Raw genomic sequence first — 45,122 nt, 5'->3', positions numbered from 1 at the left:
CGATGTCGCGCCCGTTGCCGATCGTGGCCCTGGTGGAAACCGCCCGGGGCCTGGAACGCATCACCGAGATCGCGGCAACCAAGGGCACCTTCCGGCTCGCCTTCGGTATCGGCGACTTCCGCCGCGACACCGGTTTCGGCGACGACCCGGCCACCCTCGCCTACACGCGATCACGCTTCACCATCGCCTCCAAGGCCGCCGACCTGCCCAGCGCCATCGACGGGCCGACCATCGGCTCCAATCCGCTGAAGCTGATCGAGGCCACCGCGGTGTCCACCCAGTTCGGGATGACCGGCAAGATCTGCCTGACGCCCGATCAATGTGCCGTCGTCAATGAGGGGCTTTCGCCGTCGCAGGACGAAATCTCATGGGCGAAAGAGTTTTTCGCGGAGTTCGAACGTGACGGGGGAGAGATTCGCAACGGCTCCGACCTGCCCCGCATCGCCCGGGCCACCAAGATCCTGGAGCTGGCCCGCGCCTACGGCATCGAGGCGTTGGACATCGACGAGGAAGAGCGCGATCACTCGCCCGCGCCGTCGGATACCTACCACTACTGAGCCACTGGACGCCTGCATGTCCGCGATTACCCTGGTGTTGTGAGCGCCAAGGGCCGGATCCGGGTGGCGCGGGTCTACGACGACGTCAGCCCCGACGAGGGCCAGCGTGTGCTGGTCGACCGCGTCTGGCCGCGAGGGGTGCGCAAAGACGATCCGCGCGTAGGCATCTGGTGCAAGGACGTCGCTCCGTCGAAAGATCTCCGCGAGTGGTACCACCACGATTCGGACCGGTTCGACGAATTCGCGTCACGCTACAAGAGCGAGTTGCGCGACAGCAGCGCCCTGGACGAGTTGCGCAAGCTCGCCAAGCGCGGTTCCGTCACGCTGGTGACGGCGACCCGCGACGTCGACATCAGCCAGGCCGCGGTGCTGGCCAAGCTGCTCACATCCCGCTGAACCGGGTTCGAACCAGGCTCGTCCCGTTGATATGACCAACCCCGACCCGATCCTCCCGCGGGAACTGACCGACCTTCCCGAGGCGATCCGCAGCGTGCCGCCGCCGCCCATCCCGGAACTACCCGAGCCGTACGGTCTGCGCGTTGCCGACCCGGACGCCGACGCCGGGATGGTCGCGGAGTGGATGAGCCGGCCGCATCTGGTCGAGGCCTGGGAGTCCAACTGGCCGGTGGCGCGGTGGCAACGCTACCTGAAGGCGCAACTGGAGGGCGGCTTCTCACGCCCGCTCATCGCCAGTCTGGACGGTGTAGACCGCGGATACGTCGAATTATACAGAGCGGCAAAGGATTCCATTGCTCGGCGATACGAGCATGACCCCTACGATTTGGGACTGCATGTCGCGGTCGCCGATTTACATTACATCGAGCGCGGCCACGTCAAGTACCTGCTGCCGTATCTGGTGATCGGCATCTTCACCCTGGATCCGCGGTGTCGCCGCATCATGTTCGATCCCGATCATCGTAACACCTTGGCGCGCAAGTTCTGTGAACGAGGCGGCTGCGTATTTCTCGGCGAGCATGACATGGCGAATCGGCGGATGGCGCTGTACGTGCTGCCCCGCACTCCCGAAGATGTCCCCCGTCAGCGCGACACCTGATGGCCCCGCGGACCCGCATCAAAGCTGCTGTGCCAGATGCTGTCCGATGAAGGCCGCCGCTTCACCGAGCAACACGCTCACGACGATGTTGGCCAGTGCGGCCCAGAGTCGGCGTTCCTCGCCGAGCCGCTGCGTTTCCAGCATCCAGGTGGAAAACGTGGTGTAGGCGCCGACAAAGGCGGTGCCGGCCAGCAGGGCCACGTCCTTGTTCAGTGCCAACCCGCCGAGGAAGCCCAAAAGCGCTGCGCCGCTGATGTTCACGGCCAAAGTGCCGAAGGGAAAGGGTCGCGACAGCCGGCGCGCCACCGTGCGGTCGACGACGAAACGCAGCACCGACCCGCTGCCGCCGATGAGCACGACGCCGACCCAGACCAGAGCCGTCGTCACGGTGGCGGCGGTCATCGGCGCACCCGGACCCGGCGCACCAACTTGGTGGCAAGGTGCACCGTCAGCAGGCCGAGCACGATGCTGGTCACGGTGTAGCCGACGGCCAGCCCCCAGTGGCCGTGTTCGATCATCCTCAGCGTCTCGACCTGCATCGTCGAGAAAGTGGTTAAACCGCCGCACAATCCGGTGCCGAGCAGGGGCCGCCGATAGCTCGACGTCGGCAACCGCTCCAGCAGCCGGGTGGTGAAGTACCCCACCAGGAATGCGCCGACGATGTTGACCGTGAACGTCGGCCATGGCCAGCTCGCCGGGTCAGGGCCGGCCAGGGTGCTCAGCGCCGCGCGGGCCAGGGAGCCCAGCGCCCCACCGGCAAACACCGCGGCCAATTCGCGATAGTCCCGTTGAGCCACTGGGTCGATTCCCTTCGTTTGCCGCTGCGCTACGCAGCGTATGGCCGAAGTCCAGACCGGCGCAGCCCGGGGGGACGCGGACACGGGCAGAATTGGTCACCATGGTCGCCAATCCCCGCGCCGGTCAGCCGGCCCAGCCCGAAGACCTCGTCGATCTGTCCCACCTGGTGACGGCGTATTACTCGATTGCGCCCGACCCCGGTGACGTCGCTCAACAGGTCGCCTTCGGCACGTCGGGTCACCGCGGGTCGGCGCTCAACGGGGCGTTCAACGAGGCGCACATCGCGGCGATCACCCAGGCCATCGTCGAGTACCGCGCCGCGCACGGGACCACGGGCCCGTTGTTCATCGGCCGGGACACGCACGGCCTGTCCGAGCCGGCCTGGGTGTCGGCGCTGGAGGTGCTGGCCGCCAACGACGTCGTCGCCATGATCGACTCCCGCGACCGGTACACCCCGACACCCGCGGTCAGCCACGCGATCCTCAGCTACAACCGCGGCCGCACCGAGGCACTGGCCGACGGAATCGTCGTGACACCGTCGCACAACCCGCCGTCTGACGGTGGCTTCAAATACAACCCGCCCAACGGCGGGCCTGCCGACACCGACGCCACCAACGCAATTGCCAAGCGCGCCAACGAGATCCTGCGCGACGGGTCGGGCGTCAAGCGCATTCCGCTGGCCCGGGCGCTGCAAACCGTGCAGCGCCACGATTACCTGGGCAACTATGTCGACGACCTGCCCAACGTGGTCGACATCGACGCCATCCGCGCGGCGGGAGTGCGCATCGGCGCAGACCCGCTGGGCGGGGCCAGCGTGGACTATTGGGCCGAGATCGCCCAGCGGCATCGCCTGGACCTGACCGTGGTCAATCCGCTGGTCGACGCGACATGGCGATTCATGACGCTCGACCACGACGGCAAGATCCGGATGGATTGCAGCTCGCCGGACGCGATGGCGGGGCTAATCCGAACGATGTCCGGCGACCCCGACCGCTACCAGATCGCTACCGGCAACGACGCCGACTCCGACCGGCACGGCATCGTCACGCCCGACGCGGGGCTGCTCAACCCGAACCACTATCTCGCGGTGGCCATCGAATACCTCTACACCCAGCGGCCGTCGTGGCCGGGCGGCATCGCCGTCGGCAAGACCGCCGTCAGTTCGTCGATGATCGACCGCGTGGTCGCAGGCATCGGCCGCAAACTGATCGAAGTGCCGGTCGGGTTCAAGTGGTTCGTCGACGGCCTGATCGGGGGCACCCTGGGCTTCGGCGGCGAGGAGTCGGCCGGGGCGTCTTTCCTGCGGCGGGACGGCTCGGTGTGGACCACCGACAAGGACGGCATCATCCTGGCGCTGCTGGCCTCGGAGATTCTCGCGGTCACCGGGGCGAGCCCGTCGGAGCGGTATCAGCGGCTGACCGCCGAGTACGGCACGCCGTACTACGCGCGGGTCGACGCGCCCGCCGACCGCGACCAGAAGGCCCGGCTCTCGAAGCTCTCCGCCGACCAGGTGACGGCGACGGAATTGGCGGGGGAGCCGATTACCGCGAAGCTGACCGCGGCGCCGGGCAATGGCGCACCGCTGGGCGGATTGAAGGTGACGACGGCCAATGCGTGGTTTGCCGCGCGTCCGTCCGGAACCGAGGACGTGTACAAGATTTATGCGGAATCCTTCAACGGCCCTGAGCATTTGGCGGAGGTGCAGGAAACCGCGCGCGAGGTAGTTAATAAAGTCATTGGGTGACCTTTTCCCTCCGTCTTGCCCGCTCGGGGGGGCGTGCGTCCCGTTCTGGCCGGCTGCCGCGCGAAGTCTGGATTCTGAGCTGGGCGAATATCATGATCGCCCTTGGCTATGGGGTGATCTCGCCGGCGCTGCCAACCTTTGCACGTACCTTCGGGGTCAGCATCAAGGCGGTGACATTCTTGGTCACCGTCTTTTCGTTGAGCCGGTTGTGTTTCGCGCCGATCAGCGGCCTGCTCACCGAGCGGTTGGGTGAGCGGCGGATCTATATCGGGGGTTTGCTGATCGTGGCGGTGTCGACCGCCGCGTGCGCGTTTTCCCAGGCTTACTGGCAGTTGATGCTTTTCCGGGTCTTCAGCGGCATCGGGTCCACAATGTTCTATGTCTCGGCGCTGGGACTGATGATCCACATCAGCCCGCCGGACGCGCGCGGACGGATCGCGGGGCTGTTCACCACCTCGTTCATGGTCGGCGCGGTCGGCGGTCCGGCGGTCGGCGGCCTGGCGGCGGGATGGGGGCTGACCGCACCGTTCGTCGTTTACGGCGTCGCCATGCTGGCCGTCGCGGTGGTGCTGTTCTACAGCCTGCGGAACTCGGCGCTGGCCGCACCGCCGCCGCCGACTCGATCCACGGTGACGCTGCGCGAGGCGCTGCGGGTGCGCGCGTACCGCTCGGCGCTGCTGTCCAATTTCGCGACGGGATGGTCGGCGTTCGGGCTGCGTGTCGCGCTGGTCCCGCTGTTCATCTCCGACGTCATGGGCCGGGGGATCGGCATCATCGGCGTGGTCCTCGCGGCGTTCGCGGGCGGCAACGCGCTGGCCGTCATCCCCAGTGGCTACCTGTCGGACCGGATGGGGCGGCGCACGCTGTTGATCATCGGGCTGGTGACGTCCGGGGTGGCGACCGTCTGGCTGGGCTTCGTGGCGTCGCTGCCGGTGTTCATGGTGGCGGCCGGCGTGGTCGGAGCGATGACGGGGATCTACATGTCACCGCTGCAGGCCGCCGTCGCCGACATCCTGGGCAATGAGGCGCGCGCGGGCCTTCCGGTGGCGACGGTGCAGATGATGTCGGACCTGGGCGCCATCGTCGGCTCGATGGCGGTCGGGTGGACCGCCGAGCGGTTCAGCTACACGTGGGGCTTCGTCATCAGCGGGATCGTTCTGCTGATCGCCGCTATCGGCTGGGTGGTGGCGCCGGAGACCCGAACGGCGGTGGATCTGGAGGCGGATCTGTTGGCGGCTGAGTCGGACGTCGAGCCGGTATGAGCAGCGACTTTGAAGGTCAGTTACCGGTGGTGTAATTTCGATGGGCACGACTTCTCGGGGCTATGGCGCAGCTGGTAGCGCACCACACTGGCAGTGTGGGGGTCAGGGGTTCGAGTCCCCTTAGCTCCACCAAGAAACCGCACGCTGCAGGCGAACGATGGAAAACCCGGCAATGTCAGCGGCGCCGGTGCACCCAGATGGTGATCCCGACGACAGCCGCCACGACAGCCACGGCCACAGGCACGAGACCGTGTGATAGCACCGCGCCTGCCACCCGAGTGGCGGAGCGTTTCGCCTGTCCCGCTTTCTGGACGCTGCCGGCCGAGGGCCCGTTCGTTTCGTGACTCCTCGGCTGCTCGAGAGCGGTGCGATGTGCGGGCCGAACGCTTATCGATTGGGTGGTGGGTCCAGGCTGGCGCTGCTGTTCAGCTACCACTGGATGCGGGGGTGGGCTTCCACGTGCGCCCGACTCCAGAGCGGGCGCCGCCGGAGCTGCGGGCGGTGGCCCCGGTTTCGTCACCGCAGCCGCGCTCATGGATCCCGGCTCGGTGACCGCTGCGAAGGGAGAAGGCCGCAGCCGACCGCGGCTGCGCCCCCGTTTCGGCCCCCACGCCTCATCTCCCAACTCGTCGGGAATCAGCCACATCAGTAGCGCGAGGTTGACTATCCCAAGCACGCCGTGCAGCACGATGTCAGCAGCGTGAAAACCGAACAGCGTCGGTTTAGCCCGCGCCGTGGCGACACTGCTGAAAAACAACAACATCAAGTAGCCGATTGCACTCACTGCAGTCACGGTTACTGCCGCGCGGCGATAACCGATAGCAGCAAGCGCCGCCACCCCAAATGCGAGCAGGATCGCGCTGTGTGCCGCAGTCGTGGCCAAGCCGAGAAGTGGGACGCCGGTGGGTCCGGCATGCGGGTGCAGGGCGGCCGAAATCAACCCCGCGATGCCGAACGCGCTCACCAGCACGCCCTCTACCAGCAGAAACCAACGCCCGCTACGGAAACGCCCAGGATCCATGGGGATCCTGCGCAATCCCGACGTCACGCCGGGAACGTGGCCCGCCGTAACAGGCATCCGCGGCCTTTCGCCTAAGAGGTTCTGCGGCAGGGCTACCCGCTTCCGGCCGGACTACTCCAGCCTTCTCGCGCAGCGCCGACGGCTATCTCAGGAGCCTGGCCTATCGGCGAATTGGGGAAGCGCGAGAGGACCCCGGCGCCGATTAAGGGACGCCGGCACGCATGACTGACCGCTTGCGCGGGTACGCAGCCGAGTGAACGGTTGTTCGCAGCGAATCGGCGCCTTCAGTCCGGTTCGGCCTTAAGTCAACTTGTTTCTTGCGAAGGAGAAACGGATCGACCGACGAAGCACGGTCGGTCGGCGGGAGGAGCTTTCGATGCCCGAGGTCCAACTTCACCACGAGGGACACCCGCGCTACCGCCGGATGGTCCGATTCGACTGGTCCGAGACGCCGCTGCACTGGGTGCCCGACGACCCGTTCGCGACGCACATGATGAACGTCTTGCATCTGCTCCTTCCCGAAGGGGAGCGGCACTTCATCAAGGCCGTCCTGGAAGCATCGTCCCTGGTCGATGACCCGGAGCTGGAGGCGGCGATCAAGCCGTTCATCCAGCAGGAATCCTGGCATGCCTGGGCGCACCAGGTGGTGCTGGACCATTTGGCCGAACAAGGCATCGACACCAAGCCGTACACCTCGCGACTCCGGAAAATGCTGTCGGTGGCGCTGGGTGATCCGCCCAGGTGGTTTCCGCCGGCGATGAAGCGGTGGTGGCTGTATCGGCGTCTGGCCGACGTGGCAGCGCTGGAACATTACACCGCGATGTTGGGCCAATGGGTGCTGCAGAACCGCGGCCTGGATTACGCCGGCACCGATCCGATGATGCTGGATCTGTTGCGCTGGCACGGGGCCGAGGAGGTCGAACACCGTTCTCTGGTGTTCGACGTCTACCAGCATGTGTGCGGCAACTACTTCATCAGGGCCTTCTCCATGCTGATGACCACCCCGCTGTTTTACGGCTGGTGGATTGCCGGAGCGAAATACCTGATGGCCCACGATCCGACCATCGACCAGAAGTGGCGTTGGCGCGATTGGTGGCGTGCGGCCCGCGAATACAAGCTGCCCGGTCCTTGGCAGCTGATGGTGACGCAACCCGCGAGGTACATGCGGCCTTCACATCATCCGGGTCCCGAAGCGGTCACGACGATGGCGGTCGAGTACATCAAGAAGTCGCCGGCGGCGAAGGCCGCCCGCGAACGGGCTCAGCTGGAAGGAAAGGTCGCAGTCCGATGAAGGTTTCAGTGGATCTCGACACCTGCGACGGAAACGGTGTCTGTATGAGCCTGTGCCATGAAGTTTTTGACGTGCGCGAGGACGGGCTCCACGTGCTCCAAGAGCAGCCCCGGCGGGAGCTACGCGGACCGTTGAAGGCCGCCGAAGTGTCGTGCCCCACCCAGGCGATCGTGGTGGAGGACTGACGCGATGCCCGCAAATCGACAGCTACGGCAGGTCGTCGTGATCGGTGCCGGTGTGGCAGGGACGCGGGCGGCGGAGACGCTGCGACGGGACGGCTACGACGGCGCCCTGACCATCGTCGGCGCCGAGCGGCAGGCGCCCTACCATCGGCCCCCGTTGTCGAAGAAGCTGCTCAGCGGTCAGGTGCACCGAGCGGGCATCGATATGGCGCCGCAGTTCGACATGGATGCGCGGGTGCTCAGAGGGGCAACCGCAGTTGGACTGGACATGTCCGCACGTACCGTTCAGGTTTTCGACGACGGCCAGAACCTGTCCTTGGGTTTTGACGGAGTCGTCATCGCCAGTGGCGCGCAACCCCGGGAATGGCCGGGCGGCGAGGTCCCCGAAGGCGTGCTTCTGCTGCGGACCGTCGAGGATTGTCTCCGCATTCGAGAGCGACTCGGCTCGCGGCCACGGGTCGTGGTGATCGGGGGCGGGTTCATCGGGAGTGAGGTCGCCGCAACCTGTCGATTGCTGGGGCTGGATGTGACGCTCGTGGAGAAGGCCGCCGGGCCGCTGGCTCAAGCGTTAGGCGCTGAGCTGGCGCCCTGCTGGGCGCAGTTGCATCGCGAGCACGGCGTCGACCTGCGCGTCGGCGTGGGCGTCGACGGGTTCGGCGGGAACGGGCGGGTGGAAGCAGTCCGACTCACCGACGGTTCGCAGGTCCCAGCCGACGTCGTCGTTGTCGGGCTGGGTGTTACGCCCGCCACGGGCTGGCTGGAAGGCTCGGGTCTGCATCTGGACGACGGCGTGGTCTGCGATGCCACCGGCGCCGCCGAGGGCGACACCGGCGACGGCAATGTGGTCGCCGCCGGGGATGTGGCGCGCTGGTGGCACCCGCTGTATGAGCGCCATCTGCGCACCGAACACTGGGACGACGCGGCGCGTCAGGGCGAGGCAGCGGCACGCACACTGCTGGCCGGGCCCGAGCACGCCGAGGCCTTCGATGCGGTGCCGTATTTCTGGTCCGACCAATATGACGTCAAGTTGCAGATGCTGGGTGTTCCAACGGATTACGACGCTGTCGAGATCATCGAAGGCAATTCGGGCGTCGGGGAGTTCGTCGGCGCTTACGGACGGGACGGCCGCACCATCGCGGTGCTCGGTACGATCCCGGGCCGGGTCCATGCCTATCGGGAGGCCATCGAAAAGCGCGCCGAATTCCCGCCGAGCCGACCGGATTAGCAAAGGCGGACTCGACTCGAGACACGCCTTTTTGGGTACAGCAACCACATGCATCGTCCCGACACGATCATCGAAATTCATCGCGAACGCGTGCAGGACCAGACGGTCGAGATGTTCAGCGGCGACAAGTACACGCAATCCGTCGACGGCGCCGGCTACTCCGCCACGGCGACCCTTGACATCACCGTGGATCGCGTCTGGTTCGTCCTCGACTCCCGTCAGCGGCTGTGGCAGGAGGAGTCCGACGGTGAGGTTCGCGACCCGCTGCGGCACTTCGCAATTGATCTGGTGATCTTCGATTCCAAGATCGTGATCGATTCGGTCACCTGCATCCCGCTGGTGTCGCTGCCCCCGGCAACTATCACGATCCCCGACGGTCCGCGTGCCGGAGAGTCGCGCGAGATCGCGTACAACGAGATTCCGCTGTTCGGGCGGTTGACAATCCACGATCAGCTCGAACCCCACCAGCTAGAGCCGGGCAAGCAGACGATCGCACTGAACTTCACATCCCAGGATGCTCCCGCTCTGGTGGCCGGCCCGGTGCCCGACCAGTACGCCGGGTGGCTGTTCGGTCCGCACGTCGAGCGGCGCGAGGGCGGTGTCACGGTTCTTAACGGACAAGACCCGCGGATCAGCTGGGAACTCGACTACGCCGAGGCGTATTGGATTACCCACAGCATCGCCGGGGAGCTGATGGTGAACCTGGAGAAGCTGCAGCACCCCGGCCTGTCCGACGATGAAGCCAGGACAAGGGTACTCGACTCGCTTGCCGCCCAGATCGCGGAGGCGGTCCGCCCGCAACTGGAGGCAATGGGAGACAACGGGATTCAGGCGTTACTGCCCTCACCGGTGGACGTCGACCCCGAGGCCCTCGACGACAGCACGGTCAAGGAGCTCGACGCCGTGGTGCAGCGCTTTGACGTAGGCCCGCCGTCCATGCAAGTCACCGAGGAATCCATGGTGGTGCAACTGCAGACGCTGCGCGAATTGCCGCCCGGTGAGGAGCTGCCCGCATCCGTCCTTGCCGAAAATCCTCGGGAGAGAGCGGCTTTGGCCGCCACCGGGTGGAGCATTCTGCGGCAGGTCCGTGACACCGTGATGAACAGTTTTGATCTCGACGAGAGCGATTTCGACCCCGACGCGCCGTGCGCGTTGGTAGGCCCGAAGACCATCAGCATCGGCGGACAGGACCGCAGTCTCGACGCTCTCAGCGCCGATATCGTCCCGCGAACCGAGGACGGCCGACTGGTCGTCGACGGCACCGTCAGCGCAGACACCACGCTGTACGACTTCGAGGCGACGTTCAAGGTGACGTACGACATGGGCCTTGGCGGCATTCCTCGCGACCCGAAGGAGAAAGAGCTGCTACGAGAGGACGTAGACAGCATCGAGCTTCTCGAGCAGACGCTGAGTCTGGCCGGTCAGAAGAAGCGCGCCGGTCACCTCAGCACCGAGGAATACGAGGCCGAAGTCAAGCGAGTTCGCGAGCGATTCGATCGGCTACCGCGAACCGTGGGGGTGCGACCGGCGCAGAACTCCGAGCCCGACGTCAATGCGGACTTCAGCCTGACCGCCGCCGGCAAAGTGGCCACGGCTGCGGGTGCGGCGGCTGTCATCGGTCTGCTAGCGCTGCCGGTGACCTGGGTGGCGGGGGCCGCGGGAGTTGGAGCCGCCGGGGCGGGCGGTTTGTTGACCCTGGCGATCGCTCAATACATCACCACCGTCCTCACGATCGACTGGTTCGGCACCGGCATCGGTTCTCGTCAGGTGAAGAAATCGCTGAACGATCAACCCGAGGGCACATCGCTTCCACCGATCGGGATGCCGGTCGACCTCGATCTCAACCGCCAACGCCTCGCGGTGTACTTCCGTCCGGTGCCGGCGAAATTGTGGATCGATTGCGTCGAGGCCGTTGCGGACGAGGGTGAGGCAGGTGAGCTCGACGAGATTCGGGCCATCGGCGGCCGATGGCCCACCGATGGCCACCCGTGGCGGTTGTCGCACGATGATGCCGTGTTGTTCGTGGACTCCGATGAACTGCAGCTTGTTGTCGATCCGGCCGAAGCGGGCGGCCACGAGATGCCGGTCGGCGTTGACACCGACGAGGACGGACGACGTCGCCTGTGCGTGCCGAGTGATCCCGGCCTATTGCGCCGGCTTCCACACTGCGACGAGCGGGATTCGCCGTAGGTAGCCGCGACCCTTCTTGGTGGTCAGCACAAAACAGCGGCCGAGAACCACCCACCGGCCACAAGCGCGATGAGGAGCGCGGCCGTGGTTTGTCCCATGGCCGCGGCCGCGATGGCGCCCACGATCGCGCAGATGAGCACGGTGACAGTCAGAAAGGCGACGAGCAGACGGTGTGAATTGACCGCCGCGCCGGCGCGGGGCGCGATGACGGACTTTCGAGAGCGATCCACGCCAACCATGAAATCTCCTTAGGTGTGACGCCCGCAACATACCCAGGCCATGTGTGGTCTAGATCACATCATAGCCGGATGGACGCCGCCTGTTATCGCACCGGAACGTCGTGGCGGTCTTTAGGATGCTCTGATCGCCCATTGACCAAGGTTGGCCGGACGACAGATGCCTGAAGCAGCGTATGCACCGACCGAAGAGCAGCGCATGACCGCTGTGCGACGGGTCGATTTGCTGGGAACACCCGCCGAAGAGCGGTTCGACAGGATCACGCGACTGGCGCGACGTCTGTTCGATGTTCCGATGGCGGTCATCGACATCGTCGGCGAGAAGCTCGCCTGGCTGAAAAGTGCGCAGGGGTTCGACGGTTTCGAGGGGCCGCGTTGTGACTCGTACTGCCACCACACCGTGCTCGACGACGAGATCTTCGTCGTCCGAGATGCGCGCACCGATCCGCGGGTGTGCGACAGCGGCTTTGCCAATACCTGGGTGTTCTACGTCGGGGTGTCGTTGAGCTTCGAGGGTGAACGCGTCGGCGTGCTCTGCATCGGTGACACCGAGCCCCGCGATTTCGATCCCGACGCGCATCGCTCGCTCCGCGATCTCGCCGCGATGGCCGAGCAGGAGTTGCAGGTCGCCCGGATGTCGGAAACGCAACTCGCGCTCGCGCGCGTCAACGACGAGCTCCAGATGAAGGCGAACGTCGATGTGCTGACCCGTCTTTGGAACCGGCGCGCCGTCTTCGAGATCGCCGAAACCGAGCGACTCAGGGCCGACGACGGCGCACAGCTGGCCGCACTGCTCATCGACCTGGATCACTTCAAGGCGGTCAACGACACCTATGGCCATCCGGCGGGCGACGAGGTGTTGCGGGTGAGTGCGGAACGCCTGCGCGCATCGATCAGGTCCGTGGATGCCGTCGGGCGGATCGGTGGCGAGGAGTTTCTGGTCCTCGTGACCGATGCCGAGTCGGACGACGTGGCCGCCATGGCCGAGCGAATCCGGGCGACCCAGGCCGACACCCCCGTCCGGTTCGGTCAGCACTCCATTCCGGTCACGTGCAGCGTCGGCTATGCGATCGCGGCCGCGGGCGAGTCCGTCGACGGGCTCGTCAGCCGCGCCGACGAGGCTCTTTATCGCGCCAAATCCAACGGACGGAATCGCGTCGAGCCGCTCACGATTGACCCGGACGATCCGAACTCATCGCACCGCCGAACGGTGCGGCGCAACAAGGAAGTCGAGCCCTGCGGCGGGTAACGGGACACCAGCCGCAGTGAGGGCAGGTTCGCCGTTATCCGGCTGAGACCGCCGATTAGGTTTTCGCCTCGATGCGGATTAGTCTTGCCCGCGGTTCGTTCGCGACTCAGGAAAGCAGCCATGTCTGTTCAGCCCACTCTGCTGCGCCGTCAATCGTTGCGCAGCGCCCGCCGTCAGCGGGTCGCTCCCCGCGTGAAGTGTCCGATGGTCGGCCAGTGCTTCGATGTCGAAATCACTCGCGACGCGGACGGATGGATCATCCGGATACCCGAGATCGGCAGGGCCACTCGCGCCGGCAGCCGGGCCACGGTGGAGCTGGCGGCACGCGAATGCATCGCGACCTGCACTGGCATCCCGATCGGGTACGTCGCCGTCTACGTCGCCAGCGAGACCAGCTAGTTACCTAGCCGCCCGGCGCGATCGCGATCGATTTCGTCTCGAGGTAGCCGTCGAGCCCTTCGGGCCCGAGCTCTCGGCCGTAACCGCTTGCCTTGACGCCGCCGAAGGGCGCAAACGGATCCATCGTGTAGCCCTGGTTGATGCCGAGTGTGCCGGTGCGGATCCGCGTGGCCAGTGCCAGGGCCCGGTCCGTGTCGTTGCCCCAGACCGATCCGGCCAATCCGTAGTCGGAATCGTTGGCGATCTCGACTGCCTGCTCCTCGTCGCGGTAGGGGATGACCGTGATGACCGGTCCGAAGATCTCTTCGCGCGCGATGCGCATCGCGTTGTCGGCGGCCGCGAACAGGGTGGGTCGGACGTACCAGCCGCGGTCGAGCCCGTCGGGCATGTCGGCGCCGCCGAGGATCAATCGCGCCCCCTCGTCGTGGCCGACCCGGATGTAGTCGCGAACGCGCTGCTGCTGGCGTCGCGACACCAGGGGACCGAGCTGGGTCTTGGGATCGCTGGGGTCGCCGACGCGAAGGCTGTTCATCTCGGCGGCGAGCGCGTCGACGTATTCGTCGTGGCGCGCATGGGGCACCAGCACGCGCGTCAGCGCATTGCAGATCTGGCCGCTGTTGGACAGGCTGGCCGATCGCACCCCGGCGGCGACCTTGTCCGGCGCGGCGTCGTCGAGAACCAGCGCCGCCGACTTGCCGCCGAGTTCGAGGCTGACCTTGGTCAGGTTGGCGGCGCAGGCCGCGGCGACGGCGCGGCCGGCCGTGGTGGAGCCGGTGAAGGACACCTTGTCGACTCCGCGGTGGGCGACGAGGTAGGCGCCGAGCGCGGCGTCGCCCGGGAGCACGCTGACCACGCCGGGTGGCAGGCCCGCCTCGTCGAGCATCTCGCCCAAAAGTAGTGCGTCCAAGGGGCTTTCGGGCGCAGGCTTGAGGACGACGGTGCAGCCGGCCAGCAGCGCCGGCACCAGTTTGGTGATGATCAGAAATTGCGGCATGTTCCAGGGGACGATCGCCGCGACGACGCCGACGGGCTCTTTGTGGACCAGGACGTCGCTGCCGAAGAACCCCGGCCTGGTCTCCTGCCATTGGTGTCGCTCGGCCAGGTCGCAGAACGCACGGATCATGAATGCGGGCAGGCCGACCTGCGCGCGCTGGGCGAAGCTGGTCGGGGCGCCGATCTCGGCGGTGATGATGTCGGCCATCTCAAGACGGCGTCTGTCGTAGATGTCGGCCAGGCGCCGGATGGCCGCGATCCGTTCCGGCGGCTCGCTGCGTGCCCACGGCGCCGAGGTCAAGGCCGTGCGCGCGGCGGCGACGGCGGCGTCGACGTCGTCGGGTCCGGCCGCATCGACCTCGGCGATGGGTTCCTCGGTATGTGGTGAGATGACTTGCACGACCTGGTGGTCCATCCGCGCCTCCCGGGGCCAATATCAACTACTTGCTATTGATGGGTCGAGGATATACCGTCGGCCGTGACGGAGCTCTCAGGGATCGGTGAAACCGGTGCGCAGGTGGTTGTTTCGCGCGGGCAGTGCAGAAGTGAGCGGCTGGGCACCCAGGGTTTCCCCACGTTGGACTGCATAAGGAGCGATCATGGCTCGATTCCCCAAACCGCCGGAGGGCAGCTGGACCGAGCATTACCCCGAATTGGGCACCGGTCCGGTGTCGTACGAGGACTCCATCAGCCCCGAGATCTACGAGTTGGAACGTGACGCCATCTTCAAGCGGGCCTGGCTCAATGTCGGTCGCGTGGAACAACTTCCACGCAAGGGAAGTTACCTCACCCGGGAACTGAAGGTCGCCAACACCTCGATCATTCTGGTGCGCACAACATCTGGTGACATCAAGGCCTACCACAACGTGTGCCGGCACCGCGGCAACAAGCTGGTGTGGAACGACATGCCACAGGAAGAGACGCGCGGCGTGTGCCGGCAGTTCACCTGCAAATACCACGCTTGGCGCTACGACCTGGATGGCAACCTCACCTTTGTGCAGCAGGAGGAGGAGTTCTTCGACCTCGACAAGAGCCGCTACGGCCTGGTGCCGGTGCACTGCGACGTGTGGGAGGGCTTCATCTTCGTCAACTTCGCCAAGAAACCCGAACAGTCGTTGCGAGAGTTCTTGGGGCCCATGATCGCCGGGCTGGAGGGCTACCCCTTCGACAAGATGACATCTCGCTGGTACTACCGCTCGGAAGTCAAGGCGAACTGGAAGCTCTACATGGACGCGTTCCAGGAGTTCTACCACGCGCCCGTGCTGCATGCGAACCAGTCGCCCACCGCGTACTCGAAGGCGGCCGCCGAGACGGGATTTGAAGCTCCGCACTACCGGCTGGACGGACCGCACCGGCTGGTCAGCACCTCAGGGGTGCGGGCCTGGGAAATGGCCGACGAGATGCGCAAGCCGATGGAAGACATCTGCCAGAGCGGACTTTTCGGCCCCTGGGACAAGCCTGATCTGGGGCCGATGCCCGCCGGCCTCAACCCCGCGAAATGCGATCCGTGGGGCCTGGATTCGTTCCAGCTTTTCCCCAACTTCGTCATCCTGTTCTGGGGCCAGGGTTGGTATTTGACCTACCACTACTGGCCGACGTCTTACAACAGCCAGCTCTTCGAAGGCACGCTGTACTTCCCGGCGCCGCGCACCCCGCGCGAGCGGGTGGCCCAGGAGTTGGCAGCGGTGTCGTTCAAGGAATACGGCCTGCAGGACGCCAACACGCTGGAGGCGACCCAGACGATGCTCGAATCACAGGTGATCGACGACTTCTTGCTCTGCGACCAGGAGGTGCTGATCCGTCACCTACACAAGGAGACCGCGGCCTGGATCGATGACTATCGCCGGACTTCCACGGCAGGGGTGTGATGACGATGCCGATGCTGCCCGCCGAGTTCGCCGACCTCGAACGGTTCTCCGACTGGTGCCTGCCCAGCGAACCCGAACGTTACGCCAAGAGGCTGGCCAGTTCGATGACGGAAATGAAGGCGTTTTACGACGCGATCACCGCGCGAGCCGAAGAGGCTCTGACGTTCTGCGACAAGTTTTCTCTCGACGACCTGCCCGACGACGTCCAGAATCTGATGCACCTGCTCTATTCCATGATCATGGTGTCGTTCCCGGTCGAATGCTGGAAACAGCCACGCGTCCCGGATTCGGGTGCGTCGACGCTGGACTGCGTGTCCGAGCCGGTTCCATGATCTCCGTGCTGCGCGCTGCCCGCTGGGCTGACGTCGTGACCGGCCAGATCCACACGCCGGCGGAAGTGGTGATCGACGGCGAACGCATCACCGCCATCAATCCCCAAGAGCCGCTGCCGGATTCGGCGACCATCATCGACCTCGGCGACGTGACGCTGCTCCCGGGCCTGATGGACATGGAACTCAACCTGCTCATCGGCGGCCCCGGCGGTCCGGAGGGCCTACCGGCGCCCATGCATGGCGTGCAGGACGACCCCGCCTACCGCACGCTGCGCGGCGCGGTCAACGCGCGCACCACCCTGGAGGCCGGGTTCACCACGGTGCGCAACCTCGGGCTGATGGTCAAGACGGGGGGATATCTGCTCGATGTGGCGCTGCAACGCGCCATCGACCAGGGCTGGCACGTGGGGCCGCGTGTCTATCCCGCCGGCCACGCGGTCACCCCGTACGGCGGGCATCTGGACCCAACGGTGTTCCAGCGGTTGGCCCCCGGGATCATGCCGCTGTCGGTGGCCGAGGGTATCGCCAATGGTGTGCCCGACGTGATCGCCTGCGTGCGTTACCAAATCCGGCACGGCGCCAAGCTGATCAAGGTCTCCGCCTCGGGCGGCGTGATGTCGCACAGCACCGCGCCCGGTGCGCAGCAGTACTCCGACGCCGAGTTCGCCGCGATCGCCGACGAGGCCCACCGGGCCGGGGTCCGGGTGGCCGCACACGCCGTGGGGGACAGCGCAATACAGGCGTGCATTCGCGCCGGGATCGACTGCATCGAGCACGGCTTCCTGGCCAGCGACGAGACGATCCAGATGATGGTCGACCACGGGACGTTCCTGGTCTCGACCACGTATCTGACCGACGCCATGGCCATCGACCGCATCGCACCGGAGTTGCGCAAGAAAGCGCTCGAGGTGTTTCCCCGGGCAAAGTCGATGCTGCCCAAGGCGATTGACGCCGGGGTGCGCATCGCGTGTGGCACTGATGCGCCGGCCATCCCGCACGGTCAGAACGCCGAGGAACTCGGCGCGCTGGTGGAACGGGGCATGACTCCCGCGCAAGCGATCCGTGCGGCCACCGTGGTGGCCGCCGAGCTGATCGAGGCGGACGACGAGTTGGGCAGGTTGGCGCCCGGCTATCTGGCCGACATCATCGCCGTTCCCGGCGACCCTTTCGACGACATCGCCGCAACCCTCGACGTTCGCTTTGTCATGAAGAACGGGCAGATCTACAAGACCCCCGCGACGTGATGGAGGCGGGCATGGAACTCACCGACAACATCCTGTGGCTGCTCAAGCAGGCCTTCTACTACTCGCTGACCACCATCAACGAGGCGATGCGAGAACACGGTGTGAGCACCGCCCAGATCGGTGTGCTGCGCCAGTTGGCCAACGAACCAGGCTTGTCGGGCGCCGAATTGGCGCGGCGCCTGCTGATCAGCCCGCAGGGCGTCCAGCTCGCGCTCACCGCGCTGGAACGCCGCGGCCTGGTGGAGAGGAAGCGGGACCCCCAGCACGCCCGCATCCTGCGGGCCTACCTGACCGGGGAGGGGCGCAAGGTCGCCGAGACGGTGGTCAGCGATGCGATCGCCGCACACCAGGAGGTGTTCGGCGTACTGACCGAGCAAGAACAGCGGACCCTGCGGGAATTGCTGGGCCGCGTGGTCGAAAAGGGCACCGGCCATGAGCTGTTCAACGATCACGTCGACGGCTGACGCCGCCGGCGGCGGTGTGATCGGGGGCATCGCCAGGCGGCACCTGTATCTAGTACTTGAGACCAATCGCAAGTAGTTGATATTGTGGCCGGGATGGGTGACAAGCACGTGACTGCGGACGTCGGTTCGGCGGCGGTGGCCGAGGCCGGATCGGGCGGTGTCGACGTCGCTGCCCTGCCGGATGGCTTTGTGTCACTGCGGATCAAGCGTGTGATAGCCGAGACCCGCGACGCCGTGTCGATCGTTCTCGATGTCCCGCCGGGCAGCGTGGAACAGTTCGGTTACCAAGCCGGACAGTTCCTGACGCTGCTGGTCAGCGTCGACGGCAGCGAGCACCGGCGGTGTTACTCGATGTCGTCCTCACCCGTTGTGGGCGAGGACCTGCGGATCACCGTCAAACGCGACCGCGACGGCCTGGTGTCGAATTGGCTCAACGACAGGGTCGCGCCCGGCGACCAGCTGCCCGCCCTGCCGCCGCAGGGCCGCTTCGTGCTGCACGACAGCGACCGGGAGCTGATCGCCTTCGCCGGCGGAAGCGGTATCACGCCGGTGTTTTCGCTGCTGCGCACCGCGCTGGCGTCCGGCAGGCGCACCGCGCGACTGTTCTACGCCAACCGAAGCCGTGACGCGGTGATTTTCGACGAGGCGTTGGCCTCGCTCAATGCGCGGCACTCCGATCGCTTCGTGCTGCACCACCATCTCGACGACAACAGCGGCTTCGTCACCCGGGCGGACGTCGAGGCGTTCGTCCGCGATGCCGGCGACGCCGACGTTTACCTCTGCGGGCCCAACGAATTCATGGACACCGTGCGAACCGCGCTGTCCGCGTTGGGCGTTCCGGCCGATCGCATACATGTGGAGCACTTCGACGTGAACGACGTCGCCGCGGCGGCGCCGCCGGACACCGACGTGGTGACCGACGAGGTCACCATCGTGCTGGACGGAGTCACGACCACGGCGCCCTACGATCCGGGCAACACGTTGTTGCAGACGGCACGGATGGCGGGCCTGCGGGCCCCGTCCTCGTGTGAGATCGGTTCGTGCGGAACGTGTATGGCACGCCTGACGCAGGGCAGTGCCCGGATGATCAACAACGACGCGCTCGAGCCGGATGAGGTGGAGGAGGGCTGGGTGTTGACGTGTCAGGCCCTGCCCACCAGTCCCACGGTGCGGGTGGTCTACGAGTGAGCGAACAGGCGGTCGATGGTGGAGCGGAGTCGATGACCAGGGTGGCGGTGGTGACCGGCGGTGCCTCGGGCATGGGCGAGGCGACCTGTCATGAACTGGGCCGGCGCGGACTCAAGGTCGCAGTCCTCGATGTCAACGAGCATGCCGCGCAACGTGTCACCGACGACCTGCGCGCCAACGGTGTGACCGCCCTCGGGGCGGGCGCCGACGTCACCGATCGGTCCGCCGTGGAGCAGGCGTTCGCGAAGGTGCGCAGCGAGCTGGGCCCGGTGACGGTCCTGGTGACCAGCGCGGGCATGTTCGACTTCTCGCCCTTCTTGGAGATCAGCGCCGAAACCTGGTCGCGGATCATCGACGTCAATCTCACCGGTACCTTTCACTGCTGCCAGGTCGCGCTGCCGGACATGGTGGAGGCGCATTGGGGCAGGATCGTGATGATCTCGTCGTCGAGTGCCCAGCGCGGCTCGCCATTCGCCGCCCACTACGCGGCGTCCAAAGGGGGGGTCATCACCTTGACCAAGTCGCTGGCCCGCGAATACGCGCCGCACGGGATCACGGTGAACAACATTCCGCCCTCGGGCATCGAGACCCCGATGCAGCACCAGGGCCAGGCCGCCGGGTACCTGCCGTCCAACGAGCAGATCGCCAGCAATATCCCGTTGGGCTACCTCGGCACCGGGGCCGACATCGCCGCGGCGGTGGGGTTTTTATGTTCGGAAGAAGCCAGGTACATCACCGGCCAGGTGTTGGGCGTCAACGGCGGAGCGGTGATGTGATTGTGAGGATTCGATGACCAGAGCAGGCAGGCCCCCGGAGGGCTCCTGGACCGAGCACTATCCCGAATTGGGCACCGGCCCGGTGTCTTTCAAGGACTCGACGTCGCGGGAGTTCTACGAACTCGAGCGCGAGGCGATCTTCAAGCGGGCGTGGCTGAACGTCGCACGCGTGGAGGAGTTGCCGCGCGTCGGCAGCTACCTGACCAAGGAGATCGAGGTCGTCGGCGTGTCGGTGATCCTGGTCAAGGGCAAGGACGAGCAGATCCGCGCGTTCTACAACGTGTGCCGTCACCGCGGAAACAAGCTGGTGTGGAACGACTTTCCCGGCAAAGAGACCCGCGGCACGTGCCGGCAGTTCACCTGCAAGTACCACGGCTGGCGCTACGACCTGCAGGGCGCGCTGAAATTCGTCCAGCAGGAGTCGGAGTTCTTCGACCTCGATCTTGCGCAGCACGGGTTGCGCCCCGTGCACTGCGACGTGTGGAACGGCTTCGTCTTCATCAACTTCGACGCCGACCCGCGCCAGGGCCTGCGTGAGTACCTCGGTCCGATGATCACCGGGCTCGACGACTATCCGTTCGGCAAGCTGACCGAACGCTACGAGTGGGTGGCTCACAACAACAGCAATTGGAAGATCTTCGCCGACGCCTTCCAGGAGTACTACCACGTGCCCTCGCTGCACTCACAGCAAGTGCCCTCCGAGGTGCGCGACCCCAACGCCGGATTCACTTGCGGGCATTTCCAACTCGACGGGCCGCACCGGTTGGTCTCCACGGCCGGCCGGCGCCGCTGGCTGCTGCCACCGGAATACATGTACCCGATCGAGCGGGCCACCCGCAGCGGGTTGGTGGGACCGTGGCGAACCCCGGACATCGGCGAACTGCCCGCCGGCCTCAATCCCGGAGGTATCGAGCCCTGGGGCATCAGCAACTTCCAGATCTTCCCCAACATCGAGATCCTGATCTATGGCGGCTGGTACCTGCTGTACCGGTACTGGCCCACCTCGCACAACACGCACCGGTTCGAGGCGTACACCTACTTCCATCCGGCGCGCACCGTGCGGGAGCGTATCGAGCACGAAGTCGCCTCGGTGGTGCTGAAAGAGTTTGCGCTGCAAGACGCCGGGATGCTCGGCGGGACGCAGGCGGCGCTGGAATACGGCATCGTCGATGAGTTCCCCCTCAACGACCAGGAGATCCTGGTGCGCCATCTGCACAAGGTCGCCGTGGACTGGGTCGAAGCCTATCGCCGCGAGCGGGATTCGGTGGGGGTGTGACGATGCCTCCCACGCTGCCCAGCGCCTTCGCCGAGTTGGAGGACTACGCCCAAACCTGGTGTCTGGCAACAGAAACCGAACGATGGAACGCCCGGGTGAACGCGTCGATGCCGGAGCTGCGCGACTTCTACGACGCCTTCTTTCCCCGCCTCGAAGAGGCGATCGACTACTGCGACAAGTTTCCCCTCGACAATGTGCCCGACGACGCATTGAACCTGCTGCACTTGATCTATTCGCTGATCATGGTCGCCATGGCGGTGGAGATCATGCACCAACCCGGCCCGGTCGACGCCGCCGACGCGGTCATGATCCGCACCGGCGGACCGGTGCCCTGACCATTACGCCCGCGAGGGCGCACCGCACACCCCTTTTATGAAAGGCGCGACCATGAGTCTGCTCACCATCACCAAACTCACCGACTCCGTCGGCGCCGAAGTCGCGGGTCTTCAGCCGGCCGCGCTGGCGACCGACGACTCGGTCGGTGAGGCGGTGTTGGATGCGTTGGAAGACAACGGAGTTCTGGTCTTTCGCGGTCTGCAGCTGGACCCGGCGGCCCAGGTCAGCTTCTGCCGTCGCCTCGGCGAGATCGACCACTCCTCCGACGGCCACCACCCGGTGGCCGGCATCTACCCGATCACGCTGGACAAGTCGAAGAATGCCTCGGCCGCCTACCTGAAGGCCACCTTCGACTGGCACATCGACGGCTGCACACCGCTGGGCGACGAATGCCCACAGAAGGCCACCGTGTTGTCGGCGGTGCAGGTCGCCGAATGGGGCGGCGAGACCGAATTCGCCAATTCGTACGCCGCCTACGACGCCCTGAGCGACGAGGAGAAGGAGCGGTTCGGCACCCTGCGCGTGGTGCACTCGCTGGAAGCCTCCCAGCGCCGTGTTTACCCCGACCCGCCGCCGGAACTGGTGCAGCGCTGGCGATCTCGCCGCACCCACGAGCATCCCCTGGTGTGGACACACCGCACCGGCCGCAAGTCGCTGGTGTTGGGCGCCTCAGCGGACTACGTCGTCGGCATGGATCTCGATGAGGGACGCGCCCTGCTGGACAGCCTTCTCGAGCGCGCCACGGTGGCCGAGAAGGTCTACAGCCACAGCTGGTCGATCGGCGACACCGTCATATGGGACAACCGCGGGGTGCTGCACCGCGCGGCCCCGTACGACCCGGATTCACAACGCGAAATGCTGCGCACCACCGTGCTCGGCGACGAACCGATCCAGTGATGACGCCGGCCGACCAGCATTCGCTGCGCCTGACACCGTTGCCCGCCGACGAATGGGACGACAGCGTCCGTGCGGCGCTGGCCTCGCTGATCCCGGCCGAGCGAGCGAATCCCGTTGGTGCGGGCAATGTTTTGTCGACCATGGTCCGCCACCCCGACCTGACCGCGGCCTACCTACCGTTCAACGCTTACCTGCTCACGCGATCGACCCTGTCGCCCCGGGTGCGCGAAATCGCGTTGCTGCGGGTGGTGCACCGCAGCAATTGCGGCTACCTGTGGTCACACCACATTCCGATCGCTCTGCGTGCCGGCCTGACCGAATCCGAGATCGATGGCATCCGCTGCGGCCGCTGCGCCGACCGGACCGATCATGCGGTTGTCCGAGCGGTCGACGATCTCACCCGTGACAGCACGATCAGCCAACCGACCTGGGATCTACTGGGCGAGATGTTCACCCAGCAGCAGTGCATGGATCTGACGTTCACCATCGGCGGCTACCTCTTGCTGGCGTTGGCCGTGAACACGTTCGGCGTCCAGGAAGAGCACGGGTAGGTCCGGCCTGCGCCGGTGCCGTGCGGCGGCGCGCGTCAGTCCTCGCGAGACAGGGCGGCGCGCGGACACTCGGCGATGGCCCGCTCGACCAGCGCCTCCTGCTCGACGGGGACTGGATCGGCGATGACCACCGCATAGTCGTCATCGTCGAGCTGAAAAACATCCGGCGCGATGTTCACGCAGTAGGCGTTGCCTTCACACCGATCAAGGTTCACTACCGGTCGCATGAAGATCCTCCTTAGGAGCCCTCTGTCCGACACTCGGAGTTTTTACAGTGCTACTTGTGTAAACGTTAGCCTAGCGCGGCCGGACGGGAAATGACGGGTGGCGACTTCTCAGTGACCTCTCAGTGGCGTGGTCTTACGCTGAGATACCGGGTCCGGGAGGTCGATGATGAAGATCGCATCCGTCATCGCGCGCCAACTGTTGGACTGTAAAGCCCGGCCCCTGCTCGAGGTCGAAATCACCACCGACAGTGGCGTTGTCGGCCGCGGCGCGTCGCCGACCGGCAGCTCGGTCGGTTCACATGAGGCGTTCGTGCTGCGGGACGGCGATCGAACCCACTACAACGGGCTGAGCGTGCACCACGCCATCGCCGCGGTGACCGACGAAATCGCCCCTGCCCTCATCGGTGCGGAGCTCGACGATCCGCGCTCACTGGACCGGGTCATGATCGATCTCGACGGCACGCCGGACAAGCGCCGGCTCGGCGGCAACGCGATCTACTCGACGTCGGTCGCGCTGCTGCGGGCAGCCGCCGCCGCGGCCGGCACACCCACGTACACCTATGTGGGCGCACTGCTCGGGCTCGAGCCACCGACCACCGTCCCGGTACCCAGTTTCAACATGATCAACGGGGGTCAGTACGGCGATGTCTGCCAGACGTTCAGTGAGTTCCTCGTCGTGCCCTATCGCGCGGACTCGATCGAATCCGCGGTCGAAAAGGGGGTGAGCCTGTTCGAGACGCTCGGCGAGGTACTGACCGAGCGGCTCGGCCGCGCACCGATGCTGGCGTCGTCGTATGGATACGTCGCGCCGTCCGGCGACCCGCACGTCGTCCTGGAGGTGCTGACCGAGGCCGTCGAGCGCGCCGGCTGCGCCGACATCATGGCGTTCGCCCTGGATTGCGCGTCCAGTGAGGTGTATGACAGCGACTCTGCGACATACGCATTCAACGGCGAACGGGCGACGGCGGAGGTATTGATCGACTATGCCCGGGGACTGTCGCAGGAGTTTCCGATGCTGTTCATCGAAGACCTGCTGGACGGCGATGACTGGCCCGGTTTCGCCAAAGCGGTGCAGGCGGTGCACCGTTCGATCATTCTCGGAGACGACCTGATCGTCACCAACAGAGCCCGCTTGCAACGGGCTGTCGAGACGTCCGCCGTGGACGGCTTCGTCCTGAAGCCCAACCAGGTCGGAACCATTGCCGAAGCCCTGGACTGCTTCGAATATGCCACGCGGAACGATGTTTTGGCGATCCCGTCGGGCCGCTCGGGCGGCGTCATCGACGACGTGGTGATGGATCTGGCGGTGGGCCTGGGGGCACCGTTTCAGAAGAACGGCGCACCGCGCTCGGGCGAGCGCATCGCGAAGCTCAACTTCCTGCTGCGCGCTGCCGAAGGCATCCCGGACTGCGCGCTGGCCGACGTCCCGGCACTGGCGCGGTTCTGAGCGCGTTTCGGGTCAGCGGGCGGCGTACAACGCGAGCTCGGCCGCCACGGCGGCCCCAGACACCGCCAGCACGATCGAAAGAGCCAGCCAGTCGGCCGGTTTCGGTCGTGACGGGGCCGCGGAGATCTGGCCGGTGCCGCCGCGGGCGGTGATGGCATCGCCCATCTCGTCGGCGCGGCGCAGTGTCACCGTGATGACCGCGACGACCACGTCGATCACGTCCGCCGCCGGCCGTCGCAGCCTGGCCCAGCGGGTTTGCCGCGGCCGCTTGGGCCGCAACCGGCGCGCGGCGAAGAGTACCCGGAATTCGTCGATGAGCATCGGGAAGGTGCGCAGCGCCAGCGCCAGTGCAACCGACCAGTCGTCGACGGGGATTCGCAGCGGTCGCAGGAAGCGGCCCAAAGTGGCGACCGCCGGGGCGATCTGGGCGACATTGGTCGTCCACGACACCAGAGCGCCCAGGGCGAGCAACACCACCGACAGCGCGGTAAGGCGCAGAAAGTCCAGCAGGCCGCCGAAGCCCAGCGACACCGTGCCCAGGTGGACCCTCGGGCTACCGCCGGCGAACGCCGCGTTGACGCCGACGATAAACAGCACGATCCACAGCCAGCGCGGCACCGACGGCAGCACGCCCCGGGGGATGCGCGCGAGCCGTATTCCCGTCACCGCCAGCGCGCCGGTAAGCCCGATCGCCACCCAGCCCGGGAAGAACGTCAACAGCAACGAAATGCCAAACACCACAAGCATTTTGGTGCCTGCCCACAGTTCGTGTATGGGCGAGCTGCCCGGCACCGGCCGCAGCAGCACGACGGGACGCCGGCGCCCGGACGCCCGCTTGGCCGGAGCGGCGGTAACCACCGTATTGTCCTGGGCCGCAGCCGGTGCCGGCTGTAGTAAACCGTCATGCAGGTGTAGGGTGCGCGGACACAGCTCCTGAAGCCCGGCGAAGTCATGCGAAATGACCACAACGGTCAGGCCGGTGTCGCGGCGGCGCTCCACGAGCAACTGGACGAGCCCGCGCTGACTGGCGGCATCCAGCCCCGCCAGCGGCTCGTCGAGGATCAACACCCGAGGCGATCGCGCCAGCAGCCCGGCCAGCACCACGCGACGCATCTGGCCACCGCTGAGCTGGTCGATGCGCCGCTTCGCCAGCCCGGCATCCAGGCCGACGGCGGCCAGGGCCGCGGTCACCCGGGCGTGATCGGCAGCTGAAAACCCGGCCGCCGAGGCCACTTCCAGATCGACCCGGCTGCGCATCAACTGCAGCCGCGCCGCCTGAAACTGCAGCGCGACCGCGCCCACCTGGTCGGCGGTCGGGCGTCCGTCGAGCAGGCAGGCACCGGTGGCCGGCGTGGTCAGTCCGGCCATGATCCACGCCAGTGTCGACTTGCCGGAACCGTTTCCGCCGTGGATCAGCAGCCCGTCACCCTGGTGCACCGCGAAGCTGACGTCGCGCAGCGCGGTCTGAGCCCACGGCGTGCCGCCGGCGTATTCGTGTCCGACGCGGACGAGTTCGAGCACCGGCGCGCCGGAGGCGAGATCGGTCGTCACCGTCGGCGCCGGGGCGGTGGCGCTGAGCACCAGATCGGTGCCGACCGACGGGTCGCCGAGTTTGATTGCGCGGTCGGCGTATTCCGCCTCGTCGTTGTAATGGGTGATGTGCACCAGTGCGGTTTGGTGGCGTTCGGTCAGGCCGGACAGCACGGCGAGCAGTTTCTCCCGGCCCTGCCGATCGACCATGCTGGTGACCTCGTCGGCGATCAGCAACGCCGGCTCGCGCGCCAGCGCCGCGGCCACGGCCAGGCGCTGCAGCTCTCCGCCGGACAGGCTGCCGGTGTCGCGGTCGGCCAGGTCGGCCAAACCGACTTCGCCGAGTAGCCGTGGGATGTCCGTGGTCTTGGCGGGCGGCAGTCCCCAGACCACGTCGTCGGCAACCCGCGTGCCCAGCACCTGGCTCTCCGGGTGCTGCATGATGACCGCGGTGCCGCCGAGTTCGCCGAGCCCGACCGCCCCGGGACGGTCGACGGTGCCCGACGTCGGTTCGCGGCCGGCCAGGATCAACATCAGCGTCGTCTTCCCGGAGCCGTTGGCGCCGGTGACCGCGATGTGCTCACCCGTGCGCACGTCCAGGTTGACCGCACGCAGCGCGTCGTGATCGGCGTGCGGGTAGCGCAGGCGCACCTGGTCCAGCCGTACCGGGACGGGCCGGACCGGTCCGTCGCCGGCGGGCGTGTCCAGCTTGTGCACGTCGGGAATCCCGCGCAGTCGTTCCAGCACCCGGGACAACGCCCACCAGCCGACCAGCGAGGCGCCCACGATGGCGAAGACGGCGTACCCGAGGATCAGCCACTGCCAGTAGTGCAGCGCCTCGGCGAAGAACGCCTTGAACTGTTGCGCGGCCGGACGCAGCTGCGGCACCCGCGACACGACCGTCGAGGCGCCGTCCACCGCGGCGCTGGCGGCGTGGAAGGCGAGTTCCCGGAACCGGGTCAGGACGGTCAGCGCGACGACCATACCGGCGCCGACGACGACGCCCGCGCCGCAGGACACCACGATGACGGTGGCCGTGCCGCGGCGGTGCCGCTTGACGGTTCCGGCCAGGCCCCCGACATAGGCACAGAGCCCGATCGCCCCCACACCGCTCAGGCCGACGACCAGGAAGCCGATCACGCCGGCGGCGACCGTCGCGGTGATCAGAACGCGGATCCGGTAGCGATAGGCCAGCAGCCCGGTCGGCACGCTGCCGAGCAGGCCGAGCCCCCCGCCGTGCGGAAGGATGACCGCGATGATGGCGATCGCCGCGCACAGGGCGCCCATCACCGATGCTTGCGCCAGTTCGCCGGGTCGTAGCGATCCGGCGCGCGCTTTCGGCGTCGCAGCGCCGGGTGCCTTCACGACACGATTATGCCGTCGTCGGCGGTGCGCCCGGCGGCTCTCTCATCAGATCTTCAGGTAGCCCTTGTCGGCGGGAATTTGCGCGGCCGTCACCAGTGAGGACGCGTCGCTGGCAAGCCACAGGACGATGTCGGAGACCAAGTTCGGGTCGGCGAGCGAGTCGGTGGGCAATGCGCCGGGGGAGAAGCTGTGAATGTAGGTCTGGTTCTCGGCGAACAGCTGCCACATCGAGGGGTCGTTGCCCATCGGGGTGTCGGTGCCGTATGGGTGTATCGAGTTCACCCTGATGCCGTATCCGCCGAGTTCGACCGCCAGCGAGTTCGTCAGCCCGACCACACCGAACTTGCTGGCGCAGTAGTGGCCGCAACCCGGTACGGCCTTCACGCCCGCGGCCGAGCTGATGGTGATGATCGAGCCACCGTTACCCGCCCGAATCATCGCGGGCACAGTGGCTTTGATGGTATTCCAGACGCCGGTCAGGTTGGTGTCGAGGACGTCCTGCCATTGCTGAGCCGAAATCTCCCACAGCCGGCCCCAATTCAGCACGCCGGCGTTGGCGACGACGATGTCGAGGCGGCCGAACTGGGTGATCGCCTCGTCGACGATCCGCTGCTGCCCGGCGGCGTCGCGGACGTCGACCTGGCCGGCCAGCATCTTGCGGCCTTCGCTTTCCACCAGGCGCGTCGTTTCCGCCAGGTCCTCCGGCGTCGAGGCCGGGTAGCCGTTGTCAGCCGCCACCGGGCCGCAGGCGTCGATGGCGACGACGTCGGCTCCGGCCCGGGCCAACCGCACGCAATGTGAACGGCCCTGCCCGCGTGCGGCGCCGGTGACGAAGGCGACCCGGCCGGCCAGCGGTGTGTCGTTGTCGCTCATGCGATCTGGGCCTTCCGTGTCGCGGGTAGCGGGCGGGTACGCACCAGTGTGGGCCACCAGAACCAGGGTCCCATGATCCGCAGGATGCACGGCACGACGAACGAACGCACGATCAGCGTGTCGAGCAGCAGGCCGATACACACGGTCGAACCCACCTGACCGACGGTTCTGAGCTGGCTGCTCAGCATCGCGAGCATGGTGAACGCGAACACCAGACCCGCCGATGTCACCACTCCACCCGTACTTCCGAGCGCGCGGATGAGGCCGGTGTGAATTCCGGCGTGCAGTTCCTCTTTGACACGCAGGATCAACAGCAAGTTGTAGTCGGAACCCACCGCCACCAGGATGATGAACGTCAACGGCAGGATCAGCCAGTACAACGGCAGGCCGATGAGGTGCTGCCAGACGAGTATCGAGAGCCCGAACGCACCGGCGTAGGAGAAAGCCACCGTGGCGGGGATGACGATGGCGGCCATCAGACTTCGCGTCAGGAACAACATGATCAAGAAGATCAGCACGAAGGCGGCGATCGCCACGATGAGCAGATCGGAGGCGGCGTATTCCTGGATGTCCTTATTAGTTGATCCCGAACCGCCGATATAAACTTTCGCGCCGGCCAACGACGTCTCTTTGAGCGCCGCGGTTATCGCGTTGGGGAACTGTTCGACGTGCTGCACGCCTTCCGGGCCATTGGCGTCCCCCGTGTGGGTGACGATGAAACGAGCAGCCTTGCCGTCCGGCGACATCAGGAGCTTCATGCCGGTCTTGACGTCTTCGTTGTCGAAGCCCTCGTGCGGGATGTAGAAGAAGTCGTCGCTGCGGGACTGGTCGAAGTCGAGCCCCACATTGACCTGGTCGAAGTATGTCTGGTCGGTCTGGGTGGTCTGCAGAGACGAGGAACCGTAGGTGTTGACCAACAGAGCCGCCAAAGACTCCGAGTCGTCGGCCGTGAGTTTCAGTTGCGCGATGATCTGCGGGAACGCCTTATCCACCTCCACGAGAGAGACTCTCGCGAACTTGATGTCTTCGGCCAGGTGGTCGATGTGGTCGATCGTGTCCCACAACGATCTGAATGCCCAGCAGATGGGGATGTCGAAACAGTGCTTCTCCCAATAGAAGTAGCTCTTGACCGGGCGGAAGAAGTCGTCAAGGTTGGAGACTTCCTCGTTCATCTCGTTGCTGACCCGTTCCAGGTCCTCAACGGTGAGCACCGTCTGATGCAGTTCGTCGGACACCCTCTGAAAGAAGCCGATTTCCTTGCGCAAGACCGCGACGGTGTGCGTCGTGATCTGTGCCTGCTGGCTGGTATTGGCGTTTTGCTGCTGGTTGAACGGAAGCTGCTGACCGTTCCCGCTGCCTTGTGTGGTGAACAGGTAGGGGATCGTGGCATGTTCCAAAGCCCGGCCCATGGGCCTGGTGATGCTTTGCACCATCGCGACGCCGGGAAGGCGTTCGAGCGCCTTGGCCGCTCGGTCCAGTGAGATGAAGTCAGCCGAGTTTCGCAGGTCGTGATCGGACTCGATCATCAGCATCTCGGAGAACAGCTTGCTCTTCGGGAAGTGCCGATCCGCCGCCGCGAAACCCTGATTGGCGAGACCCTTGATCGGCTGGTATTGCCGGTCGTCATAGTTCTGCCGGTACGTAGGCACGAAGATCGCGCCGAGTAACACCGCAGCGGAGCTGGCGAACAGGATCGGCACCGGCCACCGGACCACACTCGTCCCGATGCGCCGATACAGATGCGCCTTGGCCTTGCTTTTCGGGTCGAAGAGTCCGAACAGGCTGCCCACGGTCAGGAAAGCCGGGCCGAGCGTCAGCGCTGCCGAGATGGTGAACAGCATGGAGATAGCGACGGCCGGGCCCATGGTGTGGAAGTAATTGAGTCGCGCGAACGTCAAGCAGTAACACGCCCCCGCGATCGTCAGCCCGGAGCCAAGGATGACCGGCACGACGCTCTTGTATGCGGTGTAAAACGCCTCCTCCCTGCTTTCGCCGTCGTGCCGCGCCTCGTGATAGCGGCCGATCAAGAAGATGCCGTAATCGGTCCCCGCTCCCAGGGTCAGCGCGACGACGATGTTCACCGCGAATGACGAGAGCTCGATGTACCCGAGATGCCCGAGGGTTGCGGTAACCCCCTTCGCGACCAGCAGCTCGAATAGAACCCCGGCCAAGGGCACAAACAGGGTGACGATGGAGCGATACACCAGCAGCAACATCCCGAGAATGAGGAAGATCGTCACGATCGTGATGTTGTTCAAGCTGTTATTCGCAATAGCCACCGTGTCTTTGGCGAGCGGGGCCGCGCCGCTGACGTAGACCTTGAGCCCAGACGGCGGCGTGTCCTTGGCGACGATATCCCGTACGGCGGCAACGGATTCGTTCGCTTGCATTTGGCCGATATCGCCCGCGAGGCGCAACAGCACGTACGTGCATTTGCCGTCGAGACTCTGCGCGCCTGCCGCGGTGATCGGCTTCCCCCACAGATCAATGGCGGACTGCACATGCTTGGTGTCCCGCAACAGCCGGCGCATCAACTCGTCGTAGTACTGATGGTCTCCGTCGCCCAGTCGCCGGTTGGCTTCCAGCACGACCATGGCCAAGCTGGTCGAATTGGACTCCTGGAATTTCGCACCGATGGCCAGCAACGACCGCTGCGACGGCGCATAGTGCGGGACCACCGGCCCCGCGAGTTCTTCTGCGACCCGCTCTACCTGCGGCATGAAGGTGTTCGTCGAAATTGCGAGAAGGGCCCAGAAGGCAATGATCGGTATCGCGAAGATGCGGACCATTCTGGGGACGAAAGGTCGTTTCACGCGGTGCTCGGCTAGATGCTCGCTCATGCGGACTTCACCAGACAAAAGACGTGTGCATCCTGGTGGGTATCGGACTGTTCAGCGCGGACAACGCCATTCACCCGCAGCCGGCAGCCTACTGAACCACCGTGAACCTGCGCCGAGATGCTGCCGGACACCACGGTGAGCGTGGTCGACTCGGTGTGCGACCACGGCAAGGTCGTGAGATCGACCGTGTGCGGATGCCCGTCGTAGTCCACCCAGACGAGCGTCCCTCCTTGCCCGACGGAGCCGAAAACCTCGTAGTCGATTCGTTTGATACTGAACTCCGGCGGCGCTGCCGGTTCATTGACGGTGACGACCGGCGGGGGTTCGGAGAACTGGTGCACCTTCAACATGGCGACCGCCCCCACGCCGACCGCAACGACCGCAACCAGAGGCATCCAGGCCCGGGCCAGGACGGTCCTGCCGACTGAACGGGGGCTCACGCCATCACCCTTCGGAATCCGGTCCGCACATCGTGTTCTCGCCCCCGCTCCCGCGCTCGTGCACATGCGGATAGTAGACGGTCATGTATCCAATTGACGTATGATCCTGCAAAGACTAGCGACAACGCAACCGCAACGCGACCCCAAGCTGCCGGCGGCGTACCGATCTGCCCGTGACCGCATCAGACGCCCGGTCCGGTGTGTCATCAGGACAATTTCCGCAGCCGCCTTCTCAAACGTCTGCTGCGCAGAATCTGAGTCGTGAAGTTCGTGGCGGCCAACATCGGGAACACCCCGAGAAATGTCCGTTCGGAGGGCGTCGCTCCGTGCAAGTGGTAAAGGCTGCCGAACACATAAAAGCATCCCGCACTGAATAGAGCAGCGGGGATGGAGAACGTCATCAAGGAGCTGCGACGGCCAACGATCTCCCGCGCATAATCCAACTCTTCCTGCGACATTGGTTCGCCTTTGCGCACTTTACGCGTGACGGTTTTGGCACTGCCGATTTCATCGCTTATTGGGAGAGGTGTTCGGTCTCCCAGCCGTTTCACGTATACGGCGGCGAGAGTAACGAACATCAACGCCAGCGCAAGGCTTACTACCGTGAGAAAACCGAATAGACCCGACTCCAGCATTTCGGTCATCTGCTCTCCTGCCGAACCATCGACGACTCCTCAGAACGCTACCTCAGTAGCCGTCGCGGCGGGGTTCAGCGCTTCCCGGAGTCCTGGCCCTTGATCACATCCCGAACGATCAACACGACGAGGACGATCAGCGCGAGTGGCACCAGCAGTTTGAAGACGATCGACGCGTGGCTGTACAGCAGGCCGTAAGCGACCGCTCCGATCACCACCATAACGAGCAGGATGGCGCGATTGATCTTGTCCGTACTCATTGAAGGAACCTAACTTCTCGTCCTGCTCGCGTTATGTCAAAACCCGAAGTCGCCACCACCGCCGGAATCGGACCCGCCGCCGAAATCGGAGCCGCCGGAATCCCAGCCGCCACCGGAGTCCCATCCGCCGCCGAAGCCCACGTCACCGCCGCCGGAGTATGCGGCATCGCCGCCCGCGAATCCGATGCCGGCGCCGCCCGAATCTTGATAGCCGCCGGTGAATCCCACATCGGCCGGCGGGCTGTCGTAGCCAACGCCCTGTCCGCCGTCATAGCTGTAGCTGTTGGCCTCGGCGAAGGCGGAGTCGCGGCCGGCCTCGAAGCCGTGCTCGTAGCTGCCGCCCCAGTGGTCGTCGAGCAGCGCATCCATCAGCAGCACGTCGCCCAGCGCCCATGTCCAGCCCGGACCCCAGAACGCGTACGGGTAATAGCCGGGGTAGAAGAACATCCCGTTGTGGTAGCCACCGCCGTAGTAGTACGGGTAGCCGGGCTGCGCCGTGGTGCTGTAGTTGTTGTTGTTGATCGTCACCGATTCGCCGGTGTCGGGGTTGTTGGTACGCACGGTGGCCTGCTTGCGATCGTCGGCCGGCACCGAGGTCACGGCGCCAACATCGGGCCTGGGTTGCCGGGGGTCGAGCTTGCGGTTGGCCTTGGCAACCGTGGACTCCACCACCCGAAGATGAGCCCGCGCGGCGCCGTAATCGCCCTTGTCATAAGCATTTCGGGCGTCGTACAGGCTGGCGTTGGCTTTCAACGACTCGGCGCTGACATCGGCGGCGCTCTCGGTCAGCACCGCGTTGTCGAGGTCGCTGACGCTCGACGTGGCCGCGATCAACTCCTGCTTGATCTCCTCGCGCGCCTCGGAGTTTTTGCGGTGCTTGCGATTTCGGCCCGCGGCGAACCAGAGCAGGCCGGCCATGGCCAGCCCGATGCCGATGATGACCAGCGTCACCTTCAGCCAGGCCCAGTCGTCGTGCTTTTCGTGCGCGACGTGCGAGGTGGTCACCGGACCGCGGGAGGCCGCGTTGACGCTCGCCAGCTTGCCGACGAAGGCGCTCGTCGCGCCGTACGGGTCGTTGCGATGATCCTTCGCCGACTGATTCATCAATTGGTCGACGTTGTCCGCGACGGCCTTGGGCACGTTGTAGGCGCGCACGTGGTAACCGCGAGAGTCGATCACCAGAATCACTCCGCTGAACTGTGCGTCGCGGGCCAGCATGGCGTCATGGACCGCGTCGGCCGTGGTCACGCCGCTCTGTGCGGGCGGCACCGCAGCGACCCAGATCGGGGGTCCCGAACTCCACGTCCACGAGCTGGTGAGGATCTGCTGATTCAGCTTGTCGGGGTTCTGCAGCGGCGGCCTGGCGCCCGGGTCGACCACCACGTGCGTCTGGGCGTCGAACCTGTTCACCAGCTGGTCTGTGTAGGTGTCGGCCGAGGCGGACGGAGCGAGCAGCAGTGCCAGCACCATGGTCAACGCAGCCAGCGCAAGGCTGCGGAAGCGTGAAGTCACATCTCTCCTGCCGTCTCAGCGTGAGCGCCCACCCTAGCCCGTTTCGGACGGCTCTGCCGCCGGGGCGGCCGGTTAACCGCGAGCGCAGCGCCGGATCTGCCCGGTCGCCGTTAGATCTTGACCGTCAGCGGCCAGACGTTCCAGATCTCGTCGCAATACTCCGCGATGGCGCGATCCGACGAGAACTTGCCGCTGCGTGCGGTGTTGAGGATCGACATCTTGGTCCACGATTCCCGGTCCTGCCAGGCCGCGCTGACCCGCTGCTGGCAGTCCATGTAGGACGCGTAGTCGGCGCACACCAGGAAGGGGTCGTCGTAGCGCAGGTTGTCCACCAGGGGCCGGAACACTTCGGTGTCGCCGCGCGAGAACGTCCCGCCGGCAATGAGATCCAGCACCGCGCGCAGCTCGTCGTCGCCGTCGATGTAGTCCGCCGGACGATACCCGTCGGCCTTGACCGCCGCGACCTGCTCCTCCGTCAGGCCGAACAGGAAGAAATTCTCCGGCCCGACCTCGTCGCGCATCTCGACGTTGGCCCCGTCCAAGGTGCCGACGGTCAGCGCGCCGTTGATCATGAACTTCATGTTCCCGGTGCCGGAGGCTTCCTTGCCGGCGGTGGAGATCTGCTCGGACAGATCGGCGGCGGGGTAGATCATATGGGCGTTCTGCACGTTGAAGTTCGGCACGAATGCCACCTTCAGGAATCGGTTCACGTCCGGATCCGCGTTCACCGTTTCCCCGACCGCGTTGATCAGCTTGATGATTCGCTTGGCCAGGAAATAACCGGGGGCGGCCTTGCCGCCGAAGATGAAGGCGCGCTGCGGGATCGACAGGCCGGGATTCTGCTTGAGCCGGTGGTAGAGCGCGACGACGTGCAGGACGTTGAGGTGCTGGCGCTTGTATTCGTGGATGCGCTTGACCTGGATGTCGAACATCCAGTCCGGGTTCAGTTCGACGCCGGTGACCGAGTGGATGTATTTGGCCAGGCGTGACTTGTTGTTGCGCTTGATGTCGCGCCACTCGCGCCGGAAGGCGGCGTCGTCGACGAACGGCTCGAGCCCGCGCAGCCGGCCCAGGTCGGTCAACCAGCCGTCACCGACGGTGCGGTCCAGCAGTTCGCGCAGCCCGGGGTTGGCCAGCGCGAGGAAGCGGCGTGGCGTCACACCGTTGGTCTTGTTGCTGAACCGCTCCGGCCACATCTCGTAAAAATCTTTGAGCACACTGCTTTTCAGCAGCTCCGAGTGGAGTGCGGCGACACCGTTGATGGCGTGGCTGCCGACGGTGGCCAGGTGCGCCATCCGGACGAACTTGGCACCGTTCTCACCGATCAACGACATCCGGGCAATCCGGTCCTCGTCACCGGGGAAGCGGCTGCGCACCTCGTCGAGGAACCGGCGGTTGATCTCATAGATGATCTCGAGGTGGCGGGGCAGCGACTCGGCGAACATCTCCAGTGGCCAGGTCTCGAGCGCCTCGGGCAGCAGGGTGTGGTTGGTGTAGCCGAATGTCGCAAGGGTGATGTCCCACGCCTCGTCCCAGTCGAGTTCGCGCTCGTCGACCAGCAGCCGCATCAGCTCGGCTACCCCGATCGAGGGATGGGTGTCGTTGAGCTGCAAGGCAAACCGCTGCGGTAGTTCTTTGACGGACACGTCGGCGAGGTCATCCATGATGTGCAGCACGTGCTGCAGCGAGCAGGAGACGAAGAAGTACTGCTGCAGCAGGCGCAGGCGCTTGCCGGCCTCGGGCTCGTCATTCGGATATAGCACCTTGGTGACGGTCTCGGACGTGACCTCGTCCTCGACCGCCTTGTAGTAGTCACCGGTGTTGAAGGCCTCCAACGCGAATGACTTGACGGCGCGCGCGCTCCACAACGTCAGCACGTTGCAGGTGTTGACGCCGTAGCCCTGGATGGGTGTGTCGTAGGCGGTGCCTTTCAGCAGCCGTCCGGGCACCCAGCGGACGCGGTCGTGGCCGGCCTCATCGGTGTAGTGCTCGGCGTAGCCGCCCCACTTGACCACGAAGCTGACGTCGGGTTTGGCTATCTCCCAAGGGTTTCCGTTGTCCAGCCAGTTATCGGTCTGTTCGACCTGCCAGCCGTCGTGGATTTCCTGGTCAAAGATGCCGAATTCGTAGCGGATGCCATAGCCGATCGCCGGGCGCTCCAGGGTGGCCAGCGAGTCCAGGTAGCATGCGGCGAGCCTGCCCAGGCCGCCGTTGCCAAGGCCGGGCTCCTCCTCACAGGCCAGCACCGTGTCGAGATTCTGGCCCATCGCCGCCAGCGCCTCGCGGGCGGCCCGTTCCATCTGGAGGTTCAGCAGATTGTTGCCCAGTTGCGGGCCCATCAGGAATTCGGCCGACAGGTAGCAGGTCACCTTGCGCCCGAGGTCGAGTGAGGTCTGCGTCGAGACCACCCGGCGGTCCTGCATGCGGTCCCGCACCGCGAGAGCGAGCGCGCGGTAGTAGTGCTCCGGGCGCCGAGCCGCCGCCGGGCGCCCGATCGAGTAGCGCAGGTGGTCGTTGATCGCCCGCTGCAGCGCCGCCGCACCCATCCCGGTGCGAGAATGCTCGACCAAGTCGGCCCGGGTGGGGTTGCCGGGGGAGAGTCCGTCGGAGGGCGTCTGATCGACATCGGTCATGGTGGGTCCTACTCGCTAGGGGGTGGCGGGCAGCACCGCCGCGGCGTCGCCCGGTTGCGACAGACCGACAGTCTTGCAGCGATATTTGCACATCAGACGCGCAATAGAGGTCGGAAACATGAACGCGAGTCCACGGGCCGACGACGAAACGGCGGCGATGGTGACGGTCAGTGCGCGCCGGTCAGATTCAGCGTCACCACGCCGGCGATGATCAGCCCGACGCCGAGAACCTTCGTCACGGATATCGACGAGCCCAGAAACAGCACGGCGATCAGCACGATCAGGGCGGTACCGATCGCGGACCACAACGCGTAGGCGACGTCGGTCTGCATACCGCGCGAAATCGACACCGCCAGCAGCGCGAAGGAGACGGCATAACCGATCAGGCACACCACGGTCGGCCACAGTCGGCTGAAGCCCTCGGTGCTCTTGAGCAGGCTGGTGGCTATCACCTCCGCGAATATGGCGCCGAGAAGAAAGAGATAGGTCAAAACGCCTCCTTGCATGCCCAGGTACACGTACGTATTTACATGACAGGGCGGCAATGGACGTCGTCTCCCGCTCGCCGATGAAGGGTGCGCCGTATGACGCTTGCCGGGCATCCGCTAAAGCTCGATGTCAGCGAGGTGATCGGGGAACGCGCGTCACTGGCCGCGACGTACTATCCCGCCCGCGGCGGCGAGCGGGCCCCCGCGGTGCTGGTTTGCCTGCCGGGCGGTACCTACAGCCGCGAATACTGGGACCTCGACATCGCCGGCCACCACGGGTACAGCTTCGCCGGCTTCGCCACCGAGAACGGCTACGCCGTCGTGACGATCGATCCCTTGGGCACCGGCGAAAGCTCGCAGCCCACAAGCGATTTCGACTTCGGCGACATCGCCGCGACGCTGGCGTGCGCCGTTTCCGCGCTGCCGGACACGATCGGCTTCCACGCGCCGCCTGTCGCTGTGGCGCATTCGCTGGGCGGGTATCTGGCCATCACCCAGCAAGCGTTGTTTTCCAGTTATGCCGGGCTGGCGGTACTGGGTTGCACCAATCAACACGTCGCGCCACTGAACCTGGATGCCGCGATCATCGCGCGCTGCGCCACCCCGCAAGGCCGCAGCGAGCTGGCCGCCGAAATCCTGTCCGCCCTTCCGCAGCCGTATTTCGAAGGGCCACGCGAGCACCTGCAGAGCTGGTTCCACCTCGCCGACGTGCCCGCCGACGTCGTCGCGGCCGACTCCGTCACCGCCAAGTCGGTCGTTCCCCGGGTGTTCGGCACGGCGATGATCCCCGGCGTCGTCGCCGAGCACGCGGCGCGGATCGACGTTCCGGTGCTGGTCGGTTACGGCGTGGTCGACGTCTCGCCGGATCCGCGCGCCGAGGCCGGTCTGTACCGGAGCAGCCCCGACATCACCACGATCGTGCTGGCCGACAGCGCCCACTGCCACAACATGGCGTCGAGCCGGCATCGGCTGTGGCGTCGCCTGCTCGCCTGGGCCGCCACCGTAACCTTGCCAGCGTGATGAATGAGCTCGACCAGAAACTGGCCCGCTACGCCCCTGCCGTGCTCAGCCTGTTTCGCTGCGTCTACGGCTTGCTTTTCGCCGCATACGGGTCGAGGAGCGTCTTTGACTGGCCAGTCCGCTCGCCCGTTCATATCGGGTTCGGCGTCTGGCCGGAGTGGTACGCCGGGGTGATCGAAATCGTCGCGGGTCTGCTCATCGCAAGCGGGTTGTTCACCCGCGCCGTCGCATTCGTCGCGTCGGGGGAGATGGCGGTCGCCTACTTCGCGATTCATCAACCCAGGGCGCTTTGGCCCGTCGCCGATCCTCCCGCCGGCAACGGTGGGGCCCTGGCGATCCTGTTCTGCTTCGCCTTCTTCCTGCTGGTCTTCTGCGGCGGCGGCGACTACTCGCTCGATGCGCTACGCCGAAGGGCGTAGAGCTGAGGCTTCCCCTCGACCGGCGATAATGGCATTCTCTGATACGGAGAAGCTGTTTCCAGCAACGGACGGGTTCGGAGAGGTTGACGATGAGCGCACAACGCTGCGACGGGATGGTGGCTCTCGTCACCGGAAGCAGCCGGGGGCTGGGCAGGGCGATCGCCGTCCGGCTGGCTTCGGAAGGCGCGACGGTGGCGTTGACCGCCCGCACGATGGACCCCGATCCGAAGTACCAGGGGTCGCTGAGTCAGACGCGCGACGAGATCGTCGCCGCGGGCGGGAAAGCCATTGCGGTCCAAGCGGATCTGTCGCAATCCGAAGACCGGGAGCGGCTTTTCGCCGAAGTGACCGGCGCCGTCGGCGCGCCCGACATCCTGGTCAACAATGCCGCGGTGACGTTCCTGCGGCCCCTCGACGGGTTTCCCGAGCGACGCGCCCGGCTGATGATGGAGATGCATGTGCTGGGGCCCCTGCATCTGTGTCAGCTGGCGATCCCCGCGATGCGTGAGCGTGGTCGCGGCTGGATCTTGAACCTGACCTCGGTGGGCGGCGACCTGCCGCCCGGGCCGCCGTTCTCGGAGTTCGACCGGACCGCCGGCTTCGGCATCTACGGCACGGTCAAGGCCGCGCTCAATCGGTTGACGAAAAGCCTTGCGGCCGAACTCTATGACGACGGCATCGCGGTGAACGCCGCCGCCCCGTCCAACCCGGTGGCCACGCCCGGCGCCGGCACCCTGGATCTGGCCAAGACCGACACCGAGGACATCGCGCTGATCACCGAGACGGCGTTCCGGTTGTGCACGGGTGATCCGAAGACGCTGACCGGGCGCGTCGCACACACCCAGCCTTTCCTCGCCGAGGTCGGCTGGACCGCGCCGGCGGGCTGAATGGCCGAGCTCGACCCCACCGAGCTGCGCCGGCGACTCGACCGCGCCGGTGTCACCGATGTTCGCCCGCTGGCCGGGGGAGCGTCCAGTCTGACCTTCGCGGGCGCCACGGACGGTCGACGCGTGGTGATCAAGGTCGCCCCGCCAGGCGTCGAACCGGTCGCACATCGCGACGTGCTGCGTCAGGCGCGCATCATCAAAGCGCTTGCCGCGACCGGTGTTCCGGTGCCGGAGGTGCTGTGGGAGGATGCGGGGGATCCGCCCGGCACACCACCGCTGTATGTGATGTCGCATATCGAAGGCGATTGTGTGGAGCCGTTATTCGACGATTGCCCACCCGTGCCTCAGCTAAGCGATCGGTACCGAAATGCGTGCCGCACCATGGCCGCGCTGCACAGCCTCGCGCCGGCGGACCTCGGGCTGGGCAAAGAGCCGGTGGTCGATCCGGCCGCCGAAGTCCACCGATGGTCCGACACGCTGGGAACCGTCGACCCGGCGCTGGTGCCCGACTGGCCGACGGTGCGCGACGCGCTGCTGGATTGCGCGCCGAGCGCGATGGCGCCGCGCGTGGTGCACGGTGACTTCCGGCTGGGCAACCTCTTGGTGGCCGGACCACGCGTCAACGCCGTCATCGACTGGGAGATCTGGTCGATAGGCGACCCGCGCATCGATGCGGGCTGGTTTTTGATCAACTGCGACCCGGACACGTACCGGCGTGTTGCCGCGCCCGACGGCATGGTGCCACCCATCGCCGAGCTCACCGAGCTGTACCGGTCTGAGTTGGGTTGCGACGTCGACGATTTGGGGTGGTTCACCGCGCTGGCGTGCTTCAAGTCCGCGGCCACCTGGTCGCTGATCGTCAAACACAACCGCCGGCGCGCCGCGCCGCGAGCCGAATTGGAAGCCATGGCAACGGTTTTGCCGAGACTGCTCGACCGCGCGAGATCGACGCTGGCTTAGCGGCGGGGATACGCCTTACTGGCAGCGGACCAAGAGATTTTCGCAGATCATCCCGACGTCACCCGTGTCGTTCACGGGCTGGCCCTCATTGGACGGATTGGTCCAGGTGGTCGGGAACGGACTCCACACGTCGTCGTTGAGCCCTGGCGGCTGGGGGCGCGGATCGATGTTCGGGTCCGCGTGCGCGACGCCGGCGCCGCTCGCCAGGGCGATGGCCGTCGTCGCGCAGACGAGCAGTCCGCGAGCGCGCGTGCGAAGCGTCATCGCCGCCTCCTCGGTTTGTGCCGGGGCTGTTGGCTTTTCAAACGGCAATTCTACCCGTGTTCCCATATCGCTCTACCCGCATCCCCATATCGCGTAACAGTTACAAACACACAACAACTTCGAACGGCCACGCAGCAAATTTCGCTACTCGAATTGCCGGGTGCGTACGGTGACGCCCGTGAGGCCCATAGCCGCGGTCGTTCGTCGCGCCCTGGTGGCCGCCGTGTGCCTGGCTGTTTCTTTGCCCACGGCGCCGACAACGGGCGCGGATCCCGATGCCGCCCCGCCCCCTCCGGAAGCGGCGCCGGTGGCCGACGGAGCGGTGCCGTCGAATCCTCCGGTAATCCTCAACACCCCGGACGGCTGGACCCTGGGCCTGGGCGCCAGAGACGAGGCGCAGGTTCCGGTGGCGCCGCTGACCACCGCGGTGTCCTCCCGCGAATACCTCGCCAGCGGCATTTTCGTCGGCTCGCTGGCGGGTCCGGGACGGCCCCAGGGTGTGCTCGAGGTGGGTTACGAGATCGGTTGTGGAATCGACATGAGCACGTCCGACGGCGTCACGATCGGCGGCAGCGCGGGCATCACCCCGGGTGTGACGGGACCGGTGACCGGCGTGCCCGGAGACGTGCTGCCGTTGGTCGTTGCTCCGATCGCTGGCGTGCTCAACGTGGGGCTCAAGCCCGGCCTCGTGGTCGTGGTGCCGGTGGTCAAGAAACAGTTCCGCGGCCCGAATCCCTGGGTCATGGTCAGCAACTTCCACGTCAAGATCGACGGCTGCGTGGGCCAGTCGTTCATCCGCTCCTATGCGGTGCTCAATCGGGTGACCGACGATTCCGACGTTGTGCTGTCCTACGTCGGCGTCACCAAGGCGGTCTGACCGGGTCCGCGCTCAACCGCGCGGGATGCCCGCCAGCTTGTCGGCGAACTTGGCCTCGGCGGCCGCGCGCAACCGCAGCAGATGCTCGGACGGAAACAGATCGGGCGCGGGTGCCCGGTCTTTCAGCAGCAGCCGGGCCAGCGTGACCTTGTGTACCTCGGTCGGACCGTCGGCCAGCCCGAGCACGAACGACTCGACCAGGTACTGCACGAACGGCATCTCGTGGGTGGTGCCCAACGACCCGTGCACCTGAAGTGCCCGCGAGGACAGGTCGTGCAGGACCTTCTGCATCATCGCCTTCACCGCGGAGATGTCGGCCCGGACGGCCTTGTAATCGTTGAATTGGTCGATCTTCCAAGCCGTTTGAAGGGTCAGCAGCCGGAACGCCTCGATCTCCATCCACGAGTCGGCGACCATCTCCTGCACGAGCTGCTTGTTGGCCAGTGCCTCGCCCTGGGTGTAGCGCGACACCGCGCGCTCGCAGATCATGTCGTAGATCCGGCGGACCAGGCCCACGGTGCGCATCGCGTGGTGAATTCGCCCGCCGCCCAGGCGAGTCTGGGCAACGACGAACGCCCCGCCGCGCGGGCCCAACATGTTATCGGCTGGCACGCGGACGTTTTCGTAGCGGACATAACCCTCACGGCCACCGCCCGTCGGCTGGTAACCCAGCCCGACGTCGCGCAGCACGTTGATACCGGGAGTGTCGCCGGGAACGACGAACATCGAGTAACGCTCATAAGGCGGCGCCTCCGGGTCGGTCATCGCCATCACGATGATGAACGACGCCATCGAGGCGAACGACGAAAACCACTTCTCTCCGTTGATGACCCAGTGATCGCCGTCCTGCACCGCGGTGGTGCGAAACACCTTCGGGTCGGCCCCGCCCTGCGGCTCGGTCATTGAGAAACACGAGATGATGCGGTTGTCCAGCAGCGGCTCCAGGTATCGCTCCTTGAGCTCGGGTGTGCCGTAGTGCGCCAGGATCTCGCTGTTGCCCGAATCGGGCGCCTGCGAGCCGAAGACGATCGGCGCGCATTCCGAGCGGCCCAGGATCTCGTTGAGCAGCGCCAGCTTCACCTGCCCGTAGCCCGGGCCGCCCAGGTGCGGGCCCAGGTGCGTCGCCCACAGCCCGCGCTTTTTCACCACCTCCTGCAGCGGCGGGATCAGCGCCTGCCGCACCGGGTCGTTGAGGTCGTGAGATTCCTTGACAATCAAATCGATCGGCTCGCACTCCTCGCGCACGAAGCCTTCGACCCATTGCAGTTGTTCTGCCCACTGCGGGTCGGTGGAGAAATCCCACGACATCGGTTACCCCTTCTCGCTCTGCGCCACCACGCCTGCATCTTCCAGCTCGGTGATGGCCTGTGTGTCCAATCCCAGTTCGCCCAGCAGCGCGCGGGTGTGATCGCCCGGCAACGACGGAGATGCCGGCCTAGCCGGACGGGTCCGGGAAAAGCGCGGCGTCGGTGCGGGTTGCGTGATGCCATCGAGCTCGATGAACGTCTGTCGCGCGACGTTGTGCGGATGCTGCGGCGCCTCGGCCAACGAAAGCACCGGTGTCGCACAGCATCCCGGGGTATCGAGGAGACGCCCCCACTCGTCGCGGGTCTTCTCGGCGAAGCGCGCGGCCAGCGCGGCCCGGTGGGCGGCCCACGCCGTCGGATCGCCATCGTCGTGGGGCACGTCCACGTCGAGCCGGTCGCACAGTTCGGCGTAGAACTTCGGCTCCATGGCGCCGACGGCGATGTGGCCCCCGTCGGCCGTGGCGTAGGCCCCGTAGAAGTGGGCGGCGCCGTCGAGCAGATTGTCCTGACGCCGGTCACGCCACGTACCGGCGGGAAGCATGCCGAAATACGGTGCCAGCAGGGCGGCGACGCCGTCGACCATCGCCACGTCGAGGACCTGACCCGCACCCGACTCGCGGGCCTCGAGGATCGCGCTGAGCAGCCCGACCGCCAACAGCATTCCGCCGCCGCCATAGTCGCCGACGAGATTCAATGGCGGGACCGGTGATTCGGCGGTGCCGATGGCGTGCAGGGCGCCCGTCAGGGCAAGGTAATTGATGTCGTGACCCGCGTGACCGGCCAGCGGCCCGTCCTGTCCGTAGCCGGTCATGCGGGCATAGACCAGGCGGGGATTGCGTTCCCGCAGCGCATCCGGACCGATGCCGAGGCGTTCGGCCACCCCGGGCCGGTACACGTCGACGAAGGCGTCGGCGCCGGCGGCCAGCCGATGGACGAGGTCCCGGCCGCGCGGATCCTTGACGTCGGCGGCCAGTGACCGCTGGCTGCGGCGGACGGTGTGGTCGACGGGCAGCGGGCCGTCAACGCCGGCCAGGGCGTCGATGCGGATGACGTCGGCGCCCAAGTCTCCCAATAGCATTCCGCAAAACGGTGCGGGCCCCAATCCGCCCATCATGACGATGCGCACGCCGCGTAGCGGACCGGTCATGAAGACCACTTCTTGCGGCGATCGGCCGCCTCGTCGGTCGCGTGCGAAATCACCTGATTGCGGTTCTCCAGTTCCATGGCCGCCGCCAGGCTGGTGGCGTCGGTGTTGACCTGAAGGGCGCGCTTGGTCAGTTGGGCTCCGAGCGGGGCATGGCTCGCGATCAGCGACGCCAACTCCACCGCGCGGTCGGCCAGTCGGTCCGCGTCGACGACCTCACTGACCAGACCCCGTCGGTCGGCCTCGGTGGCCGACACGGTGCGCCCGGTGAGCATCCAGTCGGCGGCCACGCTGGTGCCGACGATGCGCGGCAGGTGGTAGCTCATGCCCATCTCGGCGCCCGAGAGCCCGAGCAGGATGGCGGCGTTGCCGAAAGATGCTGCAGCCGAGCAGATTCGGATATCAGCGGCCAGGCACAGCGCCAGTCCCGCGCCCACGCAGGGACCGTTGACCGCGGCGATGACGGGCTGCGGCAACGCGTGCACTGCTTCGGCGAGGGCGGCCATCCGCTCCTGAAAACGCATCCGGTCCAGCGCGGGGGCGCTCGCGTCCAGCATGGAGGGGCCGAAGTCGCGCATGTCGATACCCGCGCAGAACCCGCGTCCGGCGCCGGTCAGCACGACGGCGCGCACCGAGCGGTCAACGGTCAGATCGCCCAAGGCCCGCCGCAATTCGGTTTGCATCGCCTCGTCGATGGCGTTGAGCCGCCGCGGGCGATTGAGCCGCAGAATGACGACCTCGTTGCCAAGCCGCTCGAGCTCGACGGTATCCGGCATGGTCACACCCGCTCGATGATCGTCGCCGTGCCCATCCCGCCGCCGGTGCACATGGTCACCAGTCCCGTTGTCAGATCCCGACGTT

46 protein-coding genes and 1 tRNA gene are annotated in these 45,122 nt (G+C 66.1%); 28 read left to right on the top strand and 19 right to left on the bottom strand.

Annotated features, from left to right (window positions below; all coding sequences use genetic code 11):
* The 3 genes from A5708_RS22130 to A5708_RS22120 form a co-directional block, all read left to right on the top strand.
* Positions 1–557, top strand: a 557-nt coding sequence (locus A5708_RS22130; protein WP_231117985.1) for an HpcH/HpaI aldolase/citrate lyase family protein, incomplete at its 5' end; no start/stop codon positions are given.
* Positions 558–596: 39 nt separating this feature from the next.
* Positions 597–953 (top strand): DUF488 domain-containing protein, encoded by a 357-nt coding sequence (locus A5708_RS22125; RefSeq protein ID WP_065030672.1) that lies wholly within the window; start codon positions 597–599, stop codon positions 951–953.
* Positions 954–984: 31 nt separating this feature from the next.
* Positions 985–1,611: a GNAT family N-acetyltransferase gene (locus tag A5708_RS22120; RefSeq protein WP_065030671.1), complete on the top strand. Its 627-nt coding sequence runs from the start codon at positions 985–987 to the stop codon at positions 1,609–1,611.
* Between the two features lie 18 nt (positions 1,612–1,629).
* Here the strand turns inward: A5708_RS22120 and crcB (A5708_RS22115) are convergent, their stop codons facing one another.
* Positions 1,630–2,013 (bottom strand): fluoride efflux transporter CrcB, encoded by a 384-nt coding sequence (gene crcB, locus A5708_RS22115; RefSeq protein ID WP_065030670.1) that lies wholly within the window; start codon positions 2,011–2,013, stop codon positions 1,630–1,632.
* On the bottom strand, positions 2,010–2,408 hold the full coding sequence (gene crcB / locus A5708_RS22110; protein ID WP_065030669.1) for a fluoride efflux transporter CrcB: 399 nt from the start codon (positions 2,406–2,408) through the stop codon (positions 2,010–2,012). Before crcB (A5708_RS22110) ends, crcB (A5708_RS22115) begins: the two co-directional genes overlap by 4 nt.
* Positions 2,409–2,509: 101 nt before the next feature.
* On the opposite strand from crcB (A5708_RS22110), the gene pgm reads away from it, so the two are divergent.
* The 3 genes from pgm (at position 2,510) to A5708_RS22095 (ending at position 5,547) form a co-directional block, all read left to right on the top strand.
* Positions 2,510–4,153 (top strand): phosphoglucomutase (alpha-D-glucose-1,6-bisphosphate-dependent), encoded by a 1,644-nt coding sequence (gene pgm / locus A5708_RS22105; protein ID WP_065030668.1) that lies wholly within the window; start codon positions 2,510–2,512, stop codon positions 4,151–4,153.
* Between the two features lie 92 nt (positions 4,154–4,245).
* Positions 4,246–5,415: an MFS transporter gene (locus A5708_RS22100; protein ID WP_065030667.1), complete on the top strand. Its 1,170-nt coding sequence runs from the start codon at positions 4,246–4,248 to the stop codon at positions 5,413–5,415.
* Positions 5,416–5,471: 56 nt separating this feature from the next.
* Positions 5,472–5,547: transfer RNA gene (locus A5708_RS22095), tRNA-Ala, on the top strand.
* A 43-nt stretch (positions 5,548–5,590) separates the two neighbouring features.
* On the opposite strand, the gene A5708_RS26475 is transcribed toward A5708_RS22095, so the two are convergent.
* Positions 5,591–6,463, bottom strand: coding sequence for a DUF4383 domain-containing protein (locus A5708_RS26475; RefSeq protein WP_196772715.1), 873 nt, complete (start codon positions 6,461–6,463; stop codon positions 5,591–5,593).
* Positions 6,464–6,812: 349 nt separating this feature from the next.
* On the opposite strand from A5708_RS26475, the gene A5708_RS22090 reads away from it, so the two are divergent.
* From A5708_RS22090 to A5708_RS22075, 4 genes are read left to right on the top strand one after another with little or no spacing between them, the layout of a single operon-like run.
* The gene (locus tag A5708_RS22090; protein WP_065030666.1) at positions 6,813–7,727 is read left to right on the top strand and encodes a metal-dependent hydrolase; all 915 of its coding nucleotides are present in this window, start codon (positions 6,813–6,815) and stop codon (positions 7,725–7,727) included.
* Complete coding sequence (locus tag A5708_RS22085) at positions 7,724–7,912, top strand: ferredoxin (protein ID WP_065030665.1); 189 nt, start codon at positions 7,724–7,726, stop codon at positions 7,910–7,912. The genes A5708_RS22090 and A5708_RS22085 overlap by 4 nt, the downstream gene beginning before the upstream one ends.
* Positions 7,913–7,916: 4 nt before the next feature.
* A complete protein-coding gene (locus tag A5708_RS22080; RefSeq protein ID WP_065030664.1) occupies positions 7,917–9,134 on the top strand; it encodes an NAD(P)/FAD-dependent oxidoreductase in 1,218 nt (405 codons plus the stop codon).
* Between the two features lie 48 nt (positions 9,135–9,182).
* Positions 9,183–11,324: a hypothetical protein gene (locus A5708_RS22075; protein ID WP_065030663.1), complete on the top strand. Its 2,142-nt coding sequence runs from the start codon at positions 9,183–9,185 to the stop codon at positions 11,322–11,324.
* Between the two features lie 23 nt (positions 11,325–11,347).
* Here the strand turns inward: A5708_RS22075 and A5708_RS22070 are convergent, their stop codons facing one another.
* A complete protein-coding gene (locus tag A5708_RS22070; protein WP_065030662.1) occupies positions 11,348–11,563 on the bottom strand; it encodes a hypothetical protein in 216 nt (71 codons plus the stop codon).
* 157 nt (positions 11,564–11,720) lie between these two features.
* Here A5708_RS22070 and A5708_RS22065 point away from each other — a divergent pair, with 157 nt between their 5' ends.
* Together A5708_RS22065 and A5708_RS22060 are read left to right on the top strand one after the other, a co-directional pair.
* Positions 11,721–12,809 (top strand): sensor domain-containing diguanylate cyclase, encoded by a 1,089-nt coding sequence (locus tag A5708_RS22065; RefSeq protein WP_065030661.1) that lies wholly within the window; start codon positions 11,721–11,723, stop codon positions 12,807–12,809.
* Between the two features lie 204 nt (positions 12,810–13,013).
* Positions 13,014–13,208 (top strand): long chain fatty acid-CoA synthetase Faa4p, encoded by a 195-nt coding sequence (locus A5708_RS22060; protein WP_065030660.1) that lies wholly within the window; start codon positions 13,014–13,016, stop codon positions 13,206–13,208.
* Between the two features lie 4 nt (positions 13,209–13,212).
* Here A5708_RS22060 and A5708_RS22055 read toward each other — a convergent pair whose 3' ends face one another.
* Positions 13,213–14,616 carry an aldehyde dehydrogenase gene (locus A5708_RS22055; RefSeq protein ID WP_065030659.1) on the bottom strand — a complete coding sequence of 468 codons (1,404 nt, stop codon included), beginning with the start codon at positions 14,614–14,616 and terminating at the stop codon, positions 13,213–13,215.
* 184 nt (positions 14,617–14,800) lie between these two features.
* Between A5708_RS22055 and A5708_RS22050 the strand changes: the two genes are divergently transcribed.
* From A5708_RS22050 to A5708_RS22005, 10 genes are all read left to right on the top strand, one after another.
* The gene (locus A5708_RS22050) at positions 14,801–16,069 is read left to right on the top strand and encodes an aromatic ring-hydroxylating oxygenase subunit alpha (protein ID WP_065030658.1); all 1,269 of its coding nucleotides are present in this window, start codon (positions 14,801–14,803) and stop codon (positions 16,067–16,069) included.
* A complete protein-coding gene (locus tag A5708_RS22045; protein ID WP_196772714.1) occupies positions 16,066–16,401 on the top strand; it encodes a hypothetical protein in 336 nt (111 codons plus the stop codon). Before A5708_RS22050 ends, A5708_RS22045 begins: the two co-directional genes overlap by 4 nt.
* Complete coding sequence (locus tag A5708_RS22040) at positions 16,398–17,645, top strand: metal-dependent hydrolase family protein (protein ID WP_065030656.1); 1,248 nt, start codon at positions 16,398–16,400, stop codon at positions 17,643–17,645. Before A5708_RS22045 ends, A5708_RS22040 begins: the two co-directional genes overlap by 4 nt.
* 11 nt (positions 17,646–17,656) lie before the next feature.
* Positions 17,657–18,109 carry a MarR family winged helix-turn-helix transcriptional regulator gene (locus tag A5708_RS22035; protein WP_065030678.1) on the top strand — a complete coding sequence of 151 codons (453 nt, stop codon included), beginning with the start codon at positions 17,657–17,659 and terminating at the stop codon, positions 18,107–18,109.
* A gap of 93 nt (positions 18,110–18,202) precedes the next feature.
* Positions 18,203–19,297 (top strand): ferredoxin--NADP reductase, encoded by a 1,095-nt coding sequence (locus tag A5708_RS22030; RefSeq protein WP_065030655.1) that lies wholly within the window; start codon positions 18,203–18,205, stop codon positions 19,295–19,297.
* A 32-nt stretch (positions 19,298–19,329) separates the two neighbouring features.
* A complete protein-coding gene (locus A5708_RS22025) occupies positions 19,330–20,073 on the top strand; it encodes an SDR family NAD(P)-dependent oxidoreductase (protein WP_065030654.1) in 744 nt (247 codons plus the stop codon).
* Between the two features lie 13 nt (positions 20,074–20,086).
* On the top strand, positions 20,087–21,349 hold the full coding sequence (locus tag A5708_RS22020; protein WP_065030653.1) for an aromatic ring-hydroxylating oxygenase subunit alpha: 1,263 nt from the start codon (positions 20,087–20,089) through the stop codon (positions 21,347–21,349).
* Positions 21,346–21,684: a hypothetical protein gene (locus A5708_RS22015; protein WP_065030652.1), complete on the top strand. Its 339-nt coding sequence runs from the start codon at positions 21,346–21,348 to the stop codon at positions 21,682–21,684. The genes A5708_RS22020 and A5708_RS22015 overlap by 4 nt, the downstream gene beginning before the upstream one ends.
* Positions 21,685–21,736: 52 nt before the next feature.
* Entirely contained in the window at positions 21,737–22,582 is an 846-nt protein-coding gene (locus A5708_RS22010; RefSeq protein WP_065030677.1) for a TauD/TfdA dioxygenase family protein, read from the top strand.
* The gene (locus A5708_RS22005; protein WP_065030651.1) at positions 22,582–23,133 is read left to right on the top strand and encodes a carboxymuconolactone decarboxylase family protein; all 552 of its coding nucleotides are present in this window, start codon (positions 22,582–22,584) and stop codon (positions 23,131–23,133) included. The genes A5708_RS22010 and A5708_RS22005 overlap by 1 nt, the downstream gene beginning before the upstream one ends.
* Before the next feature lie 35 nt (positions 23,134–23,168).
* Here A5708_RS22005 and A5708_RS22000 read toward each other — a convergent pair whose 3' ends face one another.
* Positions 23,169–23,360, bottom strand: coding sequence for a ferredoxin (locus tag A5708_RS22000; RefSeq protein ID WP_065030650.1), 192 nt, complete (start codon positions 23,358–23,360; stop codon positions 23,169–23,171).
* A 163-nt stretch (positions 23,361–23,523) separates the two neighbouring features.
* Between A5708_RS22000 and eno the strand changes: the two genes are divergently transcribed.
* The gene (gene eno, locus A5708_RS21995; protein ID WP_065030649.1) at positions 23,524–24,807 is read left to right on the top strand and encodes a phosphopyruvate hydratase; all 1,284 of its coding nucleotides are present in this window, start codon (positions 23,524–23,526) and stop codon (positions 24,805–24,807) included.
* A gap of 12 nt (positions 24,808–24,819) precedes the next feature.
* Here the strand turns inward: eno and A5708_RS27900 are convergent, their stop codons facing one another.
* From A5708_RS27900 to A5708_RS21950, 9 genes are all read right to left on the bottom strand, one after another.
* Positions 24,820–27,702 carry an ATP-binding cassette domain-containing protein gene (locus tag A5708_RS27900; RefSeq protein WP_065030648.1) on the bottom strand — a complete coding sequence of 961 codons (2,883 nt, stop codon included), beginning with the start codon at positions 27,700–27,702 and terminating at the stop codon, positions 24,820–24,822.
* Between the two features lie 45 nt (positions 27,703–27,747).
* The gene (locus A5708_RS21985; RefSeq protein ID WP_065030647.1) at positions 27,748–28,575 is read right to left on the bottom strand and encodes a mycofactocin-coupled SDR family oxidoreductase; all 828 of its coding nucleotides are present in this window, start codon (positions 28,573–28,575) and stop codon (positions 27,748–27,750) included.
* Entirely contained in the window at positions 28,572–31,415 is a 2,844-nt protein-coding gene (locus A5708_RS21980; RefSeq protein WP_065030646.1) for an RND family transporter, read from the bottom strand. Before A5708_RS21980 ends, A5708_RS21985 begins: the two co-directional genes overlap by 4 nt.
* Positions 31,412–31,810, bottom strand: coding sequence for an MmpS family transport accessory protein (locus A5708_RS21975; RefSeq protein ID WP_065030645.1), 399 nt, complete (start codon positions 31,808–31,810; stop codon positions 31,412–31,414). Before A5708_RS21975 ends, A5708_RS21980 begins: the two co-directional genes overlap by 4 nt.
* Before the next feature lie 251 nt (positions 31,811–32,061).
* A complete protein-coding gene (locus tag A5708_RS21970; RefSeq protein WP_065030676.1) occupies positions 32,062–32,490 on the bottom strand; it encodes a hypothetical protein in 429 nt (142 codons plus the stop codon).
* A 74-nt stretch (positions 32,491–32,564) separates the two neighbouring features.
* Positions 32,565–32,750: a hypothetical protein gene (locus A5708_RS21965; RefSeq protein WP_065030644.1), complete on the bottom strand. Its 186-nt coding sequence runs from the start codon at positions 32,748–32,750 to the stop codon at positions 32,565–32,567.
* 36 nt (positions 32,751–32,786) lie between these two features.
* A complete protein-coding gene (locus A5708_RS21960) occupies positions 32,787–34,262 on the bottom strand; it encodes a hypothetical protein (protein WP_065030643.1) in 1,476 nt (491 codons plus the stop codon).
* A gap of 110 nt (positions 34,263–34,372) precedes the next feature.
* A complete protein-coding gene (locus A5708_RS21955) occupies positions 34,373–36,808 on the bottom strand; it encodes a glycogen/starch/alpha-glucan phosphorylase (RefSeq protein ID WP_065030675.1) in 2,436 nt (811 codons plus the stop codon).
* A gap of 254 nt (positions 36,809–37,062) precedes the next feature.
* A complete protein-coding gene (locus A5708_RS21950) occupies positions 37,063–37,386 on the bottom strand; it encodes a DMT family transporter (RefSeq protein ID WP_081293048.1) in 324 nt (107 codons plus the stop codon).
* A gap of 93 nt (positions 37,387–37,479) precedes the next feature.
* On the opposite strand from A5708_RS21950, the gene A5708_RS21945 reads away from it, so the two are divergent.
* From A5708_RS21945 to A5708_RS21930, 4 genes are all read left to right on the top strand, one after another.
* Positions 37,480–38,403: an alpha/beta hydrolase gene (locus A5708_RS21945; protein WP_065030642.1), complete on the top strand. Its 924-nt coding sequence runs from the start codon at positions 37,480–37,482 to the stop codon at positions 38,401–38,403.
* Positions 38,400–38,822, top strand: coding sequence for a DoxX family protein (locus A5708_RS21940; protein ID WP_155766129.1), 423 nt, complete (start codon positions 38,400–38,402; stop codon positions 38,820–38,822). The genes A5708_RS21945 and A5708_RS21940 overlap by 4 nt, the downstream gene beginning before the upstream one ends.
* 89 nt (positions 38,823–38,911) lie before the next feature.
* Positions 38,912–39,709: an SDR family NAD(P)-dependent oxidoreductase gene (locus A5708_RS21935; protein WP_065030641.1), complete on the top strand. Its 798-nt coding sequence runs from the start codon at positions 38,912–38,914 to the stop codon at positions 39,707–39,709.
* Positions 39,710–40,669 (top strand): phosphotransferase family protein, encoded by a 960-nt coding sequence (locus A5708_RS21930; protein ID WP_065030640.1) that lies wholly within the window; start codon positions 39,710–39,712, stop codon positions 40,667–40,669. It abuts the gene before it with no gap.
* Between the two features lie 15 nt (positions 40,670–40,684).
* Here the strand turns inward: A5708_RS21930 and A5708_RS21925 are convergent, their stop codons facing one another.
* On the bottom strand, positions 40,685–40,933 hold the full coding sequence (locus A5708_RS21925) for a hypothetical protein (protein WP_065030639.1): 249 nt from the start codon (positions 40,931–40,933) through the stop codon (positions 40,685–40,687).
* 178 nt (positions 40,934–41,111) lie between these two features.
* Between A5708_RS21925 and A5708_RS21920 the strand changes: the two genes are divergently transcribed.
* Entirely contained in the window at positions 41,112–41,810 is a 699-nt protein-coding gene (locus A5708_RS21920; protein WP_419538348.1) for an MspA family porin, read from the top strand.
* Between the two features lie 12 nt (positions 41,811–41,822).
* Here A5708_RS21920 and A5708_RS21915 read toward each other — a convergent pair whose 3' ends face one another.
* Genes A5708_RS21915 through A5708_RS21905 form a run of 3 tightly spaced genes read right to left on the bottom strand, consistent with a single transcriptional unit; the run spans position 41,823 to position 45,037 of the window.
* Positions 41,823–43,118, bottom strand: coding sequence for an acyl-CoA dehydrogenase family protein (locus A5708_RS21915; RefSeq protein ID WP_065030637.1), 1,296 nt, complete (start codon positions 43,116–43,118; stop codon positions 41,823–41,825).
* Positions 43,119–43,121: 3 nt separating this feature from the next.
* Positions 43,122–44,264, bottom strand: coding sequence for a CaiB/BaiF CoA transferase family protein (locus A5708_RS21910; protein WP_065030636.1), 1,143 nt, complete (start codon positions 44,262–44,264; stop codon positions 43,122–43,124).
* Complete coding sequence (locus A5708_RS21905; protein WP_065030635.1) at positions 44,261–45,037, bottom strand: enoyl-CoA hydratase/isomerase family protein; 777 nt, start codon at positions 45,035–45,037, stop codon at positions 44,261–44,263. The genes A5708_RS21910 and A5708_RS21905 overlap by 4 nt, the downstream gene beginning before the upstream one ends.
* Positions 45,038–45,122 lie beyond the last annotated feature (85 nt).

This window comes from Mycobacterium colombiense, assembly GCF_001672755.1.
Classification (GTDB): Bacteria; Actinomycetota; Actinomycetes; order Mycobacteriales; family Mycobacteriaceae; genus Mycobacterium; species Mycobacterium colombiense_C.
The sequence above is the reverse complement of the archived record's forward strand: the minus strand, read 5'-3'. Positions and strand labels throughout refer to the sequence as shown.

What these genes read in the sequence shown, in the direction of transcription:
- A5708_RS21915 (WP_065030637.1), bottom strand. Translation starts at nt 43,118, where the DNA reads ATGTCGTGGGATTTCTCCACCGACCCGCAGTGGGCAGAACAACTGCAA.
- A5708_RS22070 (WP_065030662.1), bottom strand. Translation starts at nt 11,563, where the DNA reads ATGGTTGGCGTGGATCGCTCTCGAAAGTCCGTCATCGCGCCCCGCGCC.
- A5708_RS21905 (WP_065030635.1), bottom strand. Translation starts at nt 45,037, where the DNA reads ATGCCGGATACCGTCGAGCTCGAGCGGCTTGGCAACGAGGTCGTCATT.
- A5708_RS22000 (WP_065030650.1), bottom strand. Translation starts at nt 23,360, where the DNA reads ATGCGACCGGTAGTGAACCTTGATCGGTGTGAAGGCAACGCCTACTGC.
- A5708_RS21930 (WP_065030640.1), top strand. Translation starts at nt 39,710, where the DNA reads ATGGCCGAGCTCGACCCCACCGAGCTGCGCCGGCGACTCGACCGCGCC.
- A5708_RS22040 (WP_065030656.1), top strand. Translation starts at nt 16,398, where the DNA reads ATGATCTCCGTGCTGCGCGCTGCCCGCTGGGCTGACGTCGTGACCGGC.
- A5708_RS22100 (WP_065030667.1), top strand. Translation starts at nt 4,246, where the DNA reads ATGATCGCCCTTGGCTATGGGGTGATCTCGCCGGCGCTGCCAACCTTT.
- A5708_RS22050 (WP_065030658.1), top strand. Translation starts at nt 14,801, where the DNA reads ATGGCTCGATTCCCCAAACCGCCGGAGGGCAGCTGGACCGAGCATTAC.
- A5708_RS21910 (WP_065030636.1), bottom strand. Translation starts at nt 44,264, where the DNA reads ATGACCGGTCCGCTACGCGGCGTGCGCATCGTCATGATGGGCGGATTG.
- A5708_RS22085 (WP_065030665.1), top strand. Translation starts at nt 7,724, where the DNA reads ATGAAGGTTTCAGTGGATCTCGACACCTGCGACGGAAACGGTGTCTGT.
- A5708_RS22035 (WP_065030678.1), top strand. Translation starts at nt 17,657, where the DNA reads ATGGAACTCACCGACAACATCCTGTGGCTGCTCAAGCAGGCCTTCTAC.
- A5708_RS22065 (WP_065030661.1), top strand. Translation starts at nt 11,721, where the DNA reads ATGCCTGAAGCAGCGTATGCACCGACCGAAGAGCAGCGCATGACCGCT.
- A5708_RS21975 (WP_065030645.1), bottom strand. Translation starts at nt 31,810, where the DNA reads ATGCCTCTGGTTGCGGTCGTTGCGGTCGGCGTGGGGGCGGTCGCCATG.
- A5708_RS22080 (WP_065030664.1), top strand. Translation starts at nt 7,917, where the DNA reads ATGCCCGCAAATCGACAGCTACGGCAGGTCGTCGTGATCGGTGCCGGT.
- A5708_RS22010 (WP_065030677.1), top strand. Translation starts at nt 21,737, where the DNA reads ATGAGTCTGCTCACCATCACCAAACTCACCGACTCCGTCGGCGCCGAA.
- eno (WP_065030649.1), top strand. Translation starts at nt 23,524, where the DNA reads ATGATGAAGATCGCATCCGTCATCGCGCGCCAACTGTTGGACTGTAAA.
- A5708_RS22030 (WP_065030655.1), top strand. Translation starts at nt 18,203, where the DNA reads ATGGGTGACAAGCACGTGACTGCGGACGTCGGTTCGGCGGCGGTGGCC.
- A5708_RS21955 (WP_065030675.1), bottom strand. Translation starts at nt 36,808, where the DNA reads ATGGGTGCGGCGGCGCTGCAGCGGGCGATCAACGACCACCTGCGCTAC.
- A5708_RS21970 (WP_065030676.1), bottom strand. Translation starts at nt 32,490, where the DNA reads ATGCTGGAGTCGGGTCTATTCGGTTTTCTCACGGTAGTAAGCCTTGCG.
- A5708_RS22020 (WP_065030653.1), top strand. Translation starts at nt 20,087, where the DNA reads ATGACCAGAGCAGGCAGGCCCCCGGAGGGCTCCTGGACCGAGCACTAT.
- A5708_RS22120 (WP_065030671.1), top strand. Translation starts at nt 985, where the DNA reads ATGACCAACCCCGACCCGATCCTCCCGCGGGAACTGACCGACCTTCCC.
- A5708_RS21965 (WP_065030644.1), bottom strand. Translation starts at nt 32,750, where the DNA reads ATGAGTACGGACAAGATCAATCGCGCCATCCTGCTCGTTATGGTGGTG.
- A5708_RS21985 (WP_065030647.1), bottom strand. Translation starts at nt 28,575, where the DNA reads ATGAGCGACAACGACACACCGCTGGCCGGCCGGGTCGCCTTCGTCACC.
- A5708_RS22060 (WP_065030660.1), top strand. Translation starts at nt 13,014, where the DNA reads ATGGTCGGCCAGTGCTTCGATGTCGAAATCACTCGCGACGCGGACGGA.
- pgm (WP_065030668.1), top strand. Translation starts at nt 2,510, where the DNA reads ATGGTCGCCAATCCCCGCGCCGGTCAGCCGGCCCAGCCCGAAGACCTC.
- A5708_RS22025 (WP_065030654.1), top strand. Translation starts at nt 19,330, where the DNA reads ATGACCAGGGTGGCGGTGGTGACCGGCGGTGCCTCGGGCATGGGCGAG.
- A5708_RS22005 (WP_065030651.1), top strand. Translation starts at nt 22,582, where the DNA reads ATGACGCCGGCCGACCAGCATTCGCTGCGCCTGACACCGTTGCCCGCC.
- A5708_RS22055 (WP_065030659.1), bottom strand. Translation starts at nt 14,616, where the DNA reads ATGGACCACCAGGTCGTGCAAGTCATCTCACCACATACCGAGGAACCC.
- A5708_RS22090 (WP_065030666.1), top strand. Translation starts at nt 6,813, where the DNA reads ATGCCCGAGGTCCAACTTCACCACGAGGGACACCCGCGCTACCGCCGG.
- crcB (WP_065030670.1), bottom strand. Translation starts at nt 2,013, where the DNA reads ATGACCGCCGCCACCGTGACGACGGCTCTGGTCTGGGTCGGCGTCGTG.
- A5708_RS22075 (WP_065030663.1), top strand. Translation starts at nt 9,183, where the DNA reads ATGCATCGTCCCGACACGATCATCGAAATTCATCGCGAACGCGTGCAG.
- A5708_RS21980 (WP_065030646.1), bottom strand. Translation starts at nt 31,415, where the DNA reads ATGAGCGAGCATCTAGCCGAGCACCGCGTGAAACGACCTTTCGTCCCC.
- A5708_RS21925 (WP_065030639.1), bottom strand. Translation starts at nt 40,933, where the DNA reads ATGACGCTTCGCACGCGCGCTCGCGGACTGCTCGTCTGCGCGACGACG.
- A5708_RS21935 (WP_065030641.1), top strand. Translation starts at nt 38,912, where the DNA reads ATGAGCGCACAACGCTGCGACGGGATGGTGGCTCTCGTCACCGGAAGC.
- A5708_RS21945 (WP_065030642.1), top strand. Translation starts at nt 37,480, where the DNA reads ATGACGCTTGCCGGGCATCCGCTAAAGCTCGATGTCAGCGAGGTGATC.